The organism is Microcoleus sp. AT3-A2, assembly GCF_036705685.1.
GTDB lineage: Bacteria > Cyanobacteriota > Cyanobacteriia > Cyanobacteriales > Microcoleaceae > Microcoleus.
In genome coordinates this window covers 48,926-97,305 of record NZ_JAUBVF010000016.1, presented here as the reverse complement: position 1 = coordinate 97,305, position 48,380 = coordinate 48,926, and the positions used below count along the sequence as shown (strand labels likewise).

The window sequence follows — 48,380 nt, the reverse complement described above, 5'->3', positions numbered from 1 at the left end:
TCCTGAAAGAGGTGCTGTGAGGCGGGAGATTAAATTAGTAGATGCACCCTGATTAATTAACTCCCGACCAATTTTGGCCGGGTTTTTTTTGGCGATCGCACGCCCTCACCACAAATTTTCGCAAATTCGGCCAAAGTGTCCTGAAAGAGGTGCTGTGAGGCGGGAGATTAAATTAGTAGATGCACCCTGATTAATTAACTCCCGACCAATTTTGGTTTGGGGTTTTTTTTTGAGCGATCGCAAGCTGAGCCACAAATTATCGGAAATTCTGCCAAAGTGTCCTGAAAGAGGTGATATGAGGCGGGAGATTAAATTAGTAGATGCACCCTGATTAATAAACCCCAGCCAATTTTGGCCGGGGTTTTTTTTGCTCGAAAGCTGGATTAGCCGATCGACCTACAACACATCAAAAGACTGCACCTCAAGAACCGGGCCGATCATAGCAAAAGTCATCACATCCTTACGCACTTCACCTTTAACACTGACTTTCAAACCAGCTTTTTTCAAATCAGAAGGAGCATCCTTAAGTTCGTAAGTTTCCCCATCTTCGCCGACCAAAGCCCAGGTACCGGGACCCAATCCTTTGCGTTCAATTACACCTTTGACAGTAATACTCATGCCGATCGCACCTCTGTTTTAATTGCTAAACGTGCCAATCCAAAACACAGTAAAGCATTGACAATCAAGAATGTTTGTGATAGCAAACCTGTACCCAATCCCCAGACTGCGGGAGACACAAAAGCATTCACCGCTAAACTGCTGGCAAAACCGATTGAAATTGCGATCGCGATCCACTTCCACTGTTGATGTCCCAACAGCAAAGCAATCAAAATCCCAGGAATCAAAACGCTAGCAAAAAAGGGATTCAGCATACTGCTGCCATTAATTGCGCCGCCGAGTTCGGGAATAGAACTGCCCATCACCCGCAGAGGCCACTGCGGCAAGTCAAATACAAACAAGTTCCGCAGGAAAAAGAACCCTGAACTACCAGCCATCAAGCCGCCGGAAAAGCCCCAAGTCCACTGGAACGGAAAATAATTCCGCAAAAAGAAAGCCAGCAGGTAAGAACCGAGCACCATTGCAATTTTAGGCAACAGGGCGACTGCACCGCCGTCAATCCAAAAGCGGGGGTTGAGATACCCGTTATCGCGCAGCCAGCGGAAGAAATCGCGGAAGTTGATTTGTCCGCGCTGGGCTAGCTGAACTGCTGCGGCTGCGTCTAGGTGTCCTGAACCAAAATGGTTTAACGGATCTTCAGTGACAGTTCGCGAGGACTGCAAGAGTACGCTGCGAATTTCGTCTGGTTCTGTGATACCGGAAGCCTTGACAAGGGCTGCAACGGCTGCAACGTGGGGAGAAGCCATGCTAGTGCCTTGGTAGCCTTCAAAGACTTCGGCGCCGGTTTCCGGGTCGATCGTACTTTGCAGGATCTTGCCCATTTCAGAACCGCCGGGGGCTGCAATATCAACCCCTGCGCCGAAATTGGAATAAGTGGCTTTTTCGTCGTCGGGGCCGAGGGCGGAAACGCCGATGACGTGGGGATAGCGGGCGGGATAGGAAGCAGAACTGTCGCCGGAGTTGCCGGCGGCTGCGATGATGACAACGCCTTTAGAGTGGGCGTAGTCGATCGCCTCTTCCATTAGCTGACTTTCGCCACCGCCACCTAAACTCATGTTGATGACATCTGCGCCGTTGTCAGCAGCAAATTTGATCGCTTCGGCGATGTCGGAAACCGTGCCACCACCGCTGCCGCCTAACACTTTTAGCGGCATTAAAGCTGCTTCGTAGGCAATGCCCGCAACGCCGTAATTGTTGTTAGTTGATTGGGCGACTGTACCTGCGACGTGAGTACCGTGGCCGTTGTCATCGTAGGCTTCGGCGCGATCGTTTACAAAGTCGTAGCCCGGTACAAATTTGGTTTCTTTTAAGTCAGCGACTGGAGTAATACCCGTGTCAATTATCGCTACTGTTGTGCCGCTGCCTTTGGTTTCGTTCCAGGCAGATTCTACATTGATGCTGCGGAGATTCCACTGCTTGGTATACATGGGGTCGTTGGGAATCTCGAAAGCGCTGTAGACGTAGTTAGGTTCAATGTATTCGGTATCTTTAGCCAAATTTGATTTTCTCAGGGCGTTTAGCAAAGTGCGATCGCCCTTAACTACATATACATTGTCGCCCGCTGAGAATTCGCTGTTGAGTTGGGGTGCGACTTGGTACTGTTGGGCGATCGCATTTACTTCTTTCGCAATCTCAGCAGCACCCAAATCTTCGCGGAAATCAAGCACAATCGAGTCGTAAGTGCCTTGAGTAGCAAGTCCTGGGAAATTAGAAATCGCCCAGCCGAGCCCGATTAAAAATAAGCACAGAAGGAAAAACTTTTTCATAGCCGATCGTCCGTTTAGGGAAGGCGTGTTCACCACAATAACCCAATTTTCACCGCCAGCGCCAGTTTTCCTTGCTGCGACTTGTGGATATCTCCCACGCGAGCGTTTGGTAGTTTTCGGCAGTGGCTGTTGCTAGAACCAAAATTGCTCTAATTTCTAGTTTAAATTGCAGAGCAAGTTTGAGGAGTTCAATTAATTGTATCATTAGAGAAGATGACAAACAGAACAAGCGAGTATTTTCAACAAGGGTATCGCATGGAAAGAGGTTTAATGTGGCTGCCGCTGCTGGCAATTTTTATTTCTCTAGCTTGGGCTGGATGGAACGAGTATCAAAAGCTGGAAGCGTATCGCGTCTGGGCAGAACAATTCGCTAAAGCCAAGTACGATATTTATGCTGTACTCGGTCAGCAAGAAGACAGTTTAACTTGGGGAAAACCTACTCGCAGCGGGCCAGTAAATTTGCAAACTTTTTCTTTAAAAGACGTGCAATCGCTGCGGTTGTTAGTCAACTCTCAGGCAGTTGATTTAGAGTCGCCACCGAATTCGGGAAGTCCAATCGCCCTCGAATTTTTGTTGAAAGATGCTGCTGCGGTGCAGGTTCCTTTTACAGAAATTCCTCTAGCGACTAAATGGGGAAAACACTTGCAGCAAGAATTGCAGCGCTTTAGGTAAAAACACTCTCCGGCGGGGCAGCGTATCAGATATAAACTCGGCTACTTGAAGTTACAAAAGTCTGTAAAACTGGTAGTAGAAATAGAACTTACGCAACAAATCTTTTAAACCGCCCTCTATAGGGGTAAGGCGCGCACGGATCACCCGGAGGACATGAGTTCTTGCAGTAAGTAGTAGGAGTAGTGTCCCCGTGCCTAGCCCGCTCGTGTTCCGTACGTACCTTACCGTTAAAGTTATTGACCGTAAGCATCCAGGATACAAGCCCCCGGATTCATCGGTCCAGAAATAAAAAATCTGTATCCCATCAACAAGCCCCCGAATTTATCTGTGGGGTCAATGCTTCAATCTAAAATCTAAAATCTAAAATCTAAAATAGATTGACCAGCGCGTCCTAAAACAGCTAAATTGCCAGCCCCCAAATCTGCGGAATGCAAACACAAGAATTTTTACAGCGCTATCAACAGGGAGAGCGCAACTTTGGTCACATTGACCTCAGTGGCGCTAGTTTAAGCGGTGTTAACCTGCGAGAAATAGACCTCACTGGTGCTAACTTGACCGGTGCTAATTTGAGCTGGTCTTTTTTGAGCAATGCCAAGTTGATAGGGGCTTGTTTGCGCCGCGCGGATCTCCGCAGTGCGGGGCTGGCTGGGGCGAATCTGAGCGGGGCAAATTTGAGCGGGGCAAATCTTGCTAAAGCGGATTTGCGCCTTGCTTGTTTGGAAGCAGCAGAACTCAATTGGGCCGCGTTCCCCGAAGCGGATTTGGGCGGTGCTAATCTTCAAGGAGTTAAATCTGACCAAATTAATTTTGCCGGGGCTAAACTCGACGGCGCGAAGTTGATGGCGGCGGAATTGATGGAGGCGAATCTAAACCGCGCCAGTCTTGTTGGTGCTAATTTAACGGGTGCTAATTTGCGGGAAGCGCATTTGGTGGAAGCGAATTTGCGATCGGCAATTTTAATCGGTGTAAATTTGATTGAAGCTGACTTGAATGGCGCTCAAATGCGATCGGCAAATCTGACGGGCGCTGACTTGCACCGAGCTGTGCTGGCGGGGGCGGATTTGACTGAGGCGGTGCTGGATAACGCTGATTTGAGTCGAGCTAATCTGGCGGGTTCTTATTTATTGAAAGCGAGTTTTAAGAAGGCGCTTTTGCTGCGAGCTAACCTGCAAGGAGTGTATTTGCTGCGGGCGGATTTGAGCGAAGCTAATTTGCGAAGTGCTGATTTGCGGAAAGCGGATTTGAGCGGCGCTTATTTGATGGATGCGATTTTGGGTGAGGCGGATTTAAGAGAGGCTTGTTTGATTGAGTGCCGTTTGATTCGGACGAATTTGGAGGGGGCGCAGCTTACGGGTTGCTGCATTCAAAATTGGCAAGTTCAAGATGTCGATCTGTCGAGAGTTGACTGCAGCTATGTTTTTACTCAGTTTGATTATACTGCGAAAGTTGCGGCAAATCGCTTGCCGGTCGATCGCGATTTTGAGTCGGGGGAATTGGGGCGGCAGCATCAAGAGGACAGTTCGATTGTGAAGGTGTGTTTTGAGGAAGCTCCAAATTGGGAGGCTTTGGTTTTTACGCTGCGTCGGGTGGAGTTGGAAAGCCACCAACTTAAATTCAACGTTCAATTTTTTGAGTCTGCGGGAGAACAAAATTTACTGAGGCTGAGCGCGAACCGTTTGGTGAACGGCAAGATTTTGGGCGATCGTATTTTGGAGCTTTATCCAGATATCTTGGAAAAGGTTTTAGCCAAGGAGGCTGAAATTTTGAGTTTACTCGACTTGGCTATTCCTAGTAAGAGTGTGGAGCCGGTGGAGCCGAGTCACAAGGAAATATTGCTCAGAAGACAGGAAATCTACCAGCGGATGATCCGCCAAATTTCGTTTATTTTGATGTCTCAGACGCCGGATAAATTCTCCGAAAGTGTGCAGCGGCTGTTGGATTATTTGAAGCAGCAAGGTATCCCGACAGAGCAGATTCAAAAGAAAGTCATCAGTCAGGCGATCGTGCAGCGGGCGAAGCAAGACCCGGTTTTTCGGGAACAGTTGCTCACGTGGGAGAAAACGGCGTCCGATCGCGTTCGCGGTTCGATGATGGGGGAAGCGGTGCGGTTTGCGATCGGTCTTTTATCAGAATAAATCGATATGTGCGATCGCTGATGAGGGAGGCTTTCTATGCGATATTTTAATTAGGATTTTGATACAGTGCGAGCATCTTGCTCGCGAGATAAAAATTGCTCGCGGGAAAGAATTGCTCGCGAGATAAAAATTGCTCGCGGGAAAGAATGGCGGTCGGAAAAATTCAGTGCGAGCATCTTGCTCGCGAGGAAAGAATTGCTCGCGAGAAAGAATTGCGGTAGGAAAAAATCAAGGTTGGCCGCGAGCGGGAGGCTCGCACTGTTTCGATTCCGGCGCGAGCGAGACGCTCGCACTGTTTCCACTCTGGCGCGAATTTCGATTCCGCCGCGAGCGAGACGCTCGCACAGCTTGTCAAATCAAACATTTTCCCAGAAAAAATGATATTTTTGAGGTGTGTCTGACAAGTTTGCTTTGACAGGATTTTGTTTGATATATTCCCAAGTATTAATAAAATGTTGGCGGTTGCTAATAATTTCATCGTGTCGCCCATCTTGCCAAACTTTACCGATATGCTTCATTACTTTCGGAATTTGTTTAGAACTGAAGCCTTTAATACTGTGAATAAGACTACCAATTGACCAGTATTGCAAGTCAGACTTACGAAAAGGCTGAAGCAATAAATGTACATGATCGGGCATAATAACGGCAGCAAATAGTTGATATCTTTTGTTGTGAAAGTGCAAGGTAGAATCTAGAACAACTTGTCGAGCTTCGGGAGTTAATTCTAGTCTTTCCCAGGTAACGAATGTTATGAAATAGATATCTTTGGGTAGCGGTAATTGAAGGAATTGCTGTTTGAATGACATGGATTTACCTCACATTTATTAGGGTTTTGATAGAGTGCGAGCATCTTGCTCGCGAGGTAAAAATTGCGGTAGGAAAAATTCAGTGCGAGCATCTTGCTCGCGAGGTAAAAATTGCGGTAGGAAAAATTCAAGGTTGGCCGCGAGCGAGACGCTCGCACTCTTTCGAGAAGGGGAAAAATTCAAGGTTGGCATCGAGCGGGACGCTCGCACTCTTTCGAGAAGAGGGAAAATTCAAGGTTGGCATCGAGCGGGACGCTCGCACTGTTTACCAGTCTTGGCTGCGTAGCCGGCGACCCGCTAATGCCCGCACTTGCTCTTCTGCGTCGGAAACTGCAAGAGCTCGCAACAACGGCACAACTCCCGGATTTTCGGGATAATGTTCGATAATCGCTTCGAGTGCTGTAAATCTGGGATTGTAAGGAAAAGAACCGTTTTGATTGTCAACATCGCTCAAAGCTCGATCGCGCAAAAACTCAAACATTCCCGGCTCGTCTTTCCATCCCCGCATTAACTCTACCAGGGCGATCGCCCGTACCTGCGAATCTTCATCTTTTTGAGCTCTACTTTTGAGCCACTCGAAAGTTTGAGACTGATTTGTCCACCCCCGCGCTAACTTTTGCAAAGCGATTTGCCTGACAGCGGGACTCTCATCCCCCTCTGCTTTAGCCTCCAGCAGCATCCAAGTTTCAGGGTTGTCTGGCCAGTTGTAAGCGAGTTCAAGCACCGCCGCTTGCCGCACCAGCGCCTCCCCAGAATCGAGCTGAATTTTCAGCCAAGACAAGGTTTCCGGGTCGTCGGGCCACCCCCGCACGATCGATCGTACCAGCACGCTCAGCAGGTGAGAATCTTGCTCAGACTCGACCAGGCTTTTGAGGAAAGGCAGCGTCTCGCCCTGGTGAGACCAGCGTTTTGCGATCTCTTCCACCGCCGTTTCTCGGACGTTGAGGTGTCTGTCGGACTCGGCGAGATTTTGCAACCAGCCAAAGACTTCGAGACTGCCTGATGCCAGTGCGGCGACAGCCTCCACTACTACTTGCCGCACAGTCCAGTAATCCTCAGAATCAGCTATTTTTTGCAGCAGGGGCAGGGTTTCTGGGTGATCGGGCCAACCTGCGGCTATCTGTTGTAGGGCTATTTCGCGCAGGTCGGCGTCGCGATCGCCCAATGCTATATTTTTCAAAAAAGTCAGAGTTTCGGGGTTCCTGGCCCAGCCAGAGGCAATTGCTTGCACTGCTGAGCGCCGGACGCTCGAACTCGCGTCGGACTCGGCTTTAGTTTTCAGCAGCGGGTAAATGTCGGGTTCGTCGGGCCAGTGCGAAGCCAATTCTTCTAAGGCTGCTGTCCGCACTTCTTTGCTGCTATCGGATTCGGCTAGGGTTTTCAGCAGCAGGCCAACGTCGGCTGCGGCGGGCCAGCCCGCTGCCAACTCCCGCACCGCTACGGTTCGCAGGATAGAACTTCCTGTCTGGGCAAGGTTTTTGAGCAGGGAGGCCGTGCCTAAAAGGCTGTGCCAACCTCTGGCTATTTCTTGCCACGCACAGACTCGCACTCCCAAATTTTCGTCGGATTCGGCGGCCTTCCTCAGCAGCAGCAAGGTATCTGTGCGATCGGGCCAATTAGAGGCAAACTGTTCGAGTGCTGCGGTGCGAACTGCGGGACTTTGATCTGACTGAGCCAGGGCACTCAGCAGCGACAAGGTATCGCTCGTGTCTGGCCAACCACAAGCCATTTCTCGCACACAGGTCGATCGCACTGCCCAGCTTGGATCGGATTTGGCGAGTTTTTTGAGCATCAGGTAAATTTCTGGCTGGTCTGGCCAACCACGGGCTATTGCTTCGACTGCTGTGGCTCGGACTTCGCCACAGTCGGTGGAGTGAGCGAGTATTTTCAGCCACGGCAGGGTTTGCGGGTCGTTTTTCCAAGTTTGGGCGATCGCCGTGATCGATCGATTGCGAATTTGATAAGTTTCCTGCAATTCCTGAGCGCTTTGGTAAAGAATCAGGAAACCCGTACCGTATTGCGATAACTTTTTTAAAGCGTTTAACAGTTTTTTTTCGGTTTTTTTATTAACATCATTTTTCACTTTTGACAGGCATTGCGCTGCTAAAAACAAATTAATAAATTTTTCTTGTTGACCGTTTTGAGCTGTGAGATATTCTATAATTTGGCTCGCTGTTTCTTTGTCGAGCTTAGCTGCAATTTCTCTGAGGACTTCGTGCAAAGATTCGTCCCGCCAGTGCTGGCCGAAAACTTGTATGTTGAGTTCGCCCCAAGTCAGTTGACCGATTTTGAGTTGGGCATGGATTAACTCTGCTACAGTCTGGGGATTATTGTTGGAAACAAGTTTTTTTAACAACATACCGATACACTGCCCCCTGAAGTTTGTTTGCATTGACAATCATCGCATCAGCTCGGATATTAGTTGAGATTTTTTTGAGCGAGCCTGGAGTATGGAACCAATCGACTCTATTTTATACGAAAAATACTGAGTCGGGAGGGCCCCAATGGAAAATCCGCCAGCACCCACAGGAATGTTAGGTGGTGGCGGATAGCGATCGAACAGTTAAGCCGCTGAATCTAACTAACAGCTAGTTGGACGCGATCGGCTACAACCCGAACCGAAAAAGTAGGAATCTTTACCGTTTCATCATCCAGACATTGCCCGGTAGTGAGACTAAAGTTTTGCTTGTAAATGGGAGAAGCAACTTTGAGAGTGCCGTTGCGATCGCCCACAATTCCCCGCGACAAAACAAAAGCTTTGCTAAACGGGTCGTAATTGCTGAGCGCATAAACTTCATCTCCGTTTCCCACTCGGAAAATCGCCACTTGTTCGCCTTTAACTAAAGCGCAAACTCCAGTATAAGGGGCGATCGCATCCAGAGAACACACATCAACCCAAGTTGTTACTGTATCCGAAACTTGTAATGATTGAACCATCTTCTTTTCCTGTTATTTTACTTCAATCTCATTCCCAGTCTCCGGCTGGGAACGTAGGTTTCGAGGCTCTGCCTCGCCTCGCGGAAGGAGGCATAGCCTCCCGGAATTCATTCCCAGGCTCTGCCTGGGAACGAGATTAATACTCTTGTCCCCCCCTTATTAAGGGGGAGTAGGGGGCAAGCTAAGGGGGGATCGATTATTCCGAAACTCCAGCCAGAGCCTTTTCATGTTCGTTAGCCGGCCGCGTTTGTCCCCGTTCCGCAACACGAACAATACTCGGATCAGGCAAATCGGAATTCACAAAATGCTGGAACCGCTGCACCTTTTGTGGGTTTTCAATCGTGGTTTTCCACTCACATTGATAAGTATTCACTAAATGTTCCATCTGCGCTTCTAATTCAGCACAAATGCCCAGAGAATCCTCAATTATTACCTGTTTCAAGTATTCAATCCCGCCCTCAAGTTTGTTCAACCAAGTAGCAGTTCGTTCCAATCTGTCGGCCGTGCGGATGTAGAAAACCAAGAATCGATCGATATACTTAATCAGGGTTTCCTTATCGATATCCGTCGCCAGCAAAACCGCGTGCTGCGGCTTAATTCCGCCATTGCCGCACACGTACAAATTCCAGCCGTTTTCCGTAGCAATGATCCCAAAATCCTTGCTTTGAGCTTCCGCGCATTCGCGAGTGCAACCAGAGACAGCAGATTTGAGCTTGTGGGGCGATCGCAAACCGCGATACCGCAATTCAACCTCGATCGCCAAACTCGTTGAATCCTGCACCCCAAAGCGGCACCAAGTGCTACCCACACAAGATTTTACAGTACGCAGAGCCTTACCGTAAGCGTGTCCCGACTCAAATCCCGCATCAATCAACCGACGCCAAATATGCGGCAATTGATCCACACGAGCTCCAAACAAATCAATCCGTTGCCCGCCAGTAATTTTAGTATAAAGCCCAAAATCCCTGGCAACTTCACCTAAAACAATCAACTTATCCGGCGTAATTTCTCCCCCCGGTATTCGCGGCACCACCGAATAAGTACCGTCGCGCTGAATGTTTGCCAAAAAGTAATCGTTCGTATCTTGCAAACCGACGTGAGACTTCTCTAAAATATGGTCATTCCAAGTAGAAGCCAGCATCGAACTAACAGCAGGCTTACAAATTTCGCAGCCCTTACCTTTGCCGTGTCTTTCAATCAACTCCTCAAAGGTTTTAATCTCTTGAGAACGCACTAAATGGTATAATTCTTGACGAGAATATTCAAAGTGTTCGCAAAGATTATTTTTGACTGCAAACCCAGCTTTCTTCATCTCCGACTTGAAGATATCCGTCACTAAAGGCACGCAGCCGCCGCAGCCCGTCCCAGCTTGAGTGCATTTCTTGACGCTGGCAACATCGGTTAAATTATGATCGCGAATCGCTGCACAAATCTGCCCTTTGGTAACATTATTGCAAGAACAAATCTGAGCAGAATCCGGCAAACTGTCTACTCCAAAACCCGCCGCTGCTCCCCCTTCTCGCGGTGGCATTAACAAATCTTCGGGATGCGGCGGCAGAGCAATTTCATTTTGCATGAATTGCAGCAAAGTGCCGTAAGCCGAAGCATCTCCCACGAGAATTCCGCCTAAAATCCGGCTGCCGTCTTGATTTAAAACTAATTTTTTGTAAATGCCTTGGAAGGTGTCAGCGACAACAATTTCTTTAGCATCGCCCGACTTGGGAAAGGGATTTCCAAAACTAGCGACATCCACCCCCAATAATTTGAGTTTAGTGGACATATCCGCACCTGTAAAAGTGCTTGTGGGACGGGCATCTTGCCCGTCATCCGCTACACGGCTCAAAATATCTACTGCTACGCTTGCCATTGTATACCCAGGCGCAACTAAGCCGTAGATGCGGTTTTGATAAAGCGCGCATTCTCCGATCGCATAAATGTCAGGATCGGAGGTTTGGCAGCTATCATTAATCAAAATGCCACCGCGTTCTCCTACTTCTATACCGCAACTTCTGGCAATTTCGTCGCGGGGGCGAATGCCAGCAGAAAACACAATCATATCTGTTGCCAATTCCGAACCGTCAGCAAACAGCATTTTAGTAACTTTGCCATCTTCACTGACAATTTCTGTGGTAGATTTGCTGGTATGAACCGAAACCCCCAAATCTTCTATTTTGCTGCGGAGAATTGCCCCGCCAATTTCGTCAACTTGCACGGGCATCAGCCGCGATGCAAACTCAACAACGTGAGTTTTTAGACCCATATTTTGCAGAGCATTAGCACACTCTAGACCTAACAAACCACCGCCAATTACTACACCAGTTTTGCAGTTTTTAGCGTAATCGGACATCGCTTCCAGGTCGTCAATTGTCCGGTAAACAAAAGTTCCTGTAGCGTCTTTGCCTTTAATTGATGGCACAAATGGATAGGAACCGGTGGCCATAACAATTTTGTCGTAGGGAACTTCTAAACCGTTGGCTGAAGAGACTATTTTTTGTTCCCGATTAATGCCGACTGCTTTGTCGCCGATGTGAAGCTTTATGTCATTTGTGTGATAAAATCCAGGTGCAACTAAAGATAAATCTCCCGCTGTTTTGCCAGAGAAAAATCCGCTGAGGTTTACGCGATCGTAAGCAACGCGCGGTTCTTCACAAAAAGTAATTAAATTCCAGTGTTTGGCAGCATCCGAGCTGACCATTAACTCTAGGAACTTGTGACCTACCATGCCATTGCCGATTACAATGAGGTTTTTTTTGGCTGTCATTAGAATCTCTTTTATCCCGTTTATCAGTCGTTGGGTTTATTAATATAAGACTTTATTGTAAATTTTTGTACTTATATATACAAAAAATGGATGTTTATGCAATTGTCGAATACTCCCGATTGCATTTTTGCATGATGTGTGCGATTTTAGATTTTAGATTTTAGATTTTAGATTTTAGATTTACTCTACAGTTAATTTGGGTGGGTCAGTCGATTTTAGATTTTAGATTTTAGATGTACTCCACAGTTAAGTAGGATGCGTCAAGTAAGTCTTTTTGACAAAAGGATTAACATTTTACTGTGACGCAGCTTACTGTTTTATAATTTTTAATTATTATTTAAGCTCCCATGCCCGAATACTGCTTCAATCCCTGTCGCCACAGCCAGCGATTCCACACAAAAAACACCGCACTCCAACCCAACATTACCAACAAACCGCGGCCTAGATCTACGGGTAATCCTATCAAGATAGAAGCGGGAAAATGAATCAAATAAGGAAACGGCGTCCACAAAACTACTTCGCGCACCGATGCGGGAAACACTTCTAGCGGCGCGATAAGTCCCGATAAAAACAGGTAAATTAAAAACCAGAATTGCTCGATCGCACTTGCCCTCTCCAGCCAAAAAGCAAACAGCGCAAAGGTATACTGTATCAAGAACCGCAAGCAAAAAGCCAAGACGATAACCAACAAAAACAGCAAAAACCTACCCAAACTCGGCAGCCAAAAAGCCTGCGGGTAAAGTGCAAAAAACAGCAGCACTAATCCGCATACAAAGGGCAGCCTCGCAAACCTTTCGGAAACGTGAGATGCGAAGTGGTGCCATACGGGATCGAGAGGTTGCAACAATCTATTAGATAGCCTGCCTTGCACTACTTCCTTTTCAAACTCCCAAATTACCCAAACTACATTTGTTTGCCTGACAATGAAAGCCGCTAAAAAATAACGGGCAAAGTCGATCGAATTCAGCCCAAATTGACCATTTTTGGCCGCCTGCATCCAAACACCCATCAAGATAAACGGCAAAGCTCCCGACAGCGCCCACAAAAACAATTCCGCCCGGTATTCGAGCATATAAGCGTAGTAGGTAACTAGCAAAGTTTTAGCGATTTTGATGAATTTTGTCATATCAATTGTAGATTTATTTTTTGGGGTTAGCAACGGGCAAGATGCCCGTTGCACAAAACATTGAAACTCTAGTGGAACAGATATCTTGCCTGTTATGGAGAATGAACAAAGCCATAAACATTACACTTTTCCCGTGCGAAAAACTCGACCAATTACCTCTTCAATTGGCGGATCGGTAACAGTCAAATCTATCACGTCCAAGTCCGCCAAAATCTTCGCCACGCTCACCGTCAGCTCTTCCCTTTTCACCAAAAACCGCACCGATTGTCCCTCAATAGATTCTACATCCCCGTAAGCAAAAGCACTATCTTTTGCCAGCGGTTGAGCTAATTTTACCTGAACTTCCCGATAAGGCGCAAACCTATCGAGTAATCCGTCTAAACTGCCATCATAAACTAATTGCCCTTCATGAATCAATAAAACGCGCTTGCATAAAGCAGTAATGTCAGCCATGTAATGACTCGTCAACAGCACCGTTGCTTGATAGCGCTCGTTATATTCTCGCAGAAATTGCCTGACGCTAAACTGTGCGTTTATATCCAAACCTAAAGTCGGTTCATCTAAAAATAATACCTCCGGTTGGTGCAGCAGAGCCGCCATCAGTTCCGCTTTCATTCGTTCGCCTAAAGAAAGCTTTCTTACCGGCTGATTTAACTTGCCTTCTAGTGACAGCATCTCTGTCAATTCTCCGACTCGCCGTCGATAATCTGCATCGGGAATGCCGTAGACTGCGGCATTAATTCGCAGAGAGTCAAGCACGGGTAAATCCCAAATTAACTGCTGTTTCTGCCCCATGACTAACGTGATTTTTTGCAGAAAATCTGCTTCCCGACGAAAAGGAGTACGATCGCACACACTCACCATACCCGCAGACGGATAAATCAAACCCGTCAGCATTTTCAGCGTAGTAGTTTTGCCCGCACCGTTAGCACCTAGAAACCCCACGACTTCCCCCGGTTCAATACTGAAAGAAACGCTCTCAACTGCTTTGATATTGCGGTAACTGCGACTAAAAAAGTGTCGCACTGTTCCTTTAAGCCCCGGTTCTTTAATCGCTACCGGATAAACTTTGCTCAAGTCTTCAACTAAGATAATTGGCATCGGCTCAAATTTTAACTTTTATTTTAATCTAGGGTATTTCCATCAGGCTTGTGCCAAGATGGAGCGATCGACCTGTCTAGTAGGGTGCACCAGCGATTGCTCGATCGCGAGTGAGAAAGTAACTGTGTTCTGCCGCACCCTACTAAGCTGTAGAATATTGCACAATATCCATGCTCACATCGCACAAAGTTTACAACTATGGTACTCACCCCAGATAATTCAGGCATCTCTCGTTTGGTAGGAGACAATTCTCCTGAAAATATTACACTTGCACCAGGACAACTTGCTAGTTTTCCTGGGGGACTTTGGATGGTGGGCGGCAATGATACTGTCAGGGGCTCGTCAGATGCAGAACGGATTTTCGGCAACGATGGTAAAGACAGTCTGTTAGGCGGTGTCGGCAATGATTCTATTTACGCCGGCAAAGATGATGACGATGTTTTGGGAGAAACTGGCGACGATTTCTTGACAGGAGATAGAAATAGCGATTTCCTTGATGGGGGTGCGGGAAATGATTTGCTGCGCGGAGGACAAGGTGTTGATTTGTTAGTGGGCGGAGACGGCAACGATACTTTAATTGGCGACAGAGAGGTGGATATTTACCAAGGTGGTGCAGGGAATGATATATTTGTTTTTAGAGTCGATCAAGCGGGAATCAGAGTATTTGGGGTTGAAGTTCCTGACGCGGTAATTGTAGATTTTGATAAGTCTAGCGATTCGATTGGAATTAGTGTGGAATTTACCAGCAGCAATATCTCCTTGGAAGAGGTAAGTTATAGCTTGAACGATCCGAGACTGCTGCTGATCGATCCTACAACTATAACGGGGGGAACGAGTTTGTTAGCCAAGGGTGGCATCTCGCAGCAAAGTCTCGATCCCGATGGCAACGGCCGTGTGGAAGCTACTAATATTAGATTCGGTTTTACTAATGCTTTGTTAGGTACTGTTTTGAATGTGACCCCAGCCGATTTAAACGGTCGTTTTATTAATGCTAATTCTTTGCTTTAATTCGTTGCTTATATATCTATAGTAGGGTGCGCTAGGCGCACCTTACCCATTAACCATTATCTAACTCACTGTCAAAACTGCGCGATAGCGTACTTGATTGTCGCGGACTTTCTGAATTGCTTCATTCGCTTGTGCGATCGCAAAAACTTCGACAATCGGCTCAATCTCAAACTTCTCTGCAATTGCCAGCATTTCATTAATCATAGCGCGACCGCCGATGAGAGAACTCACAATTCGGCGTTGCTTCACCAGCAGCGAAAATAACGGAATGCTCAAAGGTTCGTCGGGAACTCCCACAAAAGCAAGCGCACCGTTAGAATCGAGAAAATCAATGTACGGAACCCAATCTAAAGCAGCAGGAACAGTGCTCAACAAAATATCTAATTTGCTGCTGGGGGCTTTAGGAACTTCGCCTTTTCCTACTACAATAGCTTCGTCCGCCCCCATTTTATGTGCAAATTCTGCCTTATCTTGGGAAGTAGTAAAAACTGTAACCCGGTTGCCTAATTTTTTCGCAAATTGCACCGCCATGTGTCCCAAACCACCGATGCCGAGAATGCCAATTTCTTGGCCAGAACTCATCCCCCCATTTCGCAAACCGGCGTAAACCGTAGTTCCGGCGCACAACAGCGGCCCCGCTACGTTGGAATCGATGCCTTTGGGAATAGGAAAAGCAAAGCGGGAATCTACCATCAAATAATCGGCAAAACCGCCGGGGCCTGTAACAATTAATCCCTGGTTTTCATCGCAGAGATTTTCGTTACCGCGCAAGCAGTCGCAGCACTGCAAACAAGACGACCTTTGCCAACCGACACCAACGCGATCGCCCACTTTCAAATGAGTCACTTGCGGCCCTATTTCTGCCACTTCTCCGATAACTTCGTGGCCGGGAACGAGGGGATATTTGGATTGACCCCAATCGTTGTCAATCATGTGCAAGTCAGAGTGACAAATGCCGCAGCTTAACACTTTTATAAGGCATTCATGTACTTTTGGAGGTTCGACATCGAATTTGTATTCTTCAAGCAATCCGCCTGTTTTTTTAACTGCTAGTGCTTTGATTTGCATTGTGTATTTCCTGGTTTGTTTGCCATTATAGTGTTCGGGCCGCTTTCCCAGTCTCTTTCTTTAGTTGTATATATTCAAGGGAAGCTTCAACTAGGAATCAGGCGCGTTACTAATAATTTGTCCGGTGCGCCCTGGGTACTTTACTAATTACCAATTATCCATTACTAATTAGTCTCACAACTTGCCTTTTTCCATTGCCCACTGCATCAAACCGGGGAACAACCGATAAGCTTCCGATGCCAAAAAAGCAGGGCCGACGGTAACTTCTGCACGCTGATTTTTCACAGCATCCCAGATAGCTTTAGCAATATCTTCTGGCTGAGTTGCCCACTCAGATTTCAGCATTTTGCTCATTTGCTGGCGGCGCAATTCGACTGCGGGTTCGTCTCGATCGCGAAATTGAGCTCTTTCTAAAAAATCGCTGTTAATCAGGCCCGGATGCACGGCGCAAACGTGAATACCTTGAGGCGCTAATTCCAATCGCAAAGTTTCTGTTAAACCGGTTACTGCATATTTGCTGGCACAATAAGCAGTCATTTGAGGCAAAGGCATTTTGCCACCAATGGAACCCACATTGACTATTGTCCCTGTTTTTCGTTGCAAAAAATGTGGCACAATTTCTTGAATTGTGTTAACGCATCCCCAAAAATTGGTATTCATTAATTGCTGCCAGTCTTCGGAGGTAGTGTGCTCGATCGCCCCCGTGAGACAAATGCCAGCATTGTTAACTAAAACATCGATGTTGCCGCAGGCATCTAGGGCTTTTTGGACGATCGCCCGCACTTGGTGAATGTCGCCAACATCCCCCGGAATAGCTACAGCGGAAGTGCCTTCTCGCTGCACTTGAGCCGCTGCTGCTGCCAATCTCTCTGGCTGGCGAGCTACCATAACTACATCGTAACCTTTACTGGCAAATAAAATTGCTGTTGCTTTGCCGCTTCCTTGAGAAGCGCCTGTAATCAAAACTGTAGGAGCCATAGATAGTTATAAATTGTAATATCAATTCCGGCTGAACCGGAATTAGTGTTGACTGTTGACTGTTGACTGTTGACTGTTAACTGTTGACTGTTGACTGTTGACTGTTGACTGTTGACTGTTGACTGTTGACTGTTAACTGTTGACTGTTAACTGTTTGAATAATACCGATGCAACCGGAAACGAGATGATTCGGACTTGTTTGATGTTGAATTTTGTAGGCGGGTTCGGAAACAATAATTGCCCGTAATATACAATTTCATAGACCCGCCCTGCCCCTACTATACATTAATATTTCTTGGATATGGGAATTTTTTAAGAATGGCGATCGGTTTTTTTTTAACGAACAACGAAGACGCGAAGGACGCGAAGGAAGAGAGGAGAAGAGAAGGGAAGAGAAAGTCTTCAGAAAGTGTTCAGCATTATGTGAAAATTGCTATATAAATTTTCCCAATGCCCAATGCCCGATGCCCAATGCCCAATGCCCAATGCCCAATGCCCAATTCCTAAAAAATGAATCTTCCGAAACAAGCACCTAATTGGTCGATCGCCCTAGTGTTAATTATTGGCGTTTTAGCCGTCTCAACTTCCTCCATTTTAATTCGTCTCGCTAACTTTTCAGCAGGGGCCAGCGGTTTGGGTTTCAGTCTGGTACTCGCGGCCTCTCGTCTGACTTTATCTGCTTTAATTCTGCTTCCGGCTTGGCGGAAAATTCAGTGGAACGCCCTGCAACCGGGAGCTCGGCGCTATGCTGCTGCTGCGGGTTTGTGTCTCGCCCTGCACTTTGCGCTCTGGATTACCTCACTTTCTTATACTTCGATCGCCGCCTCGACTGCCTTAGTCACCACTAATCCTGTCTGGGTAGCGCTGTTGTCGCGCTTCTGGTTCGGGGAAAAACTCAGCAAAATGTCGATCGCTGGCATTACTATAGCCCTGACTGGGGGAATGGCGATCGCTCTCGGAAGTGCGGGCGCAGCCGATGCTGGCAGCAGCCAACTGCTGGGCGATTTCCTTGCTCTGGCTGGTTCCTGGGCTGTCAGCTTGTATTTGCTGCTGGGCCGGGAAGCTCAGCGGCGGGGATTGGGAATTGGTGGCTATATCGCGATCGCCTATACTGTTGCTGCGATCGTCCTGCTGCCTCTCCCCTTCGCCTTCGGCACTACTTATACCAATTACCCCCACATTGTATATTTTTATATTTTGCTAACGGCCGCTTTGCCTCAGTTAGTCGGCCACACCATTTTGAACTGGGCCGTAATGCAGATTTCCCCAACTCTGGTAACTCTTGCCATCTTGTTTGAACCGGTTGGGGCGAGTTGGTTGGGTTATTTGCTGTTTGGGGAAGTGCCCGCGCCGGCGGTACTCGCAGGTGCTGCGGTGCTGCTGTTCGGGGTAGCAACCGCTACCGTCGGAGCAAAAAAAATTACTGTCAACAGTTAAGAGTTAACTGTTTTCGACATTGCCACTACAGTTGCCGTGAGTCAGAATAAAACAGATGAGCGCTTAAAAACCCCAATAACTCATCAGTGAAATATCGATTCAAAACTATCAAATGTCTGAGTAATAACTAATAATACTCGGCTGTCTTTAGGAGAATAAAATTATGCTGCCAGAACAACTACAGCGGATCATCGGCTACTTTATCGAAGAAGCCACAGAACAGATCCAAGTTATCGAACAAGGCTTGCAAGATCTGCAAAACACCGTGCCAGCTCCCCAAAGAATACACCAGCTCATCCGAGCTTCGCACTCGATTAAAGGGGGAGCAGCTATGCTCGGATTTAGCAGCATTCAACGCATTGCTCATCGGTTGGAGGATTATTTAAAGCTGCTCAGAGAATGTCCGATCGCTATTGATAGCAGGCTACAATCCCTCTTAACCGAAGTTTTTGATATTTTAACAGCCCTCGTGTCCAAGGTTTCTAAGGGTTTTGGGCTCAACCACGAAGACGCAAGCCAAATGCTCTCCCTCGCTGAACCGGTTTTTGACGAACTCGACGCTTACCTGAGATTGCGAATTCCCACTCGCCTGACTGTGAGAGCTACTACGGACGAACATATTCACGTTTTCTCCGGTTACTGCACCTCCCTGAGCGAATTTTCCTCGGCTATTGCTTCGCGCGTCGGTTTGCTCGGAGGCACTATTACGCGCCACGATCAGGATAGCCAGGGCCTACGCCTTTGTATTGACATTTACCTGCCGCCTTACACCAGGATCGAAAACATCCGCCAAGCTGTCGAACTCTCCGGCGCTATTATTGGGAATGTGCAGACGCAGCGCGACTTTTCGCTGCTGGCGACTGCGGATTATCCGCTTTACCAAAGTGCGATCGAACCTCCCGCAATTTGCATCGGATGCCGCTACTATTACGGCAGAAGCGACGGCGGCTACCTGCTCAACTGCACGATCCATCCCCGCGGCCCGGAAGCAGAAGATTGTCGCGATCGCGAACCGGAATAACCGCTGAGAACTCAGCCCTCGGAAGCACGATTTGCCACCCGAAAAACTCTTCTGAAACCAATATTTTCCCTAATTTTTTTCACATTACCCTCTGCCAAATTCTTTTTAAGTTCCTAGATAACTAGATATTTCTCTCTTAGACAACTAAATCCTTCTTCCTTCTGAAACCTCCCCTAAGAACTGATACCGCAACTCGAATTAATTGCATCATGCTTGCAGGATGAGCGATCGCCCAGACATTGATTGTCAGACAAGTGATTGCCATAACTAGCAAGATGTATGTCGGAGGCATTACTACCCCGATCGCGAACCAGGTAAAAACGTGAAATATCATTGCTGTAGCCCAAAGGCTGGCGACAACCACAGACGCCCAAATTTGTATTCGAGGTCGGTTTAGTGCTGTCAAAATCACTGTCTGTAAAGTAGTCAGCAAGTTTGCCGGAACTAAAAAGGCACAGATAGCTATGCAGTAGGTATGAGAAAATTCAGTAATTGTATTGAAGTCGAGCATCAGTCTAATTGTCCGGCCTGTTGGGTATACTTAAAGAGCTTAGCGTGACTTGACTTTCAGATCTTGTCACCCTTACCTTAACTTAAGATTTCAGTAAGTAGGCCGCTCTGGAGACGCATTTCTCTCCCCCTGTTCCGGCAGGCAAAATTTTACCACAAATATTAAAGTTTTGGGGGAATTATTAAACACACTTGAAGAATGGCAACAATTGCTATGATAATTAATATCGGGAAGCGATAGTATAGAAGAGCCAAGTGGGTAAAATTTATAGAAGGCTGAGGCGGCTTGAACAGCAACACATAGGGTAGGCTGATTTTCGACTCAATCATTTTGATGCGCTGACTCTCGGATGATTGATTCTCAGTGTCCGTCTAGGAATCGAGCCGTTATGCGATCGAACAATATGAGATTATTATGGAAAAGCCAATTTGCTCTCAAATCTCAAATCATTAGAACCCTCTCGAAATTTTACAGCGGAAGACAAAGAAAATGGATCTACAAATCACAATCCCCGCCCTCGAAGAAGTTGACTTGACAAACTGCGACAGAGAACCGATTCACATATCGGGGCTCATTCAGCCACACGGAGTGCTACTTGTTGTACGAGAACCTGAACTAGAAATACTGCAAGTCAGCGAAAATACGCAAGATTTGTTAGGAGTAGAGCCGGAAAGTGCGATCGGTAGAAATTTGAGCTTATTCTTCAATCGAGTTCAACTAAAAAAACTCAAGCTTTGTTTGTGTAATGAAAACTTAAAAACCGTTAATCCCATTAAACTTTCTGTCACAAACAAAGGTAAATATTTAGAATTTGACTGCATCCTCCACCGAGTAGAAGAAGTATTGATGGTCGAGTTGGAATTAGCCACCAACCCAGAAAATCTTTCTGTTTTTAGCTTTTATCATTCAGTAAGAGCCACTATCAGCAAAATTCAAAGCGCCCAAAATCTCAAGGAATTATCTCAAATAACCGTAGAAGAAGTTAGAAAAATATCCGGTTTTGATAGAGTCATGGTCTATCAATTTGACCAGGAAGGCAACGGCGCTGTAATCGCTGAAGACAAAGCAGAAATGCTGAGCCCTTTCTTAGGATTAAACTACCCAAGTTCAGATATTCCCAAACAAGCCCGACAACTGTATGCGTTAAATTGGCTGAGGTTAATTCCAGATATTAATTATCAACCAGTCCCCCTTGTTTCAGGAAATAATGCTGTCACGACCCAGCCCCTAAACCTCAGTTTCAGCGTATTGAGAAGCGTTTCTCCCATTCACATAGAATACCTGCAAAATATGGGCGTTGCAGCTTCGATGTCAATCTCATTAATCAAAGACAAAAAACTGTGGGGATTGGTTGCTTGCCACAACTATACCCCAAAACACCTCAACTATGAATTGCGCGCAGCCTGCGAATTTATCGGGCAAGTAATGTCCTTAGAACTGCAATCAAAAGAAGGAAACGAAGACTACGACTATAAACTACACTTAAAATCCATTCAAACCAAGATTTTTGAAGACATATCCACGTCCGAAAACCTGTCAGAAGTGTTAGTTAAATGTCAGCATAATTTGCTAGAAGCAGTCAACGCCCAGGGAGCCGCAATAGTATTTGGAGACAATTGCTATCAAGTAGGGCAAACACCTCAAGGAGAAGCGCTCAAATACTTAACTAATTGGGTGCAAGAGCATTTAAATAAAGAAATTTTTTATACAGACTCGCTCACCAAATGCTATCCAGAAGCTGAGGAATTTAAAGACACAGCCAGCGGGTGTTTGGCGATAGCAATATCGCCAACTCAGAAAATATACGTTTTGTGGTTTCGCCCGGAAGTAATTAAGACCGTAAATTGGGCGGGCAACCCCAACAAACCAGTTGAAACCGATGAAGATGGCAACCCTCGACTGTCTCCTCGGAAATCCTTCGAGCTGTGGAAAGAAAATGTGAGGTACAAATCGTTGCCTTGGAAACAATGCGAAATAGACGCTGCATTGGAACTGAAAAAAGCAATGATTAATATAGTGCTGTGTCAAGTCGATAAACTCGAAAAATTAAATACAGCACTAGAAGCATCAGTCGCCAGAGAACGGGAAAAAACTGCTAATTTAAAAACAGCGATGTCCGAGCTTAAGCGGGCGCAAACTCAATTGGTGCAAAGTGAAAGAATGTCAAGTTTGGGACAGTTGGTGGCGGCGGTAGCTTATGAAGTCACTAACCCGATTAACTTCATCTACGGCAATCTTAGCTATGCTAATGAATACAGTCAAAAAATGATCAATTTATTGCAGCTTTACGAGCAGCACTATCCGTCGCCTTCGCCAGAAGTTCAAGCACAAATAGAAGCAGTAGAATTAGAGTTCATAGTTGAAGACTTACCCAAGTTGCTGGGCTCAATGAAAGTAGGAGCTAACCGCATCCGCGAGATAGTTCAGTCGCTGCGAAACTTTTCTAGAATTGACGAAGCAGAGATTAAACCCGTTGACATTCACGACGGATTGGACAGCGCTTTGCTGATTTTGAGCAACCGACTCAAACCGAAGCCCGATCGCCCTGCAATTCATCTCATGAAAGAATATGGCTCTCTGCCTTTGGTTGAGTGTTACGCAGTTCAAATCAACCAAGTATTTATGAATGTACTGACAAATGCAATTGATGCTCTCGAAGATGCCTTTGTCAACAACAATTCATCGTCGCACTGGGGCGGCGAAGAACAGCCAGTTAAGTACGGACAAATTCGGATTGTGACTGAATTTTGTCCGGGAGAAAAAGCCGTAGCAGTTCGGATCAAGGACAACGGTTGGGGCATGGAAGAAAAAGTACGCCAGAAAATTTTTGAGCCTTTTTTTACCACCAAACAGGTAGGCAAAGGTGCGGGGATAGGTTTGGCGATTAGCCACGAAATTGCGGTAGAACAACACGGTGGCAAATTGACTTGCTTTTCAGCCCCCGGAGAGGGAACCGAGTTGATTATTGAGATTCCCTTGAGCCAAACTCATCCGACACCCATTGTCAAGTGAAAAAAAGTCCGCGCTAGCGAAGCTATCCCCAAGGCTAGGAAATCGCCCCAATTCAAAAATCGAAAATTCGATTAAAATACAAAAGCAGCTAAGTAGATTTGAGCCAATTCAGAGGAAGCTAGTGTAAGCAACCCCGGTCTAAAGACACGGGGCTTCAGCAAACAAACTGAAGCCGTGCTTACCAGCCTAAGTTTTAACTAACTCCGTTTCGGGGGTTACGACACCAGCGGATGCGTAGCTAGTCTCCTGCTCTGTCGTTTGCAGTTAAACAGTTTTAAGGTCACTGAAACAGTGCTGCAAACCTAACAAGCCCTCAAAACTTTGGCGAAGCTAACATTACGAGAAATCGAAGAGACACAACAATGTCTATCCTAAAACCCAACTACGTCTTTGTTCTAGATACTAAATACAAGCCATTAACACCATGCAAACCATCATTAGCACGTAAACTGCTAAAGATTGGTAAAGCTAAAGTTTTCAGGCTGTACCCTTTCACAATAATTTTGAGGAAGAAGGTAACTGAAGACCCGCGACCCATGATTTTAAAAATTGACCCCGGTTCAAAAGTTACTGGATTAGCTATAATTTTAGGTTCTGAGCTAATTTGGGTAGCCCAATTAACTCATCGCGGTCAAGCAATTAAGGCATCGCTAGATTCGCGTCGTTATTTACGGCGCGGTCGCAGAAGCAGGCACACAAGGTATCGTCAAGCGAGATTTCTAAACCGGACACGTCCCAAAGGTTGGTTAGCTCCTAGCGTTCGACACCGTGTAGAAACAACTTTAACTTGGGTCAAAAGATTATCAAGACTTGCACCAGTCAGAACAATCTTTCAAGAGTTAGTCAGATTCGATCTACAGCAGATAGAAAATCCAGAGATTTCAGGTGTCGAGTACCAGCAGGGTGTGTTAGCTGGTTACGAAGTCCGTGAATATCTTCTTAATAAATGGGACAGACGATGCGCTTATTGTAGTGCAGAAAACGTACCGCTACAGGTTGAGCATATTCAGCCTAGAGCATCGGGGGGAACTAACAGGGTATCTAATTTGTGTTTAGCTTGTGAGCCTTGCAATACCAAGAAAAACACTCAGGATATCAAGATATTCCTAGGAAAAAAGCCCGATATTTTGAAGAAAATCTTGGCACAGGCTAAGTACCCATTAAAAGATGCCTCTGCTGTGAATTCAACCCGATGGGCTTTGTTTAATCGGCTAAAAGAGACAGGGAAAGTGATTGCCACGGGTTCTGGCGGGTTAACCAAATTCAACCGAATACGGTTGGAATTACCAAAAACCCACTTCTTTGATGCTGCTTGCGTTGGTGATACGCCCAATATTTCCGTACTAGCGGATCAGCCCCTAAACATCAAAGCGACGGGGCATGGTACAAGGCAGATGTGTCGCACAGATAAGTTGGGATTTCCTTCTCGGTATGTTCCTAGATTCAAGTTCGTCAAGGGTTTCCAGACGGGCGACATTGTAAAAGCCGTTGTTACTTTGGGCAAGAAGATTGGGACTTATAGAGGTAGGGTTGCTGTTCGTTCATCTGGTAGTTTTAATGTGTCATCAGCCCAGGGCTTAATTCAAGGTATCAATCACAAATATTGTTTTTCTATTCATCAAAAGGATGGGTACAACTATGGATTTTAAGAGTATTGACGGGACACTAAAGTATCCCGTGTCGCTTTTCCTCCCAGGGCTAAAGCCACTGGGTTTCCAATCTCCCGTGAGGTTTTTATGACTGAAGAAAAAACCGCCCAATGGGATGCCGGCCGGTTTCTCAAAACCTTGGCTTATTTCGGCGTCATTCCCTTCATTGGCAGCATTAGCTGGCTGCAACAACTTTTTGGAAGCAGCAGCAAAACTAAAAAAGACCAACCCAAATTGATACTGGTAGCTGGTGCTACCGGCGGCGTCGGGAAGCGAGTTGTCAAGAGGCTGCAACAGCGGGGATATAGAGTACGCTGCCTCGTCAGAGATGCTAAAAGAGCAACAGAAATTCTCGGCAAAAATGTCGAGTTAGTCGAAGGAGATATCACTCTGCCAGAAACCCTAACACCGCTAGTAACCGAGGGTATAGAAGCAGTTATCTGCTGCACCGGCACTAAAGTTCAACCGGTAGAAGGAGACACCCCAACGCGGGAAAAATATTATCAAGGCATCAAATTTTATATGCCGGAAGTTGTGGATGTTCCCGAAATAGTCGAATACAAAGGCCTGAATAATTTAGTGCAAGCTGTTCGCCGCCAGCTAATTAAAGCAAGCGAAAAAACAATTTTCGACTTCACAAAACCCAGCCAAGATTTAAAAGAAACTTGGGGTGCCCTCGACGACATCGTGATGGGTGGCACCAGCGAAAGTTCGATCGTACTTACAGACAATACAGCTATATTCACAGGCAATGTTTCTACCGCCAACTCGGGTGGCTTTGCTTCGGTGCGTACTCGCAACTTTGATCCTCCGCTTAATCTCACAGGATTTAGCGGCCTCCAACTACGTGTCAAAGGGGACGGCAAGCGCTACAAATTGATTGTTCGCAGCGAAGCTAAATGGGATGGAATTGGCTATTGCTATTCGTTTGATACTGTTTACAATATCTGGATTACTGTCACCGTTCCTTTTGATCAGTTAATTCCAGTATTCCGCGCCAAAACTGTCAAAGATGGATCTAAATTTGATGCCAGCACTATTTTTTCTTTTCAGCTAATGTTGAGCAAGTTTGAATATGATGGCGCGCTTAACCCGAAATTTACACCGGGTATTTTTCAACTGGAGTTAGAATCTATTAAAGCTGATGGGGGACAGACTTTGCCGCGATTTGTGATGGTGAGTTCGGCAGGAGTTACCCGCCCTGGCAGACCGGGAATTAACTTGGAAGAAGAACCGCCTGCTGTCAGAATGAATGATATGTTGGGGGGGATTTTGACTTGGAAGTTGAAAGGGGAAGATTGTGTGCGATCGAGCGGCATACCTTATACTGTTGTCAGACCTTGCGCTTTGACTGAAGAACCGGGAGGCAAAGCTTTAATATTTGAGCAAGGAGACAATATTAGGGGCAAAGTCAGTCGGGAAGATATTGCAGAATTGTGTGTGGAGGCCTTGGAACAACCGCAAGCTTGTAACGTTACTTTTGAGGTGAAAGGGGGGGAAAATGACAGTTCTCCCGGAGACTGGCAGGCTTTGTTTTCAGGAGTTAAATAACAGATAGCACTTCTTAGTAAAATGAGCTAGGCTTGGTGATTTATAACTGGTTCCCAGGCATAGCCTGGGAATCAATGTCCAGAAGCTCTGCCTCGCTTGTTAGTAGGAAAATTGGAGGCAGAGCCTCCGGATATGCGTTACCAGGCATAGCCTGTTAACGAGTAAAATTACCAATTATCAATTACTATGTCTGTGACTTTTTCCCGACGCTATTTGACGCCTTATTTGTTTTTGCTACCTGCTTTATTTATTTTGAGTTTGACTGTTTTGTGGCCGGCGGTGCAAGCTTTTTATTTGAGTTTTACCAACTATGAATATGATTTAACTCAAATGCCGCAGTGGGTGGGTTTAAAGAATTTTGAGAGGTTGTGGGGCGATCGAGTATTTTGGCAAACTTTGACGAATACGCTGCTGTATCTCACCTGCGTTGTGCCTGTATTGGTTGTTCTACCGTTGGGAATGGCGATTTTGTGCAACCAAAAACTTAAGGGGATGAACTGGTTTCGAGCAGCATACTACACGCCGGCGGTGATTTCAATGGTTGTCGCCGGGATTGCTTGGAAGTGGCTGTTTGCTGAGACTGGACTGCTGAATCAGTTGGGGGAATTGTTGGGTTTACCTCCTGTTTCTTGGCTAGCTAATCCGAAGTTAGCAATCTTTAGCGTCATGGCGGTTACTATCTGGAAAGGATTGGGCTATTACATGGTGATTTATTTGGCAGGGCTGCAAGCTATTCCGGCAGAACTTTATGAGGCGGCTGCTATTGATGGTTCTGATGGTTTGGGAAAGCACTGGGATATTACTGTGCCACTGATGAAGCCGTATCTAGTTTTGGTAGCGGTAATTTCGGCGATTTCTGCTACTAAGGTTTTTGAAGAAGTTTATATTATGACTCAGGGCGGGCCTCGTAATAGTTCTAAGACTGTTGTTTATTATCTTTACGAACGGGCTTTTAAGGATTTGGAAATTGGCTATGCTTGTACGATCGGGCTGGTTTTGTTTTTGCTAATTTTGGGTTTGTCGATTTTGCAAGTTAGTCTTCAGGGTTTGGCTCGCAATGGTTAAGATTTATGACTGATTAGGACTGATGCAATCCGGGATTCATAAACTCGGTTTCTCGTTCTCACTCCTGTTGCTCCCAGGACTTCTTTACATTCAGAAACCGGGTTTATTGGTCTAATTTCTACTAATTTTAGACTTGAATCTCGAAGTAATGCGATCGCTCACGGCTTTGGGCAGGTCTTATTGGTGAAATCACAGGTATCAATATAGGGTTTCTGCCAGTTCAGAGGAATTTCTAATAAATCCCTGGTTCCGGTCATTCCCTGTCCCAGAAAGAGCAGCACAGCGATCGAGTTCAAGATCACATGGATAGTGCGCCAGCGATTTGAGCGGTCTTTGTAAATGTCTTGAATGATGGCAAGAGAGAAAACCATAATTAGCGCAGCGGCGATACCAATGTAGTAGTGAGACCAATACCATTCATTGGTTCGCCGATAAACGCCATCTTGAGTACCAAGAATCACCAAACCAGTACCTGTTAGGGTGGCAAATATGCCGCGCCATAAAGCGGGTGTAGCTCGATATAGCATGACCAAAGAGCCGACAGTTGCAACAAACATCAGCACAATGAAAATGACCTGAAACGAGTTTTTGCTCCAAACATCCTTGCTCAAAATATGCTCAAAAATCGGGTAGGCTAGACCCAACAGCGTTACTCCTACCACAGAACCTGACAAAATTCGACCTGCTTTGACGTGTTCTTGACCGACTACAGGTGGAATTTTGCTCTTGGTATCGATCGCAATTTGCTTCCGACGCTGCATAGTTTGCCACGCCATATTGAGAACAACACCAAGCATAGGAAAAACAATCGCTACAGCTAAAATAGGATGCAGCAAAGCCATAAAATCTTTAAATTCCATACAGCACCTTTTCGTTCTTAAAGTTGATCGAACTAAACTTTTGAGACCTTCAGGAAATCGATCGCCCGATCGCGATCGAACAAAATCCGAGGCTTCAACAAAATCCCAAATAGCAGGAACAGAGACTTTAACTCACCAGGAGCGCAAGGACGTTTCCATTGACCTGGACGGCAAAACAACATCTCCACCAGACACCGATGTTGGGGCAGAGCCAATTTGTCAAAGTGGATCTGTACAGAGGGAAATTCACCACTCAAGTCAATCTGAGCGATTTGCCCTTGTAAGCTCAAATTATCTTCTAGAATTGTGAGTGTCACCGGGAGCGTTTCTCCTATAATAATAACAGGCAATTGGGCTTGAGTCATCTCTACGTGAACCCCCACTTCAGAAATGAAAGTAGTCACGCCCCAAAAAATCTGTCCATTCACCGCAAGCCTTACCAATCGACGCAGATCGAACCATTCATAGCGATCTGATTTAGGAGCGTCTAACAAAATTAACAGCGTGATGCTCATAATTAAAAGGTTGTAGGCGCTCCAAATCCAACCAATGCCCAACCCTTTGAAATGCTGGATGATTTCAGGCTCTGATGCGTGCATCTGAACTTGAATCAAACAGGTTACCAGAACGTGCCACAAGCTGATCGCATTGGCAATAAATAATAGCAGCAACGGTAGCGCTAACTTCCAGTTGAAGGAAAAGCGATCGCTCACAGTGCCTTTGGCTGTGACGTTAAATCCTTTGGAGAAGGGAGACAGCATCACCTGAATGATGGTCAGAACCAGCGGGAACGCTAGTACCAGTGAGTAAATATCAGACAGTAATGCCGATCGCGATCGATGATTCAACCAGGAGAAAACCGCTAACTGCACTAAATAATAGGGCATAAAAAAGTACAACATTTCTTGAACACTGGCTCGGATCGGAATCACGCCCAAGAAGGAATAAGCTAAAGGCATCAACAGAAAACCCACGCGGGGAATTGAGGTAAACCAATGCAGAAGTCCTTCAAAATGAGCCAGTCGCTGAATCGGTTTAAGTCCGCGAATAGTGAGAGGATTGGAATCAATAAAAAACGCCTGTAAGGTTCCTCGCGCCCAGCGCAGGCGTTGAGTTGCATAAGCCGCAATATTTTCGGCCGCCAAGCCAGCGCTGAGTTTTTCATTGAGATATACCAAGCGATAGCCTTTCGCAGAGAGTTGAATGCCTGTGAAATAGTCTTCACTGAGCGATTCGGTGACAAATCCTCCGGCGTGTTCTAAGGCGCTGCGTCTCACCACAAAGGAAGTTCCAGAACAAACTACACTGCCGGCACCATCTTTGATCGGTTCAATTTGGCGATAAAAAACCTCTTCTTCCGGTGTGATAATATTATCTAAGCCTAGATTACGGGCGATCGGGTCAGCATTGTAATAACTTTGAGGCGTTTGAACCAGGGCCACTGTGGGATCTTGGCAGAAGCCAACGGTGCGAATCAGAAAGTTTTTGGTAGGAATAAAGTCGGCATCAAATACAACTATGAACTCTCCTTGAGTATCAGCTAAGGCATGATTCAAATTCCCTGCTTTCGCATGGCAATTATTAGGTCTAGTGATGTATTCACACCCTAATTCCTCTGCAAGTTGCCGGATTTCTTCACGCCGGGTGTCATCGAGCAGATATATTTTTTTATTGGCATATTCGAGGGCTTGACAACCAATTACCGTGCGTTTGAGAATATAGGCAGGCTCATTATAAGTGGGTATCAAAATGTCAACCGATGGCGTGAATCGACCCTCAACTACATCGATTGCCAACCGATTCGCTTCACTCCGGCGATCCTTTACCCACAACATCAAAAATAACTGAAGGATATTGGTAAGCAAGAGGAAAATTTCTAGAAGAAACAACCCAATGCTAAATACTCCATCTAATGGAGCGGATACATTTAAGGTTGTGAGCGATCGCCACAGCAGATAACGCATCACCAACATCAACAAGATTCCCACAACTACGGCCCGCGACCAGGTTCGGGGTATGGGCGAAACCCGCATAATTAGCAGGGAAATCGCCAGCAGAGCGACCGTAGGTGTTAGCAAATACTCCCCCATTACCATCGGCACTTGCAGCCACATCGGAGGATGATTTTGCATTGCTTGCAGTTGGGCAAATAGACGATCGAGAGTGCCGTTACCGGAAAACCAAGCAGCGACCAGTCCACCTGCTAAAATAACCGAAGCTAACATGACCGTGGTGGCGATCGGTATCCGGTTTCTGGGGGTACTATCTCGACGATGAAAGCCCAAATATTTAAGCCATGAAATCATAATTTTGTTTCAGCAAGTTATATGAATTGGCGATCGTAAGCTGAGGCGCATCTAAATTTTACAGTCAAGTTTGATGAAATTCTTGTGGGGTGGGCGTCCCGCCCGCCCGAAAAATACAACGCAAGATGCGGGACAGCTTATTATTTACTCCCTTCCCACTCAAAGAATACTTATTTAACAAACCGCGTTAGCGAAGCTGCGGGAAGCCATACAAAGAAGAAGATCGGTAATCCTAGTAGTAGGAAGGGAGTAATTGTCTGCATCACTTTGAGCTTAGCGCAACAGTTCTTTGTTATTCAGAATAGCAGGCCAATTTTTGTTTGCTAAAGCAATGTGACCAGGGATATCTCCCATCCACTGTGCTTGTACTGTTTTATCGTAGTTGAGATAAAGCTTCCCATTAACGATTTTCCAGGCGTCAGGCTGGGTGACAACAAGATTTCCTTCACTGGTAGCCTGGGCGCAATATCCACCGTATTGAGGAGCATACTTTTCAGGATTTTGAGCAAACATATCACGGTTTGCTGCACTAGCAAACATCCAAGTTGTTCCACCCCAATTATGTTTAAATTGGCTAACTCCCATAACTAATTTGCTTTGGGTAAAATACGCTACGACATCCTGACCATCAAGAGCCATACCTTTTTCGGTGTAGAACTGAGGATGAAGGGTTGTTGTGCTGCTTTTACCAGCACAAGGATTGGCTTTACCCGCACAAGGATTCGCTTTACCCGCACAAGGATTGGCTTTACCGGCGCAAGGATTGGCTTTACCGGCGCAAGGATTGGCTTTACCCGCACAAGGATTGGCTTTACCAGCGCAAGGATTGGCTTTACCCGCACAAGGATTGGATTGTGCAACCTTGGATGAAACGTTTGTAGAGTTTGAGTTTGTTGAAGCCTTGAAGTTGGCGTAGCTAACATTAGTTGTTCCCAAGCCTAAAATGATGGCAATGGCGATCGTGGTAATGTATTTTACTTTCATGTGTCTAATTTCCAGATAAATTGTTAGTAATTCCACGCCAGATGTTTGCTTGAGAGTTCTTGATCTCTGGTAATTATGCTGGCTTTTTGTTGTCCTCAAGATTTGAGGTTGTTTGCATTAACGCTCAAGAAAATGAGTGCTAGATGAGGAAGAGATGGATGGGAGATAAAACTCTGAATACTTTATACGCCACTTTCTTCAGCAAAAATTCATCTGGAAATTAGGAACGCATCATCTAGTTACCCCGAATGTCTTATAGAGTGGAGATTAATCCTGACTATCCTTTACAGGACTTATACACTCTTGGCTTAGAAAGCGGGTTTCTTCGTAGAGCCCTCGTTGCTGAACCAAAGATTGCTGATGAAAAACTTAGTAGTGCAGTAATTTAACCGCGAGTTGAGAAATTATGACAGGAAAAGACTGGTTAGTGACTGATGATGGACAGTTTAATATTTTTGAGGCTACAAGTCAAATTGAAGATTTCACCCATCCCTACCGACTTTACCGCTTTTTAACTGACTTGGAAGATGTATTAGACCAAATTAGTGATGATTATTTACGACTCCAGGCAATTTGTCCCCTTGTCCGCAGGTTGTTAGATAGTTCCTCCTGGTTTCAAATTGCTCTCCTTGAGCCTGACTCTGAGACAGGCTGGGCAGTACAAACACTTTATGATGAACCATTTTTTCCTCTGACGGTGCAGTTGGTGGCTTGGGCTCCTGGTGCAGTTTCTCCGATTCACAATCATGCCAGTTGGGGATTGGTGGCGCTACTTGATGGACAGGAGAAAAATACTTTTTGGCAGCGATCGCCAACTGCCAAGTTTCCCGATAAAATCACAACAGTGGGCGAGATTTTGCTTGCTCCTGGTGACGTTTTGTGCTTAATGCCAGATGCGATTCATCATGTGGAAGCACTGGGAGATAAACCAACCATTAGTTTTAATCTTTATGGTGTAACAGATTACGATAGACGATTTGAATTTAACCAGATTAAAGGCACTGCGGAAAACTTTTAAGATACCAGTCCGATCGAAGCAAATATCAACAAATTTAAAATATAACGGGCGATGATCAAGGCTGCACCAACTTTCGTCGGTTCTACGCGATACTAATTTTATCTAGTTGAATTTGACTCATTTTAATGCTTAATTCTCCTCACTACCTGACGATAAAATGAAGCTAATTCGCCAAGTCATAGCTGCTATAAACCCTGTCACGGGCAAGCGAATTTCCACCTCTTCGCTTCAGTTTCGCCTGACGCTGGAATTGCTGGTACTATCGATTTTAGGACTCAGCAGTGTGGCATTTTGGGCCGGCTGGCAAAGGTCGCAAAATCTAGTCGGTGCCCATAAACAAACCCTGGAATACATTGGAATACGCTTTCCCGAACAGGTTGAACTTTATAGTGAAATGGGTTCACTAGAAATTGGCTTAACTCGAAGCGTCCATAAAGCTTCCACAGGAGGAATCATGGTGTGGGTGAAGCGAAATGATGGGATGCTTTTGGTGAATTCACCTGATATGGATCTGCAATCTTCTAAGATTACGAAGATGATCTCGTTGACGGAAGTACCTGCACAGCCGACTTTTGTTCAGATGGGCGATCGCTATTTGGTGATCTGTAGCAGAACTCTGAGGATTAAAAATCAGTTACTGGGTACGGTATATTTCTCTCAAGATATCACTGATGAGCAACGTCAGTTAAATGATGGGATTCGGAGTCTAATTGTTGTCAGTACTGTGGTAATCTTAGTGTTAATGTTGGCGATCGCCAGTCGCATTCGTCATGCTCTCCATCCTTTGGAACATATGAGTGAGGTAGCTAGCACTTTGTCTGCTGATAATTTGCAGGCAGCAAAACTCCAACTCCATCAGGCTCCTGATGAGATTTTAGGACTAGCGCAAACGTTTAATGAGATGTTGTTTCGCTTATCGGGTTCCTGGGAGCAACAACGCCAATTTGTCGGTAATGTTTCCCACGAATTACGCACTCCTCTGACGGTTGTAGTTGGTTATTTACAAAGTTTGCTGCGACGCAGCACTAACTTAAGTGACTATCAGCAACAAGCACTGGAAACAGCGGTTGGGGAAACTGAACGCACGATTCGGATGTTAGAAGATTTGCTCGATTTGGCACGGGCTGATAGTGGCAACTTGCACTTTCGTTTGAATCCGGTGATACTGAATACTCTGGTGGCTGAGGTGGCCGAGATGAGTCAAAAAGTTAGCAATCGGAAAATTATTTTGGTGTCAAATGATGAGGATGTTGTAGCCTGTGCGGATCAGGATCGTTTACAACAAGTGTTAATTAACTTAGTGGATAATGCAATCAAGTATTCTGCTCCCGAACAACCAGTTGAGTTAGTCTTAGAAAAGAGGGAACAGCAGGTGATGATTCATGTGGGCGATCGCGGAATTGGTATTTCTCTCCCCCATCAAAACCGGATTTTTGAGCGATTTTACCGAGTGGATGAGTCAATGACGCGCTCTAGAGACGGTACGGGGTTGGGATTGGCGATCGCCAAAAGCCTCATCGAAGGCATGGAAGGACGTATTGCGCTCCGATCTAAACCGGGAGAAGGTAGTATTTTTACTATCACCTTACCTGTCTGGAATCCGCAGCTATGAGCGATCGCATTCTCCTTGTTGAAGATGACCCTAAACTGGCAAAGTTCATCGAATCTGAACTTAGTCTTGAAGGATATCACGTCACTATCGCCCCCAATGGATTGGATGGATTAATGATGGCTCGTGATGCTCAACCGGATTTATTAATTTTAGATTGGATGCTTCCCGGCATCTCTGGATTAGACATCTGTTTAAGGTTGCGATCGACTGGTATTCAAGTACCAATAATTATGTTGACAGCAAAAGATGAAGTACCCGATCGCGTGACTGGATTAAATGCTGGAGCCGATGATTATGTTACTAAGCCTTTCAGTATGGAAGAACTCCTCGCGAGAGTCAAAGCCCGTCTGCGCCGAACTCAAGCAAATGACCCGGATAGCTTGCAATTTGAAGACCTAATATTGAATGGTTTAACTCGTGAAGTTTATCGAGGCAATCAACTAATTGAACTCACTGCCAAAGAGTTTGATTTGTTAGAATTTATGCTGCAAAATTCCCGTCAAGTGATTACCCGCGACAGAATTTTAGAAAAAGTCTGGGGTTATGATTTTATGGGCGAGTCAAACATTATTGAAGTGTATATTCGTGCGTTACGGATCAAGTTAGAAGCAAGTAACTCAAAACGGCTGCTGCATACTGTCCGGGGAGTTGGATATGTGTTGCGAGAGCAAAAGTGATCAGGGGCGGGTTTACAAATACTTGGGATATGAAGTATGGATACTGGTGAACCCGCTCCTATTATACTACCTATTTTTTTGTACCAAATAGACCTAGAAATCCGGTCGTTCCTGATAATCTTCCGCAGAACTCGGGTCTAATTCCCACCGACTTTCATCTCGATGTTCAAGCATATCTGTTGTGTGCAAAATAGCCCCATCTGGCAATTCTATGCCCGCAGCGGCTCCGAGTTCGTCAACAATATCGAGGTCGGGAGTAGGCGCAGTTCCGCCCACCGATTGCTCGCCAGTGGCACTTTCTTGTTCCGCAGCAGGATCGCCATCCTCGCCACCGATTTGGGAACTGGCGAAAGAGTATTCCGAACTGCTGTCTTGCAGGGTTGTTATGTCGTCTTCGCTCAATCCTGGTTGAGCGATAACGCCGGTACCGTAAGATTCGGTAATTTCTTGAGGCAAATCGCCCAAATTATCGCGTTCTGTTGTTGTTTTTGCGGTGCTTTTCTTTTGCTTTGCCACGATACTTGCTCCTGTTTGTTTTGGAACTCAATTAAATTAAAAATGTCCAAATTTGGCTTTAACTGAATTGTTTTTAGTGATTGCCGATGGCTATAATTAAGTAATATTGTAATTACTATTTAATCTTTTAGCTTCTATCCCAGGAAATATATTGATTCGGCTCAGCTATTTCATAGGGAATACAAAAAGCGATCGCCAGTTGGAAAAGGCCGATCGCTTTTTAATTGGGAGGCTAATTCTATTCGGGAAAATCAGGAATTACCCATTTGGGGGGTTCCATCCGTTTCCTTCTCACGGCTTCCTCTGCTATTTCTAGCATTTTATCCAGAGAAGTATTTTCAATAAAGTTTGACGTTGCTTCTGCGTATTCCCGCTTCGGGCACTTGTCGCCCAGAACGCAGCCATTGACGCAAGCTACAGCACAATCGACAGTGTTCTCCACCATAACTTTTTTCCTTTCACGGTTCCAACAACTAATAGGCAGGTACTCTGGGTGAATTTGTCAAGAGACTGCTCTATATCTTTATTTTACTTCACAAATTGTCATCAAAGGTCGATCGCCAGGGCAAAACTGTTATAAAATCAAAGCAACCTACCTAATCTGCCGATCGTGAGTAATTTTCTGCAGCGCTTAAAACTTTTACCTTGGCGAGAAATGCTGCAAATTTCCGCCCTCGTCAACTGCATCGTGGTTGGATTGGAGTTATTTTTAGTGTGGGGCTTGATTCAGTCGGAAGTATTCCGGAAAATCTTTACGCTTCTTGGGGGGCCCTCGCTGGGGATATTGATACCTTTCGCTATCGCAGTGGGAATTGGGGCTTTAGCGGTTTACTTTTTAGAGTATTGGCATCAGCAATTTTTGCTGAACCGAGTTAGTTTGTGGGTTTTAATTTTGTGCCTACTCCTGGGTTTGCTGTTAAAGTCACTCCTTCCCTTACGTTTTTTTTTAATAAGTTTATCGGAAACTGCACTAATCGGAGTTACGGTGGGAGTTTTTTGGAAAGGCCGGCCTTATTGGCGATAGTTGTTAGTCATTAGTCCTTAGTCCTTAGTCATCAGTCATTAGGTTGCACCTTACCGCTATGAGTAGCGTGCTAGCATTCCTAGATGCAGAGCCTCATTATTTAGGGTGATGATAGTTGCACCTTACCGCTAACTATTAACTAATGACTAATGACTAATGACTAAAAATTATGGCAGCCAAAAATCGGGAATGAAGGTTTTAGTCAAACTGCGAGTAAACTGATTAATCTTTCTCCCGATTTGAATGTGCGGTTCGTCAGCTTCCACGGGAATAATTGCCGCTTTGTTCCCAAGTCCGAAACGCGAAATTACCAAATTAGCCGCCTCCAAGCCAGTAACATAAGCCTTTTCCTGCGACCAAGAACCGTGACGGGTTACAACCCAATCGCCGCTCATGAATACATTATCATAACTTGTTACTGCAGGCAACAAATACTGATAGCTGCCAGGGGCAAAATGCGTCACAGCCCGCGACAGCCGAATCGCGCTGCTGTCAATTACTTTTGCCTCCCGAAAAGCGGGGATGCAAGTGGCTAAATCTCGCTGAACTAAGGAAACTATTTCCTCATCTTTTAGGGGAATTAATTGATTGGCGTGATAAAAGTCAGCTTCGACAACTGTTCCCGGTTCGGCTCGAAATTCGTCGTGCAAAGCATTCAAATCAAAAAAGGTCCAACCCGTAGTTGAACTAAATCCAAAACAGGCATTAGAAGGCAGCGGAATGTCAATTTTTCGGTCAAACCACAGGCGAACAGCTAACACGTCCACTGCACCCAAATTCATCGCATCCCGAAACTCTTGGCGGCTTTGCAAAGCTGGGCTGCTGCTGATAATTTTTTGCATTCCCGTGACGCCAACTGCAAAAATAACTGCATCTGCCTCGAAGGTTTGTTCGCCGCAAACAACGCCTGTGGCTCGGTTGTTGCTGTCAACTATTAAATCAGTAACTCGCTGCTTTGTCAATACTTTTGCACCGAGTTTGTCCAGGCGTTCGACCCAGGGACGAAAGATTTTTTCTCCCACAGTTCCGCGACACCAAACTACATCAAAATCCGGTTGGTGTGCTAATATGAAATAATAAAGCATTCCCAAAGCTGCGGCGGCCGAACATTGTTCTCCTGGTGCAAATAAACCTACTAATAACATTGGTTCAAAAGCATCGCGGTACAGTCTTGCAGAGACGCCAAACTGTTTGAATAGTTCGCGGGCTGTGACGCGATCGTACCTGCGCCAAGCTTCGTCGGAATTGTCGAAATCTAGGACAGCGTAGAGTAAGGGCAAGGCTGAAAGCCGATCGACTAATGGCAGCCTTTTAAATCTAGTGTAAAGAAAGGTTCCTAACGGTGTAGGAAGGCGCGGTTCGTCCTGAAAAATCGGCGATTCTACTTCCAATCCTGCCGGTGAATACTGACAAGAACGAGTCCAAGGTGTGAAGGGATCGAGGCTTAATTCCTTGACTAAGGAAAAGATGTTTTTGTAGGGATACCAGAAGCCATGAATGCCTGCTTCTACGGAACGCCCGCCGGCGGTTTTCCACCCCGCAACTAAGCCACCCGGATAAGGGCCTGCTTCTAGCAGGGTGACATCATAGCCTTGCTGGGCTAGGTGATAGGTAGCGCCTAAACCGGCCCATCCTGCCCCGACGACGACTATTTTTGGGGTTGACGATTCTGCTGACATTGCGTACCTCTTGATAATTTATTAATGATGACATAATTCATAAAATGCGGATTTGATATAAAATGTGTTGCATTATGTGATAAATTTCGCTTGAGTGAATAATGAGTGTCAAAAACCGCCAGCAGACTAGCCTGTTGCTGCTCTTATTTCCCGCTACCGCATGGCTGATGGTTTTCTTCATTTTGCCAGTGCTAATTGTACTTTTGTACAGTTTCTTAGAACGCGGTACTTACGGCGGCGTTACTTGGATATTTACTCTCAGCAACTATCAGCGTTTGTTCAGTGGACTTTTCTTAGGAGTAATTGGGCGATCGCTCTGGCTGGCTTTTCTAACAACGGCTGCTTGCTTGTTAGTTGGCTATCCCCTAGCATTCTTCATCGCCACCCGTACTCCCCGCTGGCGAAATGCTTTGCTTTTGCTAGTAATTATTCCATTTTGGACTAACTTTTTAGTGAGAACCTACGCCTGGATAATACTCCTGCGTAGCGAAGGAGTAGTTAACACAGCCTTGCAAAGCCTGCAAATTATTAGCGAACCGTTAAACTTGCTTTTTACGCCTTTCGCTGTGGCGATCGGTCTTATTTACGGCTATTTACCTTTCATGGTTCTGCCTTTATATTCTAGCATAGAACGCTTCAACTTTTCATTGGTAGAAGCCGCTCACGATTTAGGGGCAAATGATATTCGCACTTTCTGGCGTGTATTTTTACCATTAACAACTCGCGGTATTGTGGCAGGCTCGATTTTAGTTTTTGTTCCCGCTGTCGGCGCTTTCATAACACCGGATATATTGGGTGGTTCTAAAACAGTTATGGTGGGAAATTTGATTCAAAATCAGTTTATGAAAGCCCGCGATTGGCCTTTTGGTTCGGCACTTTCTATGCTGTTGACGGTAATCATATTGATTCCTGTGTTAATTTACTTCCGCGTGTCTGACGAAAATCAATAAGGTAAGGTATACACAAATCGTTGCACCCTGCCTTTAGGTTAAAAGGCGCTAATGACTAATGACTAATGACTAATGACTAATGACTAATGACTAATGACTAATGACTAATGACTAATGACTAATGACTAAAACAAAACTAGATTTACTTGTGCGAGCGATCGGCAAAAAGTGGCTTTGGGTACAAGCTGTACTAGCATTTGCCTTTCTTTACTTGCCAATTCTCATCTTAATTATTTACTCCTTTAACGCCTCCAGATTCAATGCCGTTTGGCGTGGCTTTACCCTCGATTGGTATCGCAGTTTGTTTAGCAATGCAGGCGCGACGATTGCTACGAGTAGCAGCGCCGGAATCTGGACAGCCCTTAACAACAGCTTGCTAATTGCAGCTATTTCGACGGTGTTAGCGACAATTTTTGGTACAATGCTCGCCCTAGCACTGGAACGCTTTCATTTTCCGGGGCGCAAAGCAGTAGAAGCTTTACTGTTTTTGCCGATTATCATGCCCGAAATTACGATCGGCATTTCGCTGCTAGTTTTCTTTACGCTAGTATTTCGGATCGTAGAAAATCTTACGGGAATTCGCCTGAATCTCGGCTTACCTACCGTAATTATAGGTCACATTGTCTTTAATATTTCCTTTGTGACTATTACTATCAGGGCGCGTTTGGCGGAACTAGATCCTCAATTAGAACAAGCAGCTTTTGACTTAGGCGCTAACGAATGGCGGACTTTTTGGCGCATCACTCTACCTCTGATTTGGCCCGCTATTTTCAGCGCGGCACTGCTGGCTTTTACTCTGTCGCTAGACGATTTTGTCGTGACATTTTTTACCACCGGCGTCGGTTCCATGACGCTACCATTATTTGTTTATGGCATGATAAAATTCTCAGTGACGCCAGCGATTAATGCCATTTCAACTTTGATGTTGTTGGCTTCCTTGTTGCTGGTTATATCATCGTTAAAAGTTCAGAAAAGTTAAAATAATTGCTTTCTGTGTCATAATTATTTTTGTCTGCAACTAACACAACCTATGAAACGCCTGCTGACTTTCCTACTTTTGTTCGTGATGAGTGCAACAATGGCTTTCGGGTGTAGCCGCACAGGTAGCAACCAACAGCAACTGCTCAGCATTTACAATTATGCAAGTTATATCGCCCCAGAAACGATCGCCCAATTCGAGAAAGAGAACAATGTTAAAATTCAATACGACACTTTCGAGAACAGCGACGCACTTTATGCCAAACTCAAACAGGGAAACCCCGGTTACGACTTAATATTTCCCGCCGATTACATGGTGAAAATCATGATCGCAGAAAATATAATTGAGCCGCTGAATTTAAACAATATTCCCAACCAAAAGAACCTAGAACCTAAGTTTATCAATCAAGGTTTTGATCCGGGAAACAAATATTCCCTGCCCTACCAGTGGGGAACGATGGGAATTGGCTACAACGTGAAAACAATCCAGGGAGAAATTAACAGTTGGGCGGCGATGTTCGATCCAAAATATACCGGAAAAGTCGCGTGGCAAGACGATGCCCGATACACATTTGCAGGAGTTTTAATGTATTTAGGATTTGATCCAAATACAACCAATCCCGAAGAGATTAACAAAGCCCGCGATTTGCTGATTAAAAGTAAAAATATCATTGCAGCTTTTGTCCCCGACACCGGGCAAAATATGCTAGATCAAGGAGAAGTAAATTTGGCAATGGAATGGAGCGGCGATATTTTCCAAGTGATGACAGAAAATCCTAATATCCGTTACGCTATTCCCAAAGAAGGAACAATCATTTTTTCTGACAACATGGCAATTCCCAAAGGTGCGCCCCAGAAAGAGTTAGCGGAGAAATTTATTAACTTTATTTTGCAGCCAGAAGTCGGCGCCCAAATTTCCAATTTTACCCACTTCGGATCGCCCAACAAAGCAGCAATCGATCAAGGTTTAATTGACCCGAAAGATTTTAAAAATCCTCAAATTTACCCGCCGGCTGAGGTGTTTGGCAAAATGAAATTATTGCAGGATGTCGGGAAAGCAACTGCATTGTACGATCGAGCTTGGACGGAAGTTAAAGCAGGGGCTGGAAAGTAAGCTATCCCCCATTTAACTTGCATATTGGGGGCGGGCTAGAAGTCCAACCCCTACTCCCCACAAGAGTTAAATTATTTGATAAGCAATTTAAATCCTGATTAGCTGAGATAGAATTCGTAGGGTGCGTCAGCACAGCGTAATTTTCTAGATAAACTATAGGCTAATCACTGACGCACCCTACCAGGATATATAATAATGCACTCTGTCGAAGTTTTAGAAGTTTCCAAAGTATTTAAAAGTGTCCGCAGTCAAGATTTCTTAGCTGTAGATAACATCAACCTGCAAATTTACGATCGAGAATTCTTTTCTTTACTCGGTCCTTCCGGCTGCGGCAAAACTACAACTTTGCGAATGATCGCTGGTTTTGAAATTCCCACAGCGGGCGAAATTTACATTCACGGCCAACCGATGCAAAATCGCCCGCCATTTCACCGCCCAGTAAATACGGTATTTCAAAATTATGCCTTATTTCCGCACATGACAGTAGCACAAAATGTCGCTTTTGGCTTGGAAATGGAGAATATACCTCAGAAAACAATTCGCGATCGCGTTGCTGAAGCCTTAGCATTAGTACAGTTAGCCGAGGTAGGAAAACGCTATCCCCGCCAACTGTCAGGGGGACAGCAGCAGCGAGTAGCACTAGCAAGAGCATTAGTCAAACAGCCGTCTGTTTTGCTGTTGGATGAACCCCTAGGAGCGCTGGATTTAAAATTGCGTAAAGAGATGCAATTAGAATTAAAAAAAATGCAGCGAAAACTGGGAATTACGTTTATTTATGTAACTCACGATCAGGAAGAAGCACTAACGATGTCGGACAGAATTGCAGTGATGGATGGAGGAAAACTGCAACAAGTCGGCACGCCTGTTGATATTTATGAATATCCTAAAACGCGGTTTGTTGCTGATTTTATTGGCGACAGTAATTTTTTAAGTGGTCGAGTAGTAGAAAAGCAAAACGGTAAAATAATCGTGTTGGTTGACCAGGAGTTGCCCGTGTTAGTTGCAACAGCGGAAGATATCCCCGCTGGGAAAGTTGTCACCCTGGTGTTGCGGCCAGAAAAAGCGGGTATTTATCCGGCTAATTATGAGGATGGAAATAGCTGGCCGGGAATAGTAGAAGAGGCTATTTATATTGGCACTGACACGCGCTATACGGTGCGGTTGACTGCTAAAAGTTCGATCGCCCTTCGCCGACAAAACTTGCACAGAGATGACTTGCAGCGACACCAAGTCGGCGACAGCGTTCGAGTGGCAGTGCCGCCGGAAAGTATTTGCATTTGTTGACACTCAAGCGGGCTGAAGCCACTGAGATTCTTTGGAAGATTGAGGGGCAGACTGAAAATGCGATTCCTTCCCGGTAGAAGATAATCTACTTTTTCCTTCTGCTTCCTCCTTCTTTCTGGCCGTCTTCGCGGTTCAGTAATATAGACAGTATTGGTGCTAAATTCGCGTTTGACTTTGCAAAATTTCCTCCAACAGTCGCTCTTGACTTTTCGCAGGTTCCTTGCAAGTCAAACACTCACAAACTAACCCGATAACACCTTCAGGCAAATCAGCCTCAATCTGACAGACAGCAGTAGGATAATACTGCGAAATCAACCCCGAAATCTGGTCTGGTGACGTGCGAATCAGGGTAGAATGCTGATACCAGTCGATCGCCGAAAGTAGACTCGGACAAGCTTGGGGAGCATCTTGCACAATACTGCTGAAAGCTTGCAAACCTTGCTCCGCGCGATCGAGATATTCCAAATTCGGGCCCAACAGCGCGAGGCGAACCAAAGAGGCGATCGCAATTCCATTCGCCGCCGGAGTTGCATTGTCTATATAGCTGCGTTCCCGCACCAACAAATCCCCGCTAGCATCCTTAGCAGTATTGTAATATCCTCCCAATTCCACGCTCCACAAAAACTCATCAAACTCTTCTTGCACCTGCACAGCTTTCTCCAACCAAAACTGAGAATTAGGCAACTGTTTTGCCTCTTCCCCATTGCCTAAAGTCAAACTCGCTTGATGCAAATCCAACAAAGCTTTCACAAACAAAGCATAATCTTCCGACTGCGCGGTAACAGCAGATTGTCCGTCATAATTCAACCGCTGAAACCGCCCATCCGTCCACTGATTGTCTAAAATAAACTTAGCCGCTTTCACAGCTAATTCCAGATATTCCCAATTCCCAAAAACAGCCGCAGCGCGGGCTAAACCCGAAATCATTAAGCTATTCCAAGCAGCAATCATTTTCGTGTCAGTAACGGCGGGAATTCTACCCGGCCAACTGTCGTTTTTAGCTTCTTGATTGTTGCGCGCTGGCGGAAAGGTTTTTACAGTATCAGGATTGCCACCGTAGCGAACAGCAAAGAGTTTAGCCAAAGCCGTTTCTACTGTGTCGCTCAGTTTCCCTGGATGGCGGCGCTGCAATACATTATTGCCTTCAAAATTGCCGCTGCGACTAACAGTAAACTGTGCTTTAATTTCTGCCAATTCCTCAGCAGTTAATAGTTGTTCCAGTTCGGCATAAGTCCAGACATAAAATGCTCCTTCTTCCGGTTCAACTTCTTCAGAAGTGTTAAAGCTGTCAGCATCCTGTGCAGCATAAAAATAACCTGTCGGCGCGGTCATTTCTCGCTTCAACCATTCTACTGTCCCCGCGATCGCACTTTCAAAAGCCGGTTCTTGTATTCCCGCGCTCCACAAATTTGCTAAATACTCAACAATTTGACCGTTGTCGTAGAGCATTTTTTCAAAGTGTGGCACAGTCCAAGTCGCGTCAACCGTGTAGCGGTGAAATCCGCCTCCTACGTGGTCGTAAATGCCGCCCAATGCTAAGTCTAATCCGCGCTGAGTGCAGACTTGTTTGCTGTCGTATTTTGACTCAAAATTAAATCGCGTTCCCCGCAGTGCTAGCTCAGCATAAGGTATCATCGGAAAACTGGGGCCGGGGTTGCTGCCCGCAATAATTGCGGTGTTGATTTCTAACCCTTTTTGGAAGAGTTCGCGATTTAATTCGGCGGTCACTCCTGACAGCGCTGCCGACTGTTGGAGGTTGCCTAAAATCTCTGCTTTGAAGGATTCTACTTTGCCTTTTTCTGTGTCGTAAAAGCGGCGAATTGCTTGCAAAACTTCTAAAAATCCCGGCCGTCCGTAGCGCGGTTCTACGGGGAAATAAGTGCCTCCGTAGAATGGAACTCGCTCGTCTGGAGTGAGAAAAACGTTGAGCGGCCAACCGCCTTGACCGGTCATCATTTGCAAGGTTTGCATATAAATGCTGTCGATATCCGGGCGTTCTTCGCGATCGACTTTTATCGGTATAAAATGCGAATTCATGTATTGGGCGATCGCGCCATCGGAAAATGCTTCCCCTTCCATCACCGTACACCAGTGGCAGCTAGAGTAGCCAATTGACAGGAAAATCGGTTTATTTTCGCTTCGGGCCGCTTCCAAAGCTTCGTCGCACCAGGGCCACCAGTCGATCGGATTTTCGGCGTGTTTCCGCAGGTAAAGGCTTTGGGATTGAGCAAGACGGTTGACCATAATCAAATATACTTTTACTTGTGCTGGGTAAGCTTGTCAGTCCTCTAGCAGTTTAGCGCGAGATGTTTTAGTTGAGTTGTTGCTGATAATTATGTTTTAATATTAAGGCTGATTATCTCGATCTAATATGAGCTTATCATCTCGGAGAACCTTCAATCAACAGCTAGGACAATTTTTGCTGAGCGCTGCTGTTCCTCCTGCTGTTATCAAACTGAGCCAAACTGAATCCTCGGATCAAGCTTTATTAGAAACTAATCTTAACAATTTCCTGGCTAAAGCAGACCCAGAAATAGAATTATTAGTTCCGACCTTTTTAGGTAACGACAAGCGTCGGTTTTACGGCAGAGGTGTTCCGAAAAGCTTGAAGTTAATCGACAAATTTCAACTAGGCGGCGGCCGGACTTTCCTGGGAAGGCGGTCTGTAGTTTGGAGCGGTGCCGGTTGGACAGGACAGCCGACCATTACCAGAGACGGGGGAAAAACTTATTTAATTATAGGTGCTTATGACCACAATTTGCGAAAAATAGATATTGCTACTAATAAAGAAGTTTGGCGCTATAAATTTGATGATGTAATCAAAGGTTCATCAACGATTTATATCGATCAAAAAGCTAGCGCCGAAAACAGAATTGTAATTTTGCAGGGAAGCCGTAGTGGCGGTGGTGGCAAAAGTGTCGTGCCGAGTTTTAGGGCAATATCTTTTAGAACTGGCAAAGAACTTTGGAAATTGGACATCAGGAAAACACCCAGCTACAGTCGAGATAATGACAGCAGCGCTTTGGATCTCGGCGGTGGAGTTTTGTTCAATGCGGGGGAAAATGCGATCGGCTATTTTCTCGATAGTTCCACAAGCAATGCAAAAATCAAACAAGGCATAAAGCAGCCAAATATCTTGTCGGAAGTACAGCTTTATGCAGCAGGAGATATCAGCAAACACGGCGGCAACTTGGTAGCGGAATCATCGCCATCACGGCTCAAAGATAGAATATTTATAGCTGCTGGTTCCGGTCATATTTACGGTATTAGCATTGAAACTAAAAAGATAGTTTGGGATTTCTATACTGGTTCAGATTTGGATGGAAGTGCTGTAATCTCTAAATCAGGGAAACTGTTTTGTGCCATTGAAAAACAATACATTCAGGGCAACGGTGGAGTTCTGAAGCTGAATCCCAACAAGGAACCGAATGCCAGCGTCGAATGGTTTTTGCCTACCGGAAATCGCCGACTTTCTAGCTGGGAAGGCGGGATAATCGGCTCTGTGGCGTTGAATGACGAGTACAATTCAGGCGAGTTTCCGGCGCTGTTTGCCACAAATGCGATCGACGGCAATTTGTACATCGGTTCCCAAGATATGATTACAGGTAAAAAAAATTATGTGCCTTGGCGAAGCCAGTCTTACGATACTCCGGTAATAGTATTTAAAAAAGCGATTGGTTCTTCAATTTCGACTCCGATTTTTACCGATGGCAATAAACTGATCAGTGCGGGATACAACGGTGTTTATTTGTTCAATTTAAATTGGGAACGAGCAAAGTCGGGGGATCAGAATGCGTTGAAAAATGCTAAAGGGGAGTTTTACCGTTTGAAAGTAATAGAATCGGGGAGATTTAAGCCGGGTTTGTCCTTTGAGGCGACGCCTGTAGTTTGGGACGGAATTGTGAGGATTTGCGCGAGGGATGGCTGGATGTATACTTTGGGTTAGTTATTAGTATTTTTTACCTCTATCGGGAACAGGCATCTTGCCTGTTCCACAATAAGTAGACTCGGTTGTCGAACAGGTATCTTGCCTGTTCTTAAAAGGGTGTTGAAATCCGCGGTGGACTTGGGATTGTCGCTGAATGCTGGGAATGTCGATCGAACTGAAGGGGAAGAGTACGAAAAAGCGTTTGGGCGGTGGCCGTTGAAGAAACAGGTGGGACAGTGAAAAGCGCTTTTTATCGGTATAAAGTGCGAATTCATGTATTGGACGATCGCGCGATCGCAAAATGCTTCCCCTTGCATCACCCTAAACCAGTGGCAGCTAGAGTAGCGAATTGACAGAAAAATCGGTTTCTTTTCCCTCCGAGCCCTTTCTCAGGCTTCGTCGCACCAGGCCCACCAGTCGATCGGATTTTCGCCGTGTTTTCCGCTTTTGCTGGCTTGTCATATTATGTCCGGTCGATTACCCCTAATACGGTAGGGGCCCGTGAGCCAACAATACCAATAATTGACAATCTCCAAAACCCGCCCCTTGTATCTTAAAAGAGTGAGTTAGTCGATCGCCATATCAATCAGGCGATCGCTGATCATTTAGATGTCAAATGAGTCGATCGTCTCGGAGAACATTCAATCAACGGCTGGGAAAATTTTTGCTGACTGCGACAGTTCCTCCTGCTGTCCTCAAACAGTGCCAAACTGAATCTGGGAATTGACCGAGTGAGAAACCCGCTGAAACCTTGATATTTACAGGGTTTAGGCTCTTAAACCTCCCTCAAGAGAGTAGTAATTATCACAAGTTTATTGACCATTTTGATGGTAGCGAACGCGAACGATCGTGATTCTACCCTGTAGAAAGTCTAAAAAGTAGCGATCGCACGCACACATTTTTTTGATAACAAGCTACTCAAACCCTTACTGCGTCAAGTATTTCTACTTGCTTATCACCAGTTAAATCTTGGAATCGAGCTTTTTTGGAAAAATAATATTAACCAATTTTTAGCGAAAACAGACCCAGAAATAGAATTATTAGTCCCAACATTTTTAGATAACGACCACCGCGCCTTCTACGGTAGACGCAGGGCTGTTTCATTCTCTTGTAGGGCCTGCCCCCTGTCGTTGCCCCAATCCCGTGGTTGCCCCAATCCCACCAAATGCCTAACAAATTCTGGATGGATAGGCATTCTTGGCACGACTCGTACAAAAGGCTGATTTTCCGTAGGGCCAATCCCCCCGTGGTTGCCCCGAAACAGCCCTGACGGTAGAGGTGTTCCGCAAACTATGTCCCAGAAAGTCGAGTCGTCCCTTTACTCAGTCAAAGTTCCGGCGTCACAGATAATAACGAGCACCAAAACCATTGGTCTCTAAACAGAGATGTTGCACCCTGATCAACAAGCCTGTTTTGGGCGGCCTCTCCTGCCCACCCCCTACTCGCCACAAGAAAACTCATTCTTTGTGAAACGGGCCCCAGAGTCGGATCTTGATAATGCTGCAACATATAAGTCTAAATGGCGCTGGTTGCTGAATCCGAAAGCGAGAATCGACGCACCGAATATGAGCCCAGATTGTGTCCTGAGTTATAGCCCACATTCCGCAGCTTCAACTTTCTGGATCGGTTTTTACCTGTTTTTACCCACCAATCAACCTATCACTTAAACTTTTCTACCGTACATTCACGGATAAAAAACTTTTTAAGGGCATACTTTAGAGATTAAAAAGAGTTTTATCAGCAATTATGCTGTGTGACAACCCTGTTTAGGGAGGTGAGTTATAGCTTTTTAAAAGAGAGAAAAGTCAGGACTAAAATCCGGATGGCAGCACCCCTATTTTTTGAGGCACGCCATAGGAAATAGCTAGCTAGAAGCCATCAATTTAGGTGTTTTTCCTAAATCCAATCAGCTTATTCTCAATCTTCATCGAATCTTTATCAAAACTACTTGCATTAACCTGTGCTTTGCTTTAGATTGAATATGCGAAGGAAAAAAACCTGCTTCCACTCAACATAAAAATAAAGGTATCAACCATGAAATTCCAATTAAACTTAGTCAAATCTATTTTAGCTGTTGCCGGTGTCGCCGCTGTTAGTGCAGTCTCAGCAGCACCTGCCTCCGCATTCGGCTTTGGTAATATCGCTGGTGGCGATACGGTTGGAGACGCTTATGCTAATGACTTTAGCTTTACTGTTGCACAGGATGGCTTAAATAAAGTTCTTTTCAA

The 48,380-nt window shown here is 45.6% G+C and carries 37 protein-coding genes and 2 pseudogenes; 19 read left to right on the top strand and 20 right to left on the bottom strand.

Annotated elements, in window-relative coordinates:
- Nucleotides 1-396 precede the first annotated feature (396 nt).
- From QUB37_RS12310 to QUB37_RS12300, 3 genes are read right to left on the bottom strand one after another with little or no spacing between them, the layout of a single operon-like run.
- On the bottom strand, nt 397-618 hold the full coding sequence (locus QUB37_RS12310) for a hypothetical protein (RefSeq protein WP_333162264.1): 222 nt from the start codon (nt 616-618) through the stop codon (nt 397-399).
- Complete coding sequence (locus tag QUB37_RS12305; protein ID WP_333162261.1) at nt 615-2,384, bottom strand: S8 family peptidase; 1,770 nt, start codon at nt 2,382-2,384, stop codon at nt 615-617. The genes QUB37_RS12310 and QUB37_RS12305 overlap by 4 nt, the downstream gene beginning before the upstream one ends.
- Before the next feature lie 49 nt (nt 2,385-2,433).
- The gene (locus QUB37_RS12300) at nt 2,434-2,589 is read right to left on the bottom strand and encodes a hypothetical protein (RefSeq protein WP_333162258.1); all 156 of its coding nucleotides are present in this window, start codon (nt 2,587-2,589) and stop codon (nt 2,434-2,436) included.
- 50 nt (nt 2,590-2,639) lie between these two features.
- Here QUB37_RS12300 and QUB37_RS12295 point away from each other — a divergent pair, with 50 nt between their 5' ends.
- Both QUB37_RS12295 and QUB37_RS12290 read left to right on the top strand, forming a co-directional pair.
- Nucleotides 2,640-3,056: a hypothetical protein gene (locus QUB37_RS12295; protein WP_333162299.1), complete on the top strand. Its 417-nt coding sequence runs from the start codon at nt 2,640-2,642 to the stop codon at nt 3,054-3,056.
- Nucleotides 3,057-3,484: 428 nt separating this feature from the next.
- Entirely contained in the window at nt 3,485-5,191 is a 1,707-nt protein-coding gene (locus tag QUB37_RS12290; RefSeq protein ID WP_333162256.1) for a pentapeptide repeat-containing protein, read from the top strand.
- A 356-nt stretch (nt 5,192-5,547) separates the two neighbouring features.
- Here QUB37_RS12290 and QUB37_RS12285 read toward each other — a convergent pair whose 3' ends face one another.
- From QUB37_RS12285 to QUB37_RS12260, 6 genes are all read right to left on the bottom strand, one after another.
- Nucleotides 5,548-5,997 carry an REP-associated tyrosine transposase gene (locus tag QUB37_RS12285; RefSeq protein WP_333162254.1) on the bottom strand — a complete coding sequence of 150 codons (450 nt, stop codon included), beginning with the start codon at nt 5,995-5,997 and terminating at the stop codon, nt 5,548-5,550.
- Nucleotides 5,998-6,262: 265 nt separating this feature from the next.
- Nucleotides 6,263-8,356, bottom strand: a complete 2,094-nt coding sequence (locus tag QUB37_RS12280) for a HEAT repeat domain-containing protein (protein WP_333162252.1) — start codon at nt 8,354-8,356, stop codon at nt 6,263-6,265.
- A 218-nt stretch (nt 8,357-8,574) separates the two neighbouring features.
- Nucleotides 8,575-8,934, bottom strand: coding sequence for a nitrite reductase small subunit NirD (gene nirD / locus QUB37_RS12275; protein ID WP_333162250.1), 360 nt, complete (start codon nt 8,932-8,934; stop codon nt 8,575-8,577).
- A gap of 196 nt (nt 8,935-9,130) precedes the next feature.
- Nucleotides 9,131-11,695 carry a nitrite reductase large subunit NirB gene (gene nirB, locus QUB37_RS12270; RefSeq protein WP_333162248.1) on the bottom strand — a complete coding sequence of 855 codons (2,565 nt, stop codon included), beginning with the start codon at nt 11,693-11,695 and terminating at the stop codon, nt 9,131-9,133.
- A gap of 337 nt (nt 11,696-12,032) precedes the next feature.
- Nucleotides 12,033-12,821, bottom strand: coding sequence for an ABC-2 family transporter protein (locus QUB37_RS12265; RefSeq protein WP_333162246.1), 789 nt, complete (start codon nt 12,819-12,821; stop codon nt 12,033-12,035).
- Between the two features lie 120 nt (nt 12,822-12,941).
- The gene (locus QUB37_RS12260; RefSeq protein WP_333162244.1) at nt 12,942-13,922 is read right to left on the bottom strand and encodes an ATP-binding cassette domain-containing protein; all 981 of its coding nucleotides are present in this window, start codon (nt 13,920-13,922) and stop codon (nt 12,942-12,944) included.
- A 198-nt stretch (nt 13,923-14,120) separates the two neighbouring features.
- Between QUB37_RS12260 and QUB37_RS12255 the strand changes: the two genes are divergently transcribed.
- The gene (locus QUB37_RS12255; RefSeq protein WP_333162242.1) at nt 14,121-14,930 is read left to right on the top strand and encodes a calcium-binding protein; all 810 of its coding nucleotides are present in this window, start codon (nt 14,121-14,123) and stop codon (nt 14,928-14,930) included.
- Between the two features lie 60 nt (nt 14,931-14,990).
- Here the strand turns inward: QUB37_RS12255 and QUB37_RS12250 are convergent, their stop codons facing one another.
- Both QUB37_RS12250 and QUB37_RS12245 read right to left on the bottom strand, forming a co-directional pair.
- Entirely contained in the window at nt 14,991-15,998 is a 1,008-nt protein-coding gene (locus QUB37_RS12250; protein ID WP_333162240.1) for an NAD(P)-dependent alcohol dehydrogenase, read from the bottom strand.
- A gap of 174 nt (nt 15,999-16,172) precedes the next feature.
- Nucleotides 16,173-16,976 (bottom strand): SDR family oxidoreductase, encoded by an 804-nt coding sequence (locus QUB37_RS12245; protein WP_333162238.1) that lies wholly within the window; start codon nt 16,974-16,976, stop codon nt 16,173-16,175.
- 510 nt (nt 16,977-17,486) lie between these two features.
- On the opposite strand from QUB37_RS12245, the gene QUB37_RS12240 reads away from it, so the two are divergent.
- Nucleotides 17,487-18,413, top strand: coding sequence for a DMT family transporter (locus QUB37_RS12240; protein ID WP_333162236.1), 927 nt, complete (start codon nt 17,487-17,489; stop codon nt 18,411-18,413).
- 163 nt (nt 18,414-18,576) lie between these two features.
- Nucleotides 18,577-19,434 carry an Hpt domain-containing protein gene (locus QUB37_RS12235; RefSeq protein WP_333162234.1) on the top strand — a complete coding sequence of 286 codons (858 nt, stop codon included), beginning with the start codon at nt 18,577-18,579 and terminating at the stop codon, nt 19,432-19,434.
- Nucleotides 19,435-19,570: 136 nt separating this feature from the next.
- Here QUB37_RS12235 and QUB37_RS12230 read toward each other — a convergent pair whose 3' ends face one another.
- Entirely contained in the window at nt 19,571-19,945 is a 375-nt protein-coding gene (locus QUB37_RS12230; RefSeq protein WP_333162232.1) for a hypothetical protein, read from the bottom strand.
- A 489-nt stretch (nt 19,946-20,434) separates the two neighbouring features.
- Between QUB37_RS12230 and QUB37_RS12225 the strand changes: the two genes are divergently transcribed.
- From QUB37_RS12225 to QUB37_RS12210, 4 genes are all read left to right on the top strand, one after another.
- Entirely contained in the window at nt 20,435-22,957 is a 2,523-nt protein-coding gene (locus QUB37_RS12225) for an ATP-binding protein (protein ID WP_333162231.1), read from the top strand.
- A 362-nt stretch (nt 22,958-23,319) separates the two neighbouring features.
- Nucleotides 23,320-24,606, top strand: coding sequence for an RNA-guided endonuclease IscB (gene iscB, locus QUB37_RS12220; protein ID WP_333162228.1), 1,287 nt, complete (start codon nt 23,320-23,322; stop codon nt 24,604-24,606).
- Nucleotides 24,607-24,693: 87 nt separating this feature from the next.
- A complete protein-coding gene (locus QUB37_RS12215) occupies nt 24,694-26,157 on the top strand; it encodes a CIA30 family protein (RefSeq protein ID WP_333162226.1) in 1,464 nt (487 codons plus the stop codon).
- A 186-nt stretch (nt 26,158-26,343) separates the two neighbouring features.
- The gene (locus QUB37_RS12210; RefSeq protein WP_333162224.1) at nt 26,344-27,222 is read left to right on the top strand and encodes a sugar ABC transporter permease; all 879 of its coding nucleotides are present in this window, start codon (nt 26,344-26,346) and stop codon (nt 27,220-27,222) included.
- A gap of 158 nt (nt 27,223-27,380) precedes the next feature.
- On the opposite strand, the gene QUB37_RS12205 is transcribed toward QUB37_RS12210, so the two are convergent.
- From QUB37_RS12205 to QUB37_RS12195, 3 genes are all read right to left on the bottom strand, one after another.
- Complete coding sequence (locus QUB37_RS12205; protein WP_333162222.1) at nt 27,381-28,082, bottom strand: DUF4079 domain-containing protein; 702 nt, start codon at nt 28,080-28,082, stop codon at nt 27,381-27,383.
- A 32-nt stretch (nt 28,083-28,114) separates the two neighbouring features.
- The gene (locus tag QUB37_RS12200) at nt 28,115-30,388 is read right to left on the bottom strand and encodes a glycosyltransferase (RefSeq protein WP_333162220.1); all 2,274 of its coding nucleotides are present in this window, start codon (nt 30,386-30,388) and stop codon (nt 28,115-28,117) included.
- A 273-nt stretch (nt 30,389-30,661) separates the two neighbouring features.
- Nucleotides 30,662-31,408: a YHS domain-containing (seleno)protein gene (locus QUB37_RS12195; RefSeq protein ID WP_333162218.1), complete on the bottom strand. Its 747-nt coding sequence runs from the start codon at nt 31,406-31,408 to the stop codon at nt 30,662-30,664.
- Between the two features lie 370 nt (nt 31,409-31,778).
- Between QUB37_RS12195 and QUB37_RS12190 the strand changes: the two genes are divergently transcribed.
- The 3 genes from QUB37_RS12190 (at nt 31,779) to QUB37_RS12180 (ending at nt 34,679) form a co-directional block, all read left to right on the top strand.
- Nucleotides 31,779-32,390: a cupin gene (locus QUB37_RS12190; RefSeq protein ID WP_333162215.1), complete on the top strand. Its 612-nt coding sequence runs from the start codon at nt 31,779-31,781 to the stop codon at nt 32,388-32,390.
- Nucleotides 32,391-32,547: 157 nt separating this feature from the next.
- Nucleotides 32,548-34,002 (top strand): ATP-binding protein, encoded by a 1,455-nt coding sequence (locus tag QUB37_RS12185; protein WP_333162213.1) that lies wholly within the window; start codon nt 32,548-32,550, stop codon nt 34,000-34,002.
- Nucleotides 33,999-34,679 (top strand): response regulator transcription factor, encoded by a 681-nt coding sequence (locus QUB37_RS12180; RefSeq protein ID WP_333162212.1) that lies wholly within the window; start codon nt 33,999-34,001, stop codon nt 34,677-34,679. The genes QUB37_RS12185 and QUB37_RS12180 overlap by 4 nt, the downstream gene beginning before the upstream one ends.
- Nucleotides 34,680-34,772: 93 nt before the next feature.
- On the opposite strand, the gene QUB37_RS12175 is transcribed toward QUB37_RS12180, so the two are convergent.
- From QUB37_RS12175 to QUB37_RS12165, 3 genes are all read right to left on the bottom strand, one after another.
- Nucleotides 34,773-35,195: a DUF6335 family protein gene (locus QUB37_RS12175; RefSeq protein ID WP_333162210.1), complete on the bottom strand. Its 423-nt coding sequence runs from the start codon at nt 35,193-35,195 to the stop codon at nt 34,773-34,775.
- Between the two features lie 238 nt (nt 35,196-35,433).
- Nucleotides 35,434-35,640, bottom strand: a complete 207-nt coding sequence (locus tag QUB37_RS12170) for a hypothetical protein (RefSeq protein ID WP_190734170.1) — start codon at nt 35,638-35,640, stop codon at nt 35,434-35,436.
- Nucleotides 35,641-36,386: 746 nt separating this feature from the next.
- Nucleotides 36,387-37,898, bottom strand: a complete 1,512-nt coding sequence (locus QUB37_RS12165; RefSeq protein ID WP_333162208.1) for an FAD-dependent oxidoreductase — start codon at nt 37,896-37,898, stop codon at nt 36,387-36,389.
- A 101-nt stretch (nt 37,899-37,999) separates the two neighbouring features.
- On the opposite strand from QUB37_RS12165, the gene QUB37_RS12160 reads away from it, so the two are divergent.
- From QUB37_RS12160 to QUB37_RS12145, 4 genes are all read left to right on the top strand, one after another.
- On the top strand, nt 38,000-38,848 hold the full coding sequence (locus QUB37_RS12160) for an ABC transporter permease (protein ID WP_333162206.1): 849 nt from the start codon (nt 38,000-38,002) through the stop codon (nt 38,846-38,848).
- Nucleotides 38,849-38,969: 121 nt separating this feature from the next.
- Nucleotides 38,970-39,827: an ABC transporter permease gene (locus QUB37_RS12155; RefSeq protein ID WP_333162204.1), complete on the top strand. Its 858-nt coding sequence runs from the start codon at nt 38,970-38,972 to the stop codon at nt 39,825-39,827.
- Nucleotides 39,828-39,878: 51 nt separating this feature from the next.
- On the top strand, nt 39,879-40,940 hold the full coding sequence (locus QUB37_RS12150) for a spermidine/putrescine ABC transporter substrate-binding protein (protein WP_333162202.1): 1,062 nt from the start codon (nt 39,879-39,881) through the stop codon (nt 40,938-40,940).
- A 195-nt stretch (nt 40,941-41,135) separates the two neighbouring features.
- Nucleotides 41,136-42,224 (top strand): ABC transporter ATP-binding protein, encoded by a 1,089-nt coding sequence (locus QUB37_RS12145; RefSeq protein ID WP_333162200.1) that lies wholly within the window; start codon nt 41,136-41,138, stop codon nt 42,222-42,224.
- A 156-nt stretch (nt 42,225-42,380) separates the two neighbouring features.
- Here QUB37_RS12145 and QUB37_RS12140 read toward each other — a convergent pair whose 3' ends face one another.
- On the bottom strand, nt 42,381-44,468 hold the full coding sequence (locus QUB37_RS12140; protein ID WP_333162198.1) for a thioredoxin domain-containing protein: 2,088 nt from the start codon (nt 44,466-44,468) through the stop codon (nt 42,381-42,383).
- Between the two features lie 127 nt (nt 44,469-44,595).
- On the opposite strand from QUB37_RS12140, the gene QUB37_RS12135 reads away from it, so the two are divergent.
- Both QUB37_RS12135 and QUB37_RS12130 read left to right on the top strand, forming a co-directional pair.
- A complete protein-coding gene (locus QUB37_RS12135; RefSeq protein WP_333162197.1) occupies nt 44,596-46,170 on the top strand; it encodes an outer membrane protein assembly factor BamB family protein in 1,575 nt (524 codons plus the stop codon).
- A gap of 99 nt (nt 46,171-46,269) precedes the next feature.
- Nucleotides 46,270-46,392, top strand: coding sequence for a hypothetical protein (locus QUB37_RS12130; RefSeq protein WP_333162196.1), 123 nt, complete (start codon nt 46,270-46,272; stop codon nt 46,390-46,392).
- Between the two features lie 8 nt (nt 46,393-46,400).
- On the opposite strand, the pseudogene QUB37_RS29845 reads toward QUB37_RS12130, so the two are convergent.
- Nucleotides 46,401-46,574: pseudogene (locus QUB37_RS29845) on the bottom strand (DUF255 domain-containing protein); the annotation flags it as partial.
- A gap of 1,612 nt (nt 46,575-48,186) precedes the next feature.
- Between QUB37_RS29845 and QUB37_RS12125 the strand changes: the two are divergent.
- Nucleotides 48,187-48,380, top strand: a pseudogene (locus QUB37_RS12125) (PEP-CTERM sorting domain-containing protein); the annotation flags it as partial.

Excerpts from the sequence above, each read along its gene's own strand:
- QUB37_RS12140 (WP_333162198.1), bottom strand. The coding sequence starts at position 44,468 with ATGGTCAACCGTCTTGCTCAATCCCAAAGCCTTTACCTGCGGAAACAC.
- QUB37_RS12255 (WP_333162242.1), top strand. The coding sequence starts at position 14,121 with ATGGTACTCACCCCAGATAATTCAGGCATCTCTCGTTTGGTAGGAGAC.
- QUB37_RS12230 (WP_333162232.1), bottom strand. The coding sequence starts at position 19,945 with ATGCTCGACTTCAATACAATTACTGAATTTTCTCATACCTACTGCATA.
- nirD (WP_333162250.1), bottom strand. The coding sequence starts at position 8,934 with ATGGTTCAATCATTACAAGTTTCGGATACAGTAACAACTTGGGTTGAT.
- QUB37_RS12290 (WP_333162256.1), top strand. The coding sequence starts at position 3,485 with ATGCAAACACAAGAATTTTTACAGCGCTATCAACAGGGAGAGCGCAAC.
- QUB37_RS12250 (WP_333162240.1), bottom strand. The coding sequence starts at position 15,998 with ATGCAAATCAAAGCACTAGCAGTTAAAAAAACAGGCGGATTGCTTGAA.
- QUB37_RS12200 (WP_333162220.1), bottom strand. The coding sequence starts at position 30,388 with ATGATTTCATGGCTTAAATATTTGGGCTTTCATCGTCGAGATAGTACC.
- QUB37_RS12180 (WP_333162212.1), top strand. The coding sequence starts at position 33,999 with ATGAGCGATCGCATTCTCCTTGTTGAAGATGACCCTAAACTGGCAAAG.
- QUB37_RS12305 (WP_333162261.1), bottom strand. The coding sequence starts at position 2,384 with ATGAAAAAGTTTTTCCTTCTGTGCTTATTTTTAATCGGGCTCGGCTGG.
- QUB37_RS12190 (WP_333162215.1), top strand. The coding sequence starts at position 31,779 with ATGACAGGAAAAGACTGGTTAGTGACTGATGATGGACAGTTTAATATT.
- QUB37_RS12165 (WP_333162208.1), bottom strand. The coding sequence starts at position 37,898 with ATGTCAGCAGAATCGTCAACCCCAAAAATAGTCGTCGTCGGGGCAGGA.
- QUB37_RS12310 (WP_333162264.1), bottom strand. The coding sequence starts at position 618 with ATGAGTATTACTGTCAAAGGTGTAATTGAACGCAAAGGATTGGGTCCC.
- QUB37_RS12235 (WP_333162234.1), top strand. The coding sequence starts at position 18,577 with ATGCTGCCAGAACAACTACAGCGGATCATCGGCTACTTTATCGAAGAA.
- QUB37_RS12170 (WP_190734170.1), bottom strand. The coding sequence starts at position 35,640 with ATGGTGGAGAACACTGTCGATTGTGCTGTAGCTTGCGTCAATGGCTGC.
- QUB37_RS12210 (WP_333162224.1), top strand. The coding sequence starts at position 26,344 with ATGTCTGTGACTTTTTCCCGACGCTATTTGACGCCTTATTTGTTTTTG.
- QUB37_RS12135 (WP_333162197.1), top strand. The coding sequence starts at position 44,596 with ATGAGCTTATCATCTCGGAGAACCTTCAATCAACAGCTAGGACAATTT.
- QUB37_RS12225 (WP_333162231.1), top strand. The coding sequence starts at position 20,435 with ATGGATCTACAAATCACAATCCCCGCCCTCGAAGAAGTTGACTTGACA.
- QUB37_RS12145 (WP_333162200.1), top strand. The coding sequence starts at position 41,136 with ATGCACTCTGTCGAAGTTTTAGAAGTTTCCAAAGTATTTAAAAGTGTC.
- QUB37_RS12295 (WP_333162299.1), top strand. The coding sequence starts at position 2,640 with ATGGAAAGAGGTTTAATGTGGCTGCCGCTGCTGGCAATTTTTATTTCT.
- QUB37_RS12245 (WP_333162238.1), bottom strand. The coding sequence starts at position 16,976 with ATGGCTCCTACAGTTTTGATTACAGGCGCTTCTCAAGGAAGCGGCAAA.
- iscB (WP_333162228.1), top strand. The coding sequence starts at position 23,320 with ATGTCTATCCTAAAACCCAACTACGTCTTTGTTCTAGATACTAAATAC.
- QUB37_RS12260 (WP_333162244.1), bottom strand. The coding sequence starts at position 13,922 with ATGCCAATTATCTTAGTTGAAGACTTGAGCAAAGTTTATCCGGTAGCG.
- QUB37_RS12215 (WP_333162226.1), top strand. The coding sequence starts at position 24,694 with ATGACTGAAGAAAAAACCGCCCAATGGGATGCCGGCCGGTTTCTCAAA.
- QUB37_RS12205 (WP_333162222.1), bottom strand. The coding sequence starts at position 28,082 with ATGGAATTTAAAGATTTTATGGCTTTGCTGCATCCTATTTTAGCTGTA.
- QUB37_RS12185 (WP_333162213.1), top strand. The coding sequence starts at position 32,548 with ATGAAGCTAATTCGCCAAGTCATAGCTGCTATAAACCCTGTCACGGGC.
- nirB (WP_333162248.1), bottom strand. The coding sequence starts at position 11,695 with ATGACAGCCAAAAAAAACCTCATTGTAATCGGCAATGGCATGGTAGGT.
- QUB37_RS12285 (WP_333162254.1), bottom strand. The coding sequence starts at position 5,997 with ATGTCATTCAAACAGCAATTCCTTCAATTACCGCTACCCAAAGATATC.
- QUB37_RS12150 (WP_333162202.1), top strand. The coding sequence starts at position 39,879 with ATGAAACGCCTGCTGACTTTCCTACTTTTGTTCGTGATGAGTGCAACA.
- QUB37_RS12300 (WP_333162258.1), bottom strand. The coding sequence starts at position 2,589 with ATGATACAATTAATTGAACTCCTCAAACTTGCTCTGCAATTTAAACTA.
- QUB37_RS12265 (WP_333162246.1), bottom strand. The coding sequence starts at position 12,821 with ATGACAAAATTCATCAAAATCGCTAAAACTTTGCTAGTTACCTACTAC.
- QUB37_RS12240 (WP_333162236.1), top strand. The coding sequence starts at position 17,487 with ATGAATCTTCCGAAACAAGCACCTAATTGGTCGATCGCCCTAGTGTTA.
- QUB37_RS12155 (WP_333162204.1), top strand. The coding sequence starts at position 38,970 with ATGACTAAAACAAAACTAGATTTACTTGTGCGAGCGATCGGCAAAAAG.
- QUB37_RS12280 (WP_333162252.1), bottom strand. The coding sequence starts at position 8,356 with ATGTTGTTAAAAAAACTTGTTTCCAACAATAATCCCCAGACTGTAGCA.
- QUB37_RS12160 (WP_333162206.1), top strand. The coding sequence starts at position 38,000 with ATGAGTGTCAAAAACCGCCAGCAGACTAGCCTGTTGCTGCTCTTATTT.